Raw genomic sequence first — 56,210 nt, forward strand, 5'->3', positions numbered from 1 at the left:
TAGAGCCGCAACCGGAGCCCAATCAACCGATAGGGCCAACGCCGAAGGAGCAGCTGGTAGAGCCGCAACCGGAGCCTAATCAGCAGGTAGAGCCAGTGCCGAAGGAACAAGAGCCAATAGAGTTGCAGCCCAAGGAATATCAACCGGATACACTGCGCATTTCCGAACAAGTATCATTGCCGGGAAGAACAATACAGATTCCGGAGACGTATGCTCCTGGTGCTGAACCTGTTCCGGTGGTTGATACGAATCTGCCAGCTGTTGACGTGCCCATCAATACGAAGGGGACGCAGGCTCAGCCAGATACGGTAGTTATCACTACTGGCGGAGACAAGCCTGTGGCTTCGTCGTTCCAGTCCAATCCGGATGGCTCGTTTGTCTTGACGGTGCAGGCAGATGCCGGACCGCTTGCGGGCGAAGATGTCCGTGTGGCTGGCTATATGGAACACAGTGGTCAGAGTGAGACGCCGGGCGCTATTCCCGTGCTGTATACGGATGGTGAGTCGAAAAAACTCGATGGCATTTACACCATCAATTATGCCTCGGATAAGCTGACCATTATGCCGTCAGCCCAGAAGGTCACGATTCCGGAACCTACGGAGATACGCCGGGAGTCAACCAGCAAGTATGACTTCATGTACCAAAGCCGTGAGGGCAGTTATGATGTCAGCTATGGCAATGGCATCGTGGCAATCTATCCGCAGGATGAGGATTCGCGAAAAGTACTGACCGATGACAGCAAAAAGGCTGGCCGCACCGTTCTGTCTGCCGGCATCTTGTCGGCTGTGCAGAATCTTGGTGTCATGCCAGATCAGATCCGGGCAGTATATATGTTTACAAAAATCGTCTAAGGAAAAAACGACGCCACATTCGGGTAGTACCGAATGTGGCGCCGTTTTTTATTGTCAAAAGGCGCTGACCAGTCAAGTTGACTTGTCAGCGCCTGTAACTTCTTTTGGTGGAGATGAGGAGAATCGAACTCCTGTCCGAAAATACTGATCCATGGATTTCTCCGAGCGCAGTTTGTGGTTAGATTTAAGAAATCAGCCATCCACAAACAAACGGCATCATTCCGATCTCGATGAGAGTTCCCGTAAATGCCTCCGAGAATTGGCACTTAGGTATCCCGCTATTTGCCCCTTATCCATCCTCGCGGGAGAAGGACGGACAGGGGTTAGCCTTAAGCGGCTAAAGCGTAATCTTCGTTAGCTTTTATATTTAAATAAAAGTTTTCACCTTACTGACGGGTTGATGACCCCCCGGCTCGCTATCCACAGAGCATATATCCCCGTCGAGACCATTACATCCCCACGTAATATGTGCTCCTGAGAGCATTATTCTATTGTGCTATATATTATAGTTAGGTAGTATGTGTTTGTCAAGGAAAAAAGAAGCCGCTGCAGGGAATTTCTGGTAGACAAAAAGCGGGGAAAAGGCATATAATGAAGGGCGGGAATTTTTCAGGCAGATTCCCGTTGACTATGAAAGAAAGGCTGGTGAGGAAAATGGACGATCACCCTGGAACGGCAGACCCTAAACGATGCAAGTTCAATACCATTGGGGAAGGTGCGCCATTTTCCTGCCCGCTGCGATGAAGCTGGCTGGCGATGGTGCTGTTTCCTCATGAAGAAAGGAGACATTCAGCCATGCTTCAGATTTACAAATCGCTGGAGAGCGGCCCTTTGCAGGAGCTCACCTTGAAGACGTTGGAAAAGGGTGCCTGGATCAATATCGTCGATCCGACGCCTTATGAGCTGAAGGTGGTCAGCAATCTGACCGAAGTCGATCCGGACTTTCTGCGTTCCGCACTCGATGATGAGGAGCGTTCGCATACGGATATCGAGGACGACTCGGTCATGGTCCTGACCAACGTTGCAGTCTGCCGCGGGCAGGACAGTTATGATGCCCTGCCGCTGGCTATCATCGTCACGGAGGAGTACATCATCACCGTCTGCCTCGAGGAAACGCCAGTCATGGCCGAGTTCAACGAGCGCACGGCGAAACTGTTCCGTACTTATAAGAAGACGCGCTTCCTGTTCCAGATCCTGTATAAGTCCATGACGTTCTATCTGCGCTATCTGCGTCAGATCAGCAAGCTGTCCGATGATATTGAGAACCAGCTGCGCCATGATATGAAGAACAGCGAGATCCTGCTCTTGCTTGAGCTGCAGAAGGGCTTGACGTATTTTAATGCGGCTATCCGCTCGAATGGTGCCGTGCTCGACAAGCTGCTGCGCATGCGCAACAATCCGCAGCTCACGCCGATCCTCAAGGCATATGATGAGGACGAGGATCTGCTGGAGGATGTCATCATCGAGAACAAGCAGGCCAAGGAAATGGTGGAGATGTATAGCAAGATCTTGGCACGCATGGCCGATACGTTCACATCCATCATTGCGAATAATCAGAACCTCGTGATGAAGTTCTTAGCGGCAATGACAATCATCATCGCTATCCCGACTGTCGTTTCGAGCTTCTTTGGCATGAATGTGCCAGTGCCTTTTGCCGACGATGGCCATGGGTTCTTGTATGTCATGATCATTGCCTTTGGCATCAGCATCTCGGGTGCTTATGCTTTGTGGAAGAAAGATATGTTTTGAGAGGAAGCTGCCCTATGATGGTCGAGTCGAAGCTGAAAGCCGGTGTGATATTCGGAGACACGGTGAATCAGGAATATGTGTATATGCCCGGCAGTGAGGTTGGCATGGCACAGCCTATCTGTGTCTATGAGTCTGAGGGCAGCCGCGCGGATGTCGATATGCAGGAGGCTCTGCGGCTGGTCCGTGTGCGCAGCCTGCGCCCGGCCAAGCATCCCTTGCTGGGAGATAGTTCCTGCTGAGGATAGGACAATAAAAAAGAAGTTTTTGGCTGACAGAGTATTTCTGTCAGTTTTTTTGTGTGCGCGGAGCAGGAATCTTTTCAGCAAAGTAGAATTAAGCAGGTAAGACGGAATATTCGAACGATAGGGACTAGGGAGGGAGAGTATATGTTTTTCATGAAGTCTGTGCGCGGCAAACTGACCGCCTTGTTCGCAGCGGTCAGTGTGGTAGCGACACTTGCTGTAGGTGGTTATTTCATCTATACGACCATTGCGGATAACGATAAGCTGGTGGCTGAATACCGGCAGGAATTGGCCGAGCATTATGACCGGGAACTGCGGCTCCAGACGGAGGGCGTAGTCTCGTCGCTCAATGGCATCTATGCGCGGCAGCAATCGGGGGAACTGACCGAGGAGCAGGCCAAGAGCCTGGCTCTCGATGTCATCCGCTCCGTGCGTTATGATGAGGGAAAGGGCTATTTCTTTGCCGATGAGAAGAATACAGGCATTTGTGTAGCCCATGCGGCATCCAAGGAATCTGAGGGACGCATGCGCCGGAATGACAAGGATCCCAATGGCGTTCCTTATATGGAAGATATGTTCAAGGTAGCCCAGAATGAGGGTGGCGGTTTTGTGGATTTCTCCTATCCGAAACCGGGAGAGAAAGAGTCCCTGCCCAAGCGCAACTATGTGCTGGAGTTCAAACCGTACCAGTGGATTGTAGGAACAGGTTCCTGGATTGACTATATCGATGCGGAAGCTGCCAAGTATACCAAGGAGATGCAGGAGAAGCTCTACCATAAGGTCCTCATCTCGTCGATCATCATCGTAGTGGTCTCCTTGATCATGGCGATGCTGGGTGTCAAGATTGCGCAGAGCTTCGGTGATCCCATCAGTTTCGTGACAGGGCGTCTGCAGAAATTCGCCCAGGGCGATTACCGGCAGGAGCCGGTCAAGCAGGAATATGTTGACCGCGAAGATGAGATTGGCCAGATGATCGATATCCTCAGAGTACTGGGCGGCAATATGCGCCAGCTGATGGGGGCAATCCGCGAATCGGCTGAACAGGTGGCCAGTGATGCTGCCCAGCTCAATGAGATGACCGCGCAGTCGGCGTCGGCCAGCCAGCAGGTAGCTGACTCGATCACGGATGTAGCCGGAGCTACCAACAAGCAGCTCATGGCAGTCGATGAGGCTTCGCAGTCGATGGAGACGCTCCTGGAGCGCATCGGCGGCATGGCACATAATGCGCGCCGGGCTGCAGTAGAGACGCAGCAGGCAACCGAAAAGGCACAGAACGGCAATCAGGTCGTCACCCGTACGGTCAGGGATATGGCCCGCTTGAGTGAAGTGGTCGGCGAGTCGGCCAAGGTGGTCAACAGCCTTGGCGAGCGGTCGGATACGATCGGGCGTATCACCGATACGATTTCGGGCATTGCTGAGCAGACGAACCTGCTGGCGCTCAACGCTGCTATCGAGGCAGCCCGCGCCGGTGATGCCGGCCGTGGCTTTGCGGTGGTAGCAGATGAGATCCGCAAGCTGGCCGCACAGTCGGAGGAGGCTGCCAGCCAGATCGCAAGCCTTATCGGGCAGATCCAGCAGGAGACGCAACGGGCTGTCACCAGCATGCATGAGGGCACGGACAACCTGGCTACTGCGAAGGAGAGTGTCGAGGAGACGGGCCGTGAGTTCAGTGGCATCGTGGAGCTGGTAGAGAAGATCGCCAACCGTTCCCAGCAGATTGCCAGTGCATCGAAGGAAGCTACGGATAGTGCTGAGGCTTGCCAGACTGCCATCCGGGATATCGAGGGAATGAGCCGCAGCGTGGTGGCCAATTCCGAGACGGTATCGGCGGCAACCGAGCAACAATCGGCTTCGGTCCAAGAGATGAATAATAACAGTTCCCAGCTGGCTAAGATGGCTGGCATGCTGCAGGATGAAGTGCAGAAATTCAAGGTATAAGGTATGCCTGCCCGAAGTGGTTGTTGCCAGGCGGCTTCGGGCAGGGATCTTTATCATATTGTGATGTGTTTTATATTCCAGGAGGTATGACTATGAGCAAATACGCAGGGACCCAGACTGAGAAGAACTTAGAGGCGGCCTTTGCCGGGGAAAGCCAGGCACGCAACAAGTACACGTATTATGCATCGCGCGCCAAGAAGGATGGCTTTGAGCAGATTGCGGCACTGTTCTTGAAGACAGCGGACAACGAAAAAGAACATGCGAAGATGTGGTTCAAAGAACTCCATGATGGGATGCCAGACACGGAGACGAATCTGAAGGATGCTGCTGATGGCGAGAACTATGAGTGGACGGATATGTATGCAGGTTTTGCCAAGACTGCCGAGGAAGAAGGCTTCAAGGAGCTGGCGGCGAAATTCCGCATGGTAGCTGAAATCGAGAAGCATCATGAGGAACGCTATCGTGCCCTGCTGAAGAACATCGAGATGCAGGAAGTCTTCCAGCGCAGTGAAGTCAAAGTCTGGGAGTGCCGCAACTGCGGCCATATCGTGGTCGGTACCAAGGCACCAGAGCTTTGCCCGGTATGTGCGCATCCGAAGAGCTATTTCGAGATTCACGCTGAGAACTATTGACCCCTTCGTAGTTCCGGCGACAACAAAAGGCTGGCAGTTGTTTACTGCCAGCCTTTTGCTTACTTGGTGAGTGTTATGGTCTCGATATGTTCGCCGTCTGTCGTGCAGCCTGTCAAGGTGAGCTCTTGGGCGGTGGCGTGCAAGCGCAGATAATGAGGCGGTGTTGGCTGATAGATAGCACTGCGGTCATAGGTCCTGTCGTCTGGCACCTGGTAGTAACGGTTGCCTGCGGGACCGCTCAGAACGTAGAAGGGGCCATCGTCCGCTGGCTGCAGGTCCTTTATATGGCCACGGCTGCGGTAGGTGTGCATGTGACCGGTCAGGACAAGGTCGATGCCGAGCTCGTCGAATACCGGCATGAATGCATGGCCGATGTCACTGATGCCGTCTTTTTGTTGGGTGCCGAGCTGGTATTCGTCGTAGGCCAGGATGTCCTTGTGCATGAGGACGACCTGCCAAGGCTGATGGCGCCTGTTGGTATCCTGCTTGAGCCAATGCAGCTGGCGTTCGAGCAGGCCGGGCAGCAGCTCGTGCAGTTCGAGTTCCTGCGTATTGAGGACGATGAAGTGTACGGGGCCATAGTCGAAGGTGTAAAAGCTGCCTTGGAACTTGGCGCTGTTGTTGGTTGGCAAAGCGAAAGAAGCAAGATAGCGGCGGGGCAGGCAGAATTTCCAGTCAAGCCCGTAGCATTCGTGGTTTCCCATGACGGGGACGAGTGGATGCTGCTCGGGGATGGTACCCATGGCAGCGAAGAATTTGTCCCAGTGCCAGTCGGATTGGCCGTTGTCGGTAAGGTCACCGACGATGGCAGCGAATTGGCTCTCGGGATGACGCTGCCAGGCTGTCTGGAATGTCTGCTGCCATATATCATAGCTGCCACTGCATTGCGAGTCGCAGAAGATCAGCGCAGAAACTTCGGTGCGGTTTGCTGGCTCTGTCTTGAACTGATGCCAGCGTGTGGCGCGCTCGCCTTGGATGATGCGGTATTCGTAGCTGGTACCCGGGGCCAGTTCTGTCAGTGTGACAGAACTGAAGAAAACAGCCAGCTTGTCTTCGAAGAGCGAGGTGGTAGAGGCGGCCACTTGCTTTGTGGCGCGTATCTGGCTGGCCGGCCGGTATTCGAGCGCGCAGCCGCTCAGGTTGGCGTTGGCCTGCCACATGATGGTGCGGGATGATGCCGCATCGGCTGTGATGATGTGCCGCAGGAATTTCAGCGGCACCGTACCATCGGCCGCTGCGGCAGCTTTTGGCAGCCAGGCTTCGAGTCCCAGCAGGATGGCAGCCTGCCCGCAGTATTTCAGGAATTTCCGGCGAGTGATGTCCATGATGTTCATCTCCTGTGTTCCTCGGCGGCCGCCTTGCGGGCGGCGCTGCGTTCATACCACCAGGCACCGGCGATCAGGATGATGGCAAAGAGGATGACAAGGATCATGCGTGTGGGATCTTCCTGATGGGTAAGCGCATCGTGTCCGATGATGGCCTCGATGCCGGTGGAAGGGAATTTGCCGACAAGCGAGGCGATGACATAGTCGCGGAAGCTCATGGCCGAAAGCGCACCGATGGCGTTGAGCATGACGGAAGGGAAATATGGTACCATGCGGGCGATGAGCATGACGACAAAGCCGCGTTTGCCGCTGTACTTGTCGAGGTTGGAAAGGGTTTTGTTCTTGCTGATGATCTTCTCGGCTGCGTCGCGGAAGAAGAAGCGCAGCAGGATGAAACTGATGGCAACGCCGACAGTCTCAGCGACGACTGACAGGACAATGCCCCAGAAGATGCCGAAGATCAGCGTATTGGCCGTCGAGAAAATGATGGCTGGCGGAAAGCCGAGCGCGTTGACGAAGAGCGTCAGCAGGAAGCTGAAGAGAACGGCCCAAGGCCCGAAGGAGGCGATGTAATCAGCGGTTTCCAAGATATCGCCACGAGCCAGCAAGCCAAACATATGCGGCAGGAATGCCGGATTTATCAAGTGGATGATGACAAAGAGCAGGATGATGGCCAGCGCGGCACCAGCTTTTACCATGCCCATAGACTTTCGAATTTGCAAGAAAAATTACCTCCTGTAGCCGTGAATCGACTCTATTATATCATTAAAAATGACTTGTCAGCTGAAAATAAACTGAGGAAACTGTCATTTTTGATTTGCCTGTGCTAAAATAGAATTGTTATACTATGGGAAAGGTGAAGGTTCATGACAGCAAGAACAGGCAGGCAGTATATTGGTGCAGAGGTACAGGCAGGACTGGCTATGGCCGGCTCAGCGTTGGCCGGTTTCATCGTTGTGCCGTCTCTGCTCTTCCAGCTGGGCATGGACTTTGCCGGTGCCTATACAGCCTATGCTGTGATGGCCATAGCAGCATCCCTGCTGATGGGGTGGCTGCGGCAGCCATTGATGCTGCTGCCCTCCATAGCGGTCAGTACGTATTTGGTCTATCTGGTGGGGATTTCGCAGGGCCTGAGCTGGCAGCAGCTCTTGGGGGCCTGCCTGGCAGCAGCCATCACCGGCCTGCTGCTTTGCCTCAGTCCGTTGCGGCGATGGTTTGCAGATGCCGTGCCGCAGGAGGTCCGGCGGCTTTTGCCTGCGGGGTTGGGGGTGATGCTCATCCTGGCAGGGCTGACACAGGGGCGCATCATTGTGCGCTCGGCTTGGTCAGTCACGATGCTGGGGAACTTCCAGGATCCGCTGGCTTATCTGGGCCTGACTGGCATCATGGTGACGATGGTCATGGTGGCACTGAAGCTGCGTGGGGCCCTGTTTTGGGGCATGGTTGTCACGGCGGCTGTGGCCTTGGCAGAAGGCTTCTGGGTTGTTCCCGCCGCGCCGTTCATGCAGCCAGCCGGCTGGGATCAGGCGGCTGGGCAGCTGACGCTGCTGCCAGGAAGTGAGGCTGCCTTAGGGCATATGCTGGCTGCGGGGGTGACGCTTCTCATCGTGCTGGCCAGTATGAACTGGCTGGCAATCGAGGCGCTGGTGCCGCCCGCAGATGGCCGCTGCCGCCTGCTACCCATGACTTTTGCTTTGAGCGCCGTGGGGGCGCTGGCTGGCTGCCTGCCACTGGTCGTCTCGCCGCTATCCGCAGCAGGGACTGTGGCGCGGGCCAGAAGGCTGGCAGCTTGGAGTGCGGCACTGTTGTTCCTGGCAGCGTTGTTCTGCGAGCCGCTTTTGGCAGCGATGGCAGATTTTCCTGTCATGGTTGTGCCGGTGCTCGTGGGGACAGGGCTGCTGCTTTTGCAGCAGACGGTACAAAGCTTGCAGCAGCGGCCGCTGGCGTGGGATTTCTCCGCACTGGGCGCAGCTGTCTGCCTGCTGCTTTTGATGCCGCTGGCCAATAATATCACAGCTGGCCTGGGGGCCGCATTCATCAGCTGGTGTGTGCTTCGGGGTTGTGAGAGGGGCTGGCGCGTCGTTCCGCTGGCCTCATGGGGACTGGCAGCGGTGTTTGCCGTGTATCTTGCTTATGCGGCTATCTGATGAAGAGATGTAAGATGAATGATTCGAATGATTTAAGGAGTGTACTTTTTCGTGGAATTTAATCGTTATCCGAGAGTTATTGCTGCGGGGACGCTGGTGGGGCTGCTGACGCTGGCACTGCCTGCGTCCGCCCAGGCGGCACGTCATGTGAGTGATGCTTCCCTGCCAGCAACCAGAGTGGCTACGGAGCGCACGGTGAACAGCGGCAGCAGCCAGGCAGTTGCCCGCAATGTCACGCAGGAGTTGTCGTTTCAGGAGCGCATCGATGCGATTCTAAAACAACATGAAGAAGAGGCAAAAAAAGAAGCAGCTATACCGCAGACGGTGTCTGCCTATGATGACTCAATCATAGGTACCGCGCTGGCCAGCCAGCAGCAGTGCGTGGACTATCTGCTGAGTGTCAATCCCAACCCGGATATCTCGGTCACGCCGCAGCAGCTCGTCTCGTATTATTACGAGGAAGGCGCCCGGGAAGGCATCCGTCCGGATGTCGCTTTTGCGCAGGCCCTCAAAGAGACAGGCTTTTTCCGCTATGGTGGCACGGTGACGTCGGATCAGAACAACTACTGTGGCCTGGGGACGACGAGCAGCCAGGTCAAGGGGGCATATTTCAACTCGGCGCAGATGGGCGTGCGTGCACAGATCCAGCATCTGCTGGCCTACGCTTCGACCCGGCTTCCGAACGAGCCGGTGGTCGACCCGCGCTACAATCTGGTGCGTTCCTCCTATGGTGAGCGCACCCTCAAGAGCTGGCCAGAGCTCAATGGCCGTTGGGCTGTGCCTGGCTATACCTATGGGCAGAGCATCATGAGCATCTTCCGTGCGATGCTGGCCCAGTAACGATCCTGTAATAGTTTATTCATTTATATAGAGAAGGGAATTTAAGACGAAATGATTACAACCAACAATGTGAGCCTTCAGTTTGGCAAGCGCGTCCTGTATAAGGATGTCAACCTCAAATTCACGCCGGGCAACTGCTATGGCATCATCGGCGCGAATGGTGCCGGCAAATCGACCTTTTTGAAGCTGCTGGCCGGTGATATCGAGCCGACCGGCGGTCATATCGAGATCACGCCGGGTGAGCGTCTGGCTGTGCTGAAACAGGATCACTATGCCTATGATGAGTATGAGGTACTGCGTACCGTAATCATGGGCCATAAGCGTCTGGTCGAAATCATGGACGAAAAGGATGCTCTGTATGCAAAGCCGGATTTCAGTGAGGAAGACGGCATGAAAGCTTCGGAGCTTGAGGCGGAGTTCGCTGAGCTCAACGGCTGGGATGCTGAGTCGGAGGCAGCCCGCCTGCTCAATGGCCTTGGCATTCCGGAGAATGAGCATTCGATGAAGATGTCTGAGCTCACGCCGACGGAGAAGGTACGCGTCCTGCTGGCACAGGCATTGTTCGGCAATCCGGACATCCTGCTGCTTGACGAGCCGACGAACCATCTCGATGTCGAGTCCATCAACTGGCTCGAAAACTTCCTGGCTGATTTCGAGAATACAGTCATCGTCGTATCTCATGACCGTCACTTCCTGAATCAGGTCTGCACCTATATCTGCGATGTTGACTTCGGTGAGATCAAGCTCTATGCCGGCAACTATGACTTCTGGTATCAGTCGAGCCAGCTGGCTCTGCAGCTGCAGAAAGAGCAGAACAAGAAGGCCGAGGAGAAAATCAAGGAATTGCAGGCCTTCATTGCCCGCTTTGCTGCGAACGCGGCTAAATCCAAGCAGGCTACGAGCCGTAAGAAATTGCTCGACAAGATCCAGGTGGAGGACATCAAGCCTTCGTCCCGCCGCTATCCGTACATTGCTTTCACGCCAGACCGCGAGGCCGGTGACCAGCTGCTGCAGGTCGACGGCATCTCCAAGACGGTTGATGGTGAGCAGGTGCTCAAGAATGTCAGCTTCACGCTCAAGAAGGGCGACAAGGTTGCTTTTGTCGGCCCGAATGGCATCGGCAAGACGATGCTGTTCAAGATCCTCATGGGCGAGGAAGAGCCGGATGAGGGTACGTTCAAGTGGGGCGTCACGACGTCGCAGGCGTACTTGCCATCGGATAACAGCGAGTACTTCGATGGGGTAGACCTCAGCCTGGTGGATTGGCTGCGCCAGTATTCCAAGGACCCGGATGAGACGTTCGTACGCGGCTTCCTGGGCCGTATGCTCTTCTCCGGTGAGGAAAGCCTCAAAAAGGCATCGGTACTCTCGGGTGGTGAGCGCGTGCGCTGCATGCTGTCGCGCATGATGCTGTCGGGTGCCAATGTATTGCTGCTCGATGAGCCGACCAACCATCTCGACCTTGAGTCGATCACAGCCCTCAATAATGGACTGATTGCCTTCAAGGGCACGGCGCTGTTCGTTTCCCATGACCATGAGTTCGTGCAGACCATTGCGAACCGTATCATCGATATCACGCCGGATGGTGTCGTAGATCGTGTCACGACGTATGATGACTTCCTTTCCAATGAGACGGTCAAGCAGCAGCTGGCTGAGAAGTACAAGAAATAAGCAGATTTCAGGTGAAGGGAGTCTGACGCCGTGCTGGGAGATTTCTTTCAAAACAAAATAGATGATGCTGGTGCCACGGCGCGACTGCGGGAAATGGTGGCAGTGCTGCGCAAGCGCGATGTTGTCCGGGGGGTGACGCCGGACAAGCTGCGCTTGATATTGGAAGATCTGGGGCCGACTTTTGTCAAGCTCGGACAGGTCATGAGCATGCGTCCGGATTTCCTGCCGCCAGAGTACTGTGATGAACTCATGAAGCTGCAGACTTCGGCTAAACCACTGCCGTTTGCTGTTATCCTTGAGGTCATCGAGCGCGAGTATAATCGCCGCTGGGACAAGGTGTTCTCGTATATCGACGAGGAGGCCTTGGGCTCGGCCAGTATCGCCCAGGTGCATCGGGCGGTGCTGACAACTGGCGAGAAGGTCGTCGTCAAGGTCCAGCGGCCAGGCATCTACGAAATCATGAGCAAGGATATCGTCCTGCTGAAACGGGCGGCAACGCTCCTCAAGGTGGTGAGCCGTTCGCAGGATGTGATCGACTTCAACATGGTCCTCGACGAGATGTGGACCATCGCCAAGCAGGAGATGGATTTTTTCATCGAGGCGGACCATATTGCTGAGTTTGAGCATCTGAACCGGGATGTGGACTATGTTTCCTGTCCGCAGGTATACCGGCAGCTTTCGACGCAGCATATCTTGGTGATGGAATCGGTCGAGGGCATCCAGATCGATGACTTCGAGCAGCTGCGGTCCCGTGGCTACGATGTGAACCAGCTTGGACGGCGCCTGGGCGAGAACTATGTCAAGCAGATCATCGAGGATGGTTTTTTCCATGCCGATCCGCATCCAGGCAATATCTGGATCCGCAATGGCCGGATCGTCTGGCTGGACCTCGGGATGGTCGGGCGCCTTTCGGGGCGTGACCGTACGGCAATCCGCAAGGCTGTCTATGCGCTGGCTACCCACGACGCCTTTGAGCTCAAAGCTGCTGTTTTGGCTTTGGGGCTCGTGCGCGGCAAGATCAACCATACGATGCTCTATCAGGATATCGATGCGATGCTGTCACAGTACAGCACACTTGATTTCAGTGAGTTGCAGATGGGGGTGCTGACGCGTCAGATCATGAATCTCATGCGCGTGCACCATATCGGCTGTCCGCAGGGGTTGTCGATGTTTGCGCGTGGTGTGCTGACGATTGAAGGCGTCATGCGGCTTTGCTGTCCTAAGGTAAGTTTTGTAGAGATCTTTGCCAAGAGTCTGGCGGTTGATTATAAAAAGAATTTCAATTGGCGTGACGAGGTAGAGAAAGCGAAACGTGAGGGCATGATGCTGCTGCGTAAATCCGCGCAGCTGCCGGAGCAGATCTCGGACATCCTGAAGATGACCATGAGTGGTCAGACAAAGGTGAATCTGGATGTGACCGGCTCAGAGGAACCGTTGCGCAAGCTGGATCAGATGATAAACAAGATTATCCTGGCAGTGCTGGTAGCGGCATTGCTGCTGGGCTCTAGTACGATATGTACGACACAGATGACGCCGAAGATCATGGAAATCCCCCTGTTGGGATTCGTAGGGTATTTGATTGCGTTCATATTGAGCATCCGGATTATCTGGGAAATACACAAAGGTCGCTGAAGAGGAGGTTGTCAATATGAGAGGAATACGTGGAGCAATCACAGTAGGAGAGAACAAAAAAGAAGAGATCTGGCAGGCAGCGAAGATGCTGTTGTCCCAGATCCTGCGTCGCAACAAGGTGAAGCCGGAAGATATCGGTGCATGCATATTCAGCTCTACCAGCGATATCACAGCAGGTTTCCCTTCGACGGGCGCCCGCCAGATGGAAGGTTTTGACAAGGTGCCTCTGTTTGACACGCGGGTACCGGAGGTCGATGATTCGATGGAGCGCTGCATCCGTGTGCTGCTGCTGGTGGATTCGGAGCTCAAGCAGGCGGAGATCCAGCATGTGTACATGGGGAAAGCACAAGAACTGCGCCCGGATCTGCGCAATTTCTGACATAAGGCAGAAGTGTTTACAAACGAAAGTATATGGTTTTTATTCTGATATCATAAAAGTAATTAATGGAAATGGCGTAAAATACTGTACTTTTTCATTCGAATCTAGTAGAATGGTGTGTGGATAAAAAACATTCGAGTGATAAGGAGAGATACACTTTGAGTAACATCGATACGACTTGTGTCAACGCCATTCGTGTATTAGCTGCAGATGCCATCCAGAAGGCCAATTCTGGTCATCCGGGCCTGCCGCTGGGCAGTGCTGCCATGGCTTACGAACTGTGGGCCAACCATATGAACCACAATGGCAAGAATCCGGAATGGGCTAACCGCGACCGTTTCATCCTTTCGGGTGGTCATGGTTCCTCGCTCCTGTATTCGCTGCTCCATTTCTTCGGCTATGGTCTGACGATGGATGACATGAAGCAGTTCCGTCAGGATGGTTCGCTGACCCCGGGACATCCGGAATATGGTCATACGGTTGGTGTAGAAGCAACGACTGGCCCGCTGGGCGCTGGCATGGCTATGGCTGTTGGCATGGCTATGGCCGAGGCACACTTGGCTGCCGAGTTCAACCGTCCGGGCTATGACGTTGTCGATCACTATACGTTCGTGCTTGGCGGCGACGGCTGCATGATGGAAGGTATCTCTTCGGAGGCGTTCTCGCTGGCTGGTACGCTTGGCCTGTCCAAACTGATCGTACTCTATGATTCGAATAAGATTTCGATCGAGGGCGATACGGACATCGCGTTCACGGAGAATGTCCAGGCTCGTATGGCAGCTTTCGGTTTCCAGACGATCACGGTCGAAGATGGCAATGACCTTGAGGCCATCGGCAAGGCAATCGAAGCAGCGAAAGCCGATAAAGAGCATCCGTCCTTCATCACGGTCAAGACGCAGATAGGTTATGGCTGCCCGGCAAAACAGGGTAAAGCCAGTGCTCATGGCGAACCTCTCGGCGAGGAGAACGTCAAGGCTCTCAAGGAGAATCTTGGCTGGCCAGAGCCGGATAAGGCATTCAACATCCCGCAGGATGTTTATGACCATTATCAGGAACTGGCAAAACGCGGCGCTGAGGCTGAGGCAAAGTGGAACAAGCTCTTTGCTGAGTATTGCACGAAGTTCCCGGAAGAGAAGGCTCGCTGGGAGAAATTCCATGCACCAGTTGATGCTGAGGCTCTTCTGGCTAATGAAGAGTTCTGGGCATATGAGGACAAAGCTCAGGCAACGCGCAATCTGTCTGGCACGATGATCAATCGTCTCAAGGATATGGTTCCGCAGCTCATCGGCGGCAGTGCTGACCTGGCACCGTCGAACAAGACGATGATGAATGGCGAGAGCGATTTCAGCAAGGACAACTATGCTGGCCGCAATCTCCACTTCGGCATCCGTGAGCTTGCCATGGCAGCTATGGCCAACGGCATCACGCTGCATGGTGGCCTGCGCACGTATGTCGCTACGTTCTTCGTATTCAGCGACTACACGAAGCCGATGATGCGTCTGGCTTCGCTGATGCATATCCCGGTCACTTATGTCCTGACGCACGACAGCATCGGCGTTGGCGAGGATGGCCCGACTCATGAGCCAATCGAGCAGCTCTCCATGCTCCGGGCTCAGCCGAATCTCAACGTATTCCGCCCGGCAGATGCTACGGAGACAGCCGCTGGCTGGTACCTGGCCATCACGGCTGACAAGACGCCGACGGCGCTGGTACTTACCCGTCAGAATCTGCCGCAGCTGGCAGGCTCGAGCAAAGAAGCACTCAAGGGTGCATATGTCGTATCCGAGGCGAAGGATGCAGCGAACATGGATGGTATCCTGATGGCATCGGGTTCGGAAGTTTCGCTGGCTGTAGATGCTCAGGCTGAGCTGGCTAAAGAAGGCCTCGATGTCCGCGTTGTTTCGATGCCGTGCATCGATCTCTTCGAGCAGCAGAGCGCTGAGTACAAAGCCAGCATCCTGCCGAAGAATGTCCGTGCCCGTGTTTCGGTTGAGGCCCTTTCGGACTTCGGCTGGGGCAAATATGTAGGCCTTGATGGTGCATCGGTCTGCATGGAAGGCTTTGGCGCTTCGGCTCCTGGCCCGCAGCTCTTCAAGAAGTTCGGCTTCACGGTTGAGCATGTTGTTGAGGTAGCGAAAAAAGTTATTGCTGACAATAAATAAGCAAGAGTAGATCCTGTATACGGCAGGGAGAGAGTAGCAGAGACGGAAAATCCGTCTCTGCTATTATTTTTGTCTATCAAACATGGACAAAATCATGGGTTTTGAAAATAATAAAGCAAAATGATACGCTAGGTAGCGTGTGCACGTGAATCTTTATAAATAAAGTGTTGACAAGCATTTTTGCTGGTGCTAATATATAGAAGTGCCTGATTCAAGAGCATGATTTAGTGATACAGGGGAGTGAAAACAATGACACTGGATACACTGAAAAATGCCAATCGGGTGATTGGTATCAAGCAGGTTACCAAAGCTGTGAAGCGCGGGAATGTCCAGAACGTATTCGTCGCTGACGATGCGGATGATCGTGTCATCGAGCCGCTGGAAACGCTGTGCAGGGAATGTGAAGTTCCGGTAGGGCGTGCAGAGACGATGCAGGAGTTGGGACAGGCCTGCGGCATCGAAGTCGGTGCGGCAGCTGCGGCAGTCCTGAAGTAAGTTTCTAGTATATTTGTTAAAAACTTCAGAGCTTGCTTTGAGGTTTTAATAAATAATAAATTCTCAATATGAAGGAAGGAGGTGCATGTATGCCTACTATCAATCAGTTAGTTCGTAAGAGCAGAAAGAGCATGCAGGAGAAGTCCAAAGCACCAGCACTCAAGAATTGCCCGCAGAAACGTGGTGTTTGCACGCGTGTTTACACGTCTACGCCGAAAAAGCCGAACTCGGCACTGCGTAAGGTAGCTCGTGTTCGTCTGACGAATAGCATCGAGGTTACCGCATACATCCCAGGCATTGGTCATAATCTTCAGGAGCATAGTGTTGTTCTGATCCGTGGCGGTCGTGTCAAGGACCTGCCAGGTGTTCGTTACCACATCATCCGCGGTTCGCTCGATACTGCCGGTGTGCAGGATCGTGCTCAGGGCCGTTCGAAGTACGGTGCGAAAAAAGCAAAGAAAAAATAACACAGCTTCGCAAATGAAGACTATGATAAGGAGGTAAAACAATGCCAAGAAAAGGTTCCGTACCTAAGCGTGACGTACTGCCGGATCCGGTGTACCACAGCAAAACGGTTACGAAATTCATCAATAAAGTAATGCTTTCCGGTAAGAAGAGCGTTGCTGAGCGCGTCGTTTATGATGCGTTCGAGACGATCCGTGCCAAAACGGGCAAGGATCCTCTGGAAGTTTTTGAGACTGCTCTCAAGAACGTTATGCCGGTCCTCGAGGTACGCGCTCGTCGCGTCGGTGGTGCAAACTACCAGGTTCCGGTTGAGGTCCGTCCGGACCGCCGCATGACGCTCGGCATTCGCTGGATCGTCAACTACGCACGTCTCCGCGGTGAGAAGACCATGGATGAGCGCCTCTCGGGCGAGCTCATGGATGCCGCTAACAACACGGGCGCAGCAATCAAGAAGAAGGAAGATACGCACAAGATGGCAGAGGCCAACAAGGCTTTCGCTCACTATCGTTGGTAATCCTTTCTTATTTTTATTAAGGAGCGATATTAAAAGTGGCAAGAGAGTATTCCCTTGAAAAAACTCGTAATATCGGTATCATGGCTCACATCGATGCCGGTAAAACGACTACTACTGAGCGTATCCTCTTCTACACGGGTGTAAACCACAAGATCGGCGAGGTTCATGAAGGCGCTGCTACCATGGACTGGATGGTTCAGGAGCAGGAGCGCGGCATCACGATTACGTCTGCTGCAACGACCTGCCACTGGAAAGAGCATCGTATCAACATCATTGATACGCCGGGTCACGTGGATTTCACGGTAGAGGTTGAGCGTTCCCTGCGCGTCCTCGACGGCACGGTTGCAGTCCTGACTGCACGTGGTGGCGTTGAGCCGCAGACTGAGACCGTTTGGCGTCAGGCTGAGCGTTATCATGTTCCGCGCATGGCGTATGTCAACAAGATGGACATCACCGGCGCAAACTTCTTCAACGTTATCGATATGATGCACGAGCGTCTGCAGGCTAATGCCGTTGCAATCCAGCTGCCAATCGGCGCTGAGGACACGTTCGAAGGCATCGTCGACCTGGTCAAGATGGAAGCCATCGTTTATGAGGATGACCTTGGTAAAGTTGCTGACGAGGTTGAGATCCCGGCTGACATGAAAGAGCAGGCTGATGAGTATCGTGAGAAACTCTTAGAGGCTCTCTCCGAGATCGATGACGAATTCATGGAGAAATATCTCGGTGGCGAAGAGATTTCGGAAGAGGAGATCAAGAAGGTAATCCGTAAGGGTACCCTCGCTGGTGAACTCGTTCCGGTAACCTGCGGTACGTCGTATCGCAACAAGGGCGTTCAGCCGCTGCTCGATGCCATCGTTGATTATATGCCGGCTCCGACGGATATCCCGCCGATCGCTGGTGTAAATCCGGAAACTGGTGAGGAAGACCATCGCCCGTCTAGCGACAGCGAGCCGTTCTCCGCACTGGCATTCAAAATCATGACTGACCCGTATGTCGGTAAGCTGGCATTCTTCCGTGTATACTCCGGTGTACTCGATGCAGGTTCCTACGTATTCAACTCCACGAAGGGTAAAAAAGAGCGTATTGGCCGTATCCTCCAGATGCATGCCAACAACCGTAAGGAAATCGAGAAGGTTTACTCCGGTGATATCGCTGCTGCTGTCGGTCTGAAAGACACGACGACGGGCGACACGCTCTGCGACGAGGCGCATCCGATCATCCTCGAGTCCATGGAGTTCCCGGATCCGGTTATCTCTGTTGCTGTTGAACCGGCAACGAAGAATGACCAGGAGAAGATGGGCGTTGCTCTCCAGAAACTCGCTGAGGAGGATCCGACGTTCCGCGTTCGCACGGATCAGGAAACTGGCCAGACGATCATCTCTGGTATGGGTGAGCTTCATCTTCAGATCATCGTTGACCGTATGCTCCGTGAGTTCCATGTCGACTGCAAAGTCGGTGAGCCTCAGGTTGCATACCGTGAGACGATCCGTAACACGGTCAAGGCTGAAGGTAAGTTCGTTCGTCAGTCCGGTGGTCATGGTCAGTATGGTCACTGCTGGCTCGAGCTCATTCCGCAGGAGCCTGGCGAAGGCTTCAGCTTCGAAAACAAGGTCGTCGGTGGTGCGATTCCGAAGGAATTCATCAACCCGATCGAGGCCGGCGTAAAGCAGGCTATGGAAGCTGGTGTTGTCGCTGGTTATCCGATGGTCGACATCAAGGCTATCGTATTCGATGGTTCCTATCACGAGGTCGACTCCTCCGAGGCAGCATTCAAAGTTGCTGGTTCCATGGCCTTCAAGAACGGCTGCGAAAAGGCTAACCCGGTTCTCCTTGAGCCGTACGTAAAAGTCGAAGTTGTCGTTCCGGAAGAGTACATGGGCGATGTAATCGGCGACCTGAATTCCCGCCGCGGCCGTATCGATGGTATGGAAGCGCGCAACGGTGCTCAGGTCATCAACGGATTTGTTCCGCTTTCCGAGATGTTCGGTTATTCGACGGATCTCCGTTCTAAAACTCAGGGCCGAGGGAACTACAGCATGGAAGTAGCTTACTATGATGAAGTTCCTAAAAATATAGCCGAAAAGGTTATTGCTAAAAACAAAGGCGAATAAGGGAGGAAAAAATTACAATGGCTAAAGAAAAGTTTGAGAGAACTAAACCGCATGTTAACATCGGCACCATTGGTCACGTTGACCATGGCAAGACGACGCTGACGGCTGCAATCACGAAAGTTCTGTCCGAGACGGAAGGCTGCAAGGCTGCTTTCGAGGATTACGCTGATATCGATAAGGCTCCGGAGGAGCGTGAGCGCGGTATCACCATCAACACGGCACACGTTGAGTATGAGACGCAGAAACGTCATTATGCACACGTTGACTGCCCGGGCCATGCTGACTATGTCAAGAACATGATCACTGGTGCTGCTCAGATGGATGGTGCTATCCTGGTTGTTTCCGCTGCTGATGGCCCGATGCCGCAGACGCGTGAGCACATCCTGCTCGCTCGCCAGGTTGGTGTTCCGGCAATCGTTGTCTTCCTGAACAAGGTTGACCAGGTTGACGATGAGGAGCTCCTGGAGCTCGTAGAGATGGAAGTTCGCGAGCTGCTCTCCAGCTACGAATTCCCTGGCGATGACATTCCGGTCGTTGCTGGTTCCGCTCTGAAAGCTCTCGAGGGCGATGCTGACATGAAGGCTAAGATCGTTGAGCTCATGAACGCTGTTGATGAGTACATCCCGACGCCGGAGCGTGACACGGATAAACCGTTCCTCATGCCGGTCGAGGACGTATTCACGATCACTGGCCGTGGTACGGTTGCTACGGGCCGTGTTGAGCGTGGCGAGCTGAAACTGAACGATACGGTTGAGATCGTTGGTCTTCAGGACGAGCCGAAATCCACGGTTGTTACGGGTATCGAGATGTTCCGTAAGATGCTCGATAGCGCTGTTGCTGGTGATAACATCGGTGCTCTGCTCCGTGGTATCGACCGCAAAGAGATCGAGCGTGGCCAGGTTCTCGCTAAGCCGGGCACGATTCATCCGCATACGAAGTTCAAAGCGCAGGTCTATGTCCTGACGAAAGAAGAGGGTGGCCGTCATACGCCGTTCTTCACGAACTATCGTCCGCAGTTCTACTTCCGTACGACTGACGTTACGGGCGTTGTTTCCCTGCCGGAAGGCACGGAGATGGTTATGCCTGGCGATAACATCGAGATGGATGTTGAGCTCATTACCCCGATCGCTATCGAGAAGGGTCTCCGCTTCGCTATCCGCGAGGGTGGTCACACGGTTGGTGCTGGCCGCGTAACGGAAGTTGAAGGCTAATTTCCAAGTCAATTAAACCATAGGTAAGAGCGGCGCTCGCGTCGCTCTTATTTAAAGGTTTAAAATAATATGGTACCCCCCAATGCGATGACGTGGCAGATGGCTCGGCATTGTCCGAGGGAACTGTTACGGAGAAATGTTTGGGCCGAGAGTCCGGACGATAAGGAGGAAAAACAATTGTCTAAGAATCAAAAGATTAGAATCCGTTTGAAGGCTTATGATCATAAAGCCCTCGATCAGAGCGCAGTAAAGATTGTGGATACTGCAAAGAAGACTGGTGCAATGGTATCCGGTCCGATTCCACTCCCGACGGAGAAAAATATCTACACGATTTTGCGTTCCCCGCATGTCAATAAGGATTCCCGCGAGCAGTTCGAAATGAGAACGCATAAGCGTCTTATCGACATCCTGCAGCCGACGAACAAGACGGTAGATGCGCTGATGCGCCTTGACCTTCCGGCTGGTGTAGACATCGAAATCAAATTATAATCCGAGGAGGTGGAATGAATGTCTAAAGCAATTTTAGGTAGAAAACTGGGCATGACTCAGATCTTCACGGAAGAGGGCAAAGTTGTTCCTGTTACGGTTGTTGAGTCTGGTAACAACATCGTTATCCAGAACAAGACGGTCGAGAATGACGGTTACAACGCTGTTCAGCTTGGCTTCGGTGAAGTTAAGGAATTCAAAGTAAATAAACCAATGAAGGGTCATTTCGCTAAAGCTGGTGTTAAGCCGGTCAAATTCATCCGCGAGATGCGTCTTCAGGATCCTTCTGAATACAAAGTCGGTGATTCCATCGGCGTTGACATATTTAGTGCTGGAGAATTAGTCGATGTTACTGGTACTTCCAAAGGTAAAGGTTTTGCCGGCGGTATCAAACGTCACAACTTCGCCCGTGGTCCTATGGGACATGGTTCCAAATCCCACCGCGAGCCGGGCTCGACTGGTGCAATGATTTCCGGTCCTGGCGGACGCGTGCTCAAAGGCAAGAAACTGCCGGGCCGCATGGGTGGCGAGCGCGTTACGGTTCAGCGCCTCACGGTTGTCCGTGTTGATGCAGACCGCAACCTGATTCTCATCAAGGGCGCAATTCCGGGCCCGAAGAAGAGCTTCGTTGTGATCAAAAATACCGTTAAACCGGGCAAAAACTAATTGGAAGGAGGATAACCTAAATTATGGCTACAGTAGCAGTTTATGACATCACCAACAAACAGGTTGGCGATATCGAATTGAATGACAGCATCTTCGGCGTAGAGATGAACGCAGGTCTTCTCCATCAGGCCGTTGTAATGCAGCTTGCAGCACAGCGTCTCGGCACGCATGCAACCAAGACGAGAAGCTTCGTTCGTGGTGGCGGCCGCAAGCCTTGGAAGCAGAAAGGCACGGGTCGTGCTCGTGCTGGTTCGACGCGCAGCCCGCTGTGGGTCGGCGGTGGTACGGTCTTCGGTCCGCATCCGCGTAAGTACGCTTTCACGATGCCGCGCAAACAGCGCCGTCTCGCTATCAAATGCGCACTTTCCGATAAAGTTAAGAGCGGTGAGCTCGTAGTTCTCGACAGCCTCGATTTCGATGCTCCGAAGACGAGCCAGGTCGTCAAGATGCTTGGCGATTTCAGCGTTGACTCCAAAGCTCTCCTCATCACTTGCGATGAAGCTGAGAACGTAGAGAAGTCCGCACGCAACATTCCGGGTGTAAAAGCTATCAACACGATGGGCCTGAATGTCTTTGATATCCTGAATCATGACAAGCTGTTCATCACGAAGGATGCCATCACCCGCATCGAGGAGGTATTCGCATAATGGAAGCACGTGATATCCTGATCCGTCCGCTGATCACTGAGAGAACGACTCAGCTCATGGCTGAGGGCAAATACGTCTTCGTTGTTGCGAAAGCAGCCAACAAGATTGAGATTGCTAAAGCTGTCGCTGAAGTTTTCAACGTCAAAGTTGAGAAAGTCAACACGGTCAACGTACTGGGCAAAACGAAACGCATGGGCCGCACGATGGGCAAGCGTTCTGACTATAAAAAAGCTATCGTAAAGCTCGCTGCTGGCGAAAGCATCGAGTTCTTCGAAGCATAATCGAGAAAAGGAGGTACATTTAAGTGGCAGTAAAGAGTTTTAAACCATATTCTGCAGGCCGTCGCTTCATGACCGTCGCTTCGTTCGACGAGATCACGGCAAGCAAGCCTGAGAAATCCCTGACTGAGCGCCTGACGAAAAAAGGCGGCCGTAATCAGCAGGGTCGCCTGACCGTTCGCCATCAGGGTGGCGGCCATAAGCGTCTTTATCGCGTGATCGACTTCAAACGCACGAAAGACGGTATCCCGGCTCGCGTCGCTACCATCGAGTACGACCCGAACCGCAGCGCACGCATCGCTCTCCTCAACTATGTGGATGGTGAGAAGCGCTACATCCTCGCACCGAATGGTCTCAAGGTTGGTGACAAGGTTGTTTCCGGTCCGGACGCTGACATCAAAGTCGGTAACGCTCTTCCGCTGAAGAACATTCCGGTTGGTACGACGATTCACAACATCGAGCTCAAGATCGGCAAGGGCGCACAGCTCGTCCGCAGTGCTGGTACTTCGGCTCAGCTCATGGCTAAGGAAGGCGATTATGCACTCCTCCGCATGCCGTCTGGCGAGCTCCGCAAGGTTCATATCAACTGCCGTGCAACGATCGGTGAAGTTGGTAACCTCGAGCATGAGAACATCACGATCGGTAAAGCAGGCCGTAACCGTTGGCTGGGCGTTCGTCCGGAGAACCGTGGTACTGCAATGAACCCGAATGACCATCCGCATGGTGGTGGTGAGGGTCGTTCCCCAGTCGGCCGCAAGAACCCTGTTACGAAATGGGGCAAATGCGCTATGGGTGCCAAGACTCGTCGCAAGAAAGCTTCGGATCGTCTCATCGTCAAAGGACGTACGAAATAATCATAGAAATCGACAGGCAGCCTGATGCCGCCTGACGAAAGGAGGAGACACTTTGTCAAGATCTATTAAAAAGGGACCTTACGTTGCAGAAAGCCTCATGAAGAAAATCGAGGCTCTCAACGAAGCTAACGATAAAAAAGTTGTAAAGACCTGGTCGAGAAGCTCCACGATTTTCCCTGATTTCGTCGGTCATACGATTGCCGTTCATGACGGCCGCAAACATGTACCGGTTTATGTCACGGAAGATATGGTTGGTCATAAGCTCGGCGAGTTCGCACCGACCCGCACGTTCAAGGGTCATGCAGGCGAAGAGCGCAAGACTTCACTGAAATAATTTTGCGAAAGGAGCATACTTGTGGAATCTAAAGCAGTAGCTAAATATGTTCGCATCACTCCGCGCAAAGTTCGTGTAGTCCTGGATCTTATCCGTGGCAAGAACGTTGCAGAGGCATTTGCGATCTTGAAATTCACGCCGAAAGCTGGCGCTGATGTTGTAGAGAAGGTTCTGCGTTCTGCTGTTGCAAACGCTGAGAACAATTTTGATATGGACGTCGACAAGCTGGTCGTTAAGACGGCTTTCGCTGACCAGGGTCCGACGCTTAAGCGTATCCATCCGCGTTCCCGTGGACAGGCTTTCAAAATCTTGAAACGCACGTCCCATGTAACCATCGTCGTAGACGAGATGAACTAAGAAGGAGGGAAACGGATTGGGTCAGAAAGTAAATCCGCATGGTATTCGCCTTGGCATCGTCAAGACTTGGGATGCTAAGTGGTATGCAGATAAAGATTTTGCAGATAACCTGCATGAAGATATTAAAATCCGTGACTATCTGAAGCAGAGCCTTCAGGCAGCCGGTGTGTCCAGAATCGAGACGGAGCGCAGCAAAAACCGTCTGAAGCTCACGATCCATACGGCTAAGCCGGGTATGGTAATCGGCCGCGGTGGTTCGGGCATCGAGCAGATCAAAGAGGGTCTGAAGAAATACACGGAAAAACGTGTTGACATCAATATTGCTGAAATCAAACAGCCGGATATGGATGCTACTCTCGTTGCTGAGAACATCGCTCAGCAGCTGGAGCGCCGCATCGCTTTCCGCCGTGCAATGAAGCAGGCCGTTGGCCGCACGATGCGTCTTGGTGCTAAAGGTATCAAGGTTGCACTCGGTGGTCGTCTCGGCGGCGCAGAGATTGCTCGTAAGGAGTCCTACCGCGAAGGCAGCATTCCTCTTCACACGCTGCGTGCTGATATCGACTATGGTACGGCAACGGCACATACGACTTACGGCGACATCGGCGTAAAAGTATGGATCTTCAAGGGTGAAGTTCTTCCGGAAAGAAAGCAGCGCAAGGCTGTAGCTGAAGGGAGCGAAGCTTAATGTTATTACCAAAGAGAGTAAAATATCGCAAACAGTTCCGTGGCCGTATGAAGGGTAAAGCTCATCGCGGCAACACGGTTAGCCATGGTGAGTATGGTCTGGTCGCTCTTGAGCCGGCTTGGATCACGAACCGCCAGATCGAGGCTGCTCGTATCGCTATGACCCGTTACATCAAACGTGGCGGTCAGGTTTGGATCAAAATTTTCCCGGATAAGCCGGTAACGGCTAAACCGGCTGAGACCCGCATGGGTTCCGGTAAAGGTTCGCCGGAGTACTGGGTTGCAGTTGTTAAGCCGGGCCGCGTCCTCTTCGAGATGGATGGCGTATCCCGTGAAGTTGCTCAGGAAGCAATGCGTCTTGCAGGCCATAAGCTGCCGATCAAGACGAAGTTCGTTGTCAAAGAAGAGACTAAAGCAGAGGGCGGTGAAGTAAATGAAGGTTAATGAGATTCGTGAGATGAGTGCTGACGAGCTTAACCAGAAACTTGCTTCGCTCAAAGAGGAACTGTTCAACCTCCGTTTCCAGCTCGCTACTGGCCAGCTTGAGAACCCGATGCGTATCAAAGAAGTAAAGAAGACGATCGCCCGTATCAAGACGATCCAGCGCGAGACTGAGCTCAAGGCTTAATCGCAAACTGATATGCAGAAGGAAGGAGGCTCCCTAATGAGCGAAAGAAACGTACGTAAAGTAAGAATCGGTAAAGTCATTTCCGATAAAATGGATAAAACGGTTGTTGTTGCTATCGAGGAACTCGAGCAGCATAAACTGTACAAAAAACCGGTAAAGAGAACGGTTAAGTTCCATGCCCATGATGAGAAAAACGATGCTCATGTTGGCGATAAGGTTTCCCTGATGGAGACGCGCCCGCTGTCCAAGACGAAACGTTGGAGAGTTGTTGAAGTAATCGAGAGAGCTAAATAATCCAAAAAAATCGAAGAAGGAGGTCAAACAATGATCCAACAGCAAACAATCCTGAATGTTGGCGACAACACTGGCGCAAAAGAAATCATGTGCATCCGTGTTCTCGGCGGTTCCTATCGCAAATACGCTAACATTGGTGATATCATCGTAGCTGCAGTCAAATCGGCTGCTCCTGGCGGCACGGTCAAGAAGGGCGATGTCGTTAAGGCAGTTGTTGTCCGCAGCGTAAAGGGCCTGCGCCGCAGTGATGGCTCTTACATCCGTTTCGATGAGAACGCAGCAGTTATCATCAAAGACGACAAGACTCCGAAAGGCACGCGTATTTTCGGACCGGTAGCTAGAGAGCTTCGCGATAAAGACTTCATGAAGATCGTATCTCTGGCTCCTGAAGTACTTTAATTGTGAGGAGGTGCGATTTTGGCATTCGTTAAGATGAACGTAAAGAAGGGCGACACGGTCGTTGTGCTGTCCGGTAAAGATAAAGGCAAACAGGGCAAAGTCGTTACGGCTATGCCGAAAAAAGGTAAGGTTGTTGTCGAGGGCGTCAACAAAGTAAAACGTCACACGAAACCGAACCAGAAAGCTCCGCAGGGCGGTATCCTCGTCAAAGAGGCTCCGATGCATGCTTGCAAAGTTATGCTCGTTTGCCCGGCTTGCTCCAAAGCAACGCGCGTTGCTCACAAAGAAGTCAATGGTAAGATGGTTCGCGCCTGCAAGAAATGCGGCGAAGTTATCGACCAGACGAAATAATCAGGAAAGGAGGAGCATAAGTGGATAGATTACAGGAAAAATATCAGAATGAAGTTTGCAAGGCTATGACGGAGAAGTTCGGTTACAAGAATGTCATGCAGCTTCCGAAAATCGAGAAAGTCATCATCAACATGGGTGTTGGCGAAGCTGTCGGCAATCCGAAAGCTTTGGATTCTGCTGTTGCTGATCTGACGATCATCGCTGGCCAGAAGCCGCTGCTGACTCGTGCTAAGAAATCCCTCGCTGCTTGGAAACTGCGTGAGGGCATGCCAATCGGCTGCAAAGTAACGCTGCGTGGCACGCGTATGTACCAGTTCCTCGACAAGTTCATGAACGTAGCTTTGCCGCGCGTTCGTGACTTCCGTGGTGTAAGCGACAAGGCTTTTGATGGCCGCGGCAACTACGCTATCGGTCTCAAAGAGCAGCTCATCTTCCCGGAAATCGAGTACGATAAAATCGACAAGATCCGTGGTATGAACATTGTTATCGTTACGACGGCACAGACGGATGAAGAAGCCAGAGAGCTCCTGAAACTCATGGGTATGCCGTTCAGTGCATAAGGAGGTAAGGAAATTTGGCTAAGAAGTCTATGGTAGAGAAGTGGAGCAAAGAGCCGAAATTCTCCACGCGCGCTTATAATCGCTGCAAAATCTGCGGCCGTCCGCACGGCTACATGCGTAAATTCGACATGTGCCGTATCTGCTTCCGTGAGCAGAGCTACAAAGGTGCCATCCCTGGCGTAACCAAAGCCAGCTGGTAAGTATTTAAAGTTAAAAGGAGGATATCGATTCAATGGCAATGACTGATCCTATTGCAGATATGCTGACTCGTTTGCGCAATGCAAACAATGTATTCCATGAGAGTGTTGAAATCCCGGGCTCCAAAGTCAAGACCGCTATCGCAGAGGTCCTGAAGGAAGAGGGTTTCATCAATGACTACACCTTCACTGAGGATGGCAAACAGGGCGTTATCTCTGTTTCCCTCAAATACGGCCCGAACCGTGAGAAGGTAATTTCCGGTATCAAACGCATCTCGAAGCCTGGTCTTCGTCAGTATGCAAAACACAATGAGCTCCCGCGCGTTCTTGGCGGCCTCGGTATCGCTATCATTTCCACGTCCAAGGGTATCATGAGCGATAAGCAGGCTCGCAAAGCTGGTCTCGGCGGCGAAGTTGTTGCATACGTTTGGTAATCGAAGTAGTCAGGAGGTGTACAGATGTCAAGAATTGGTAATGCACCGATTGAAATCCCAGCTGGCGTAACCGTTACGGTTGGCGAGGACAATCTGGTCAAAGTAAAGGGCCCGAAAGGTGAACTTTCCCGCCATATTCATCAGGATATGAAAGTAACCGTCGATGGCGCAGTCTGCAAGGTTGAGCGTCCGTCCGACGATAAGAACCACAGATCTCTCCATGGTCTGTCCCGTACGCTCATTAACAACATGGTTATTGGCGTAACGGAAGGTTTCTCCAAGAATCTCGAAATCAATGGTGTCGGCTACCGTGCTCAGCTCAAGGGCAACACGCTGAACCTCTCCCTTGGTTTCTCCCATCCGGTAGTTGTTGAGCCGCCGCAGGGCATCAAGTTCGAGTGCCCGTCGGCTAATGCTATCACGGTTTCTGGTATCGACAAGGAAGTTGTCGGCCAGATTGCTGCTGAGATCCGCAGCTTCCGTGAGCCGGAGCCGTACAAAGGCAAGGGTATCAAATATGCTGGCGAGCATATCCGTCGTAAAGAGGGTAAAGCCGGCGCTAAGGGTAAGAAATAAGACACTGATTCGAGAAAGGAGTGAAGTTCTGTGCTTCTTAAAGCAGATAAGAATAAGGCACGTCAGAAACGTCATCTGCGTGTCCGCAACCATATCGCAGGTACGGCAGCTCGTCCGCGCCTCAACGTATATCGCAGCCTGGCAAACATTTACGCTCAGGTCATCGATGATGAGAACGGTGTGACGCTCGTGTCCGCCAGCTCCCAGGATAAGGGTTTCGAGAACTACGGTGGTAACATTGAGGCAGCAAAAGCTGTTGGTGCTGCTGTTGCTAAACGTGCTCTCGAGAAGGGCATCAAAGAGGTCGTATTCGACCGCGGCGGTTATGTTTACCATGGCCGTGTCGCTGCTCTGGCTGAGGCCGCTCGTGAAGCTGGTCTCAAGTTCTAAATCATTGATATAAGGAGGTAAATGAATGGCTAGAAATATGGACAACGAAACTCCAGAGTTCGAGGAGAAAGTTGTATATATCAATCGAGTAGCTAAAGTCGTCAAAGGCGGCCGTCGCTTCTCGTTCAGCGCCCTTGTCGTTGTTGGCAACAAGAAAGGCAAAGTCGGCGTTGGTCTCGGCAAAGCTGCTGAGGTTCCGGAGGCAATCCGTAAAGGCGTTGAGGATGCAAAGAAGAACCTCGTTGAGGTCGCTATCCTCGATGAGCGCACGATTCCGCATGAGATGGTTGGTATCTTCGGCGCTGGCCGCGTAATGCTCAAGCCAGCTGCAAAAGGTACTGGTGTCATCGCTGGCGGTCCGGCACGTGCCGTACTCGAGCTGGCAGGTATCAAAGACATCCTGACGAAGTCCCTCGGTTCTTCCAACCCGAACAACATGGTTCGCGCAACGATGGAAGGCCTCAAAGCCCTCAAGAAGGCAGAGGCTGTTGCTGAGCTCCGTGGCAAGACGGTTCAGGAAATCTTAGGTTAATAGGAGGCTGTACAATGGCAAAAGTTAAAGTTACGCTTAAGAGAAGCCTCATCGGCCGTCCGGAAACCCAGCGCAAGACGGTTCGCGCTCTGGGCCTGCGCAAGATCAACTCTGTTGTTGAGCTGCCAGACAACCCGGCAATCCGTGGTCAGCTTCACAAAGTTGAGCATCTGATCGTTGTAGAAGAAATCGCAGACTAATCATAGAACAGGAGGTGCACTAGATGAAATTGCATGAATTACAGCCAGCAGCTGGTTCCCGTAAAGTCCGCAACCGTGTAGGCCGCGGTATTGGTTCCGGCAACGGCAAGACTTCCGGTAAAGGCATGAAGGGTCAGAACTCCCGTAGCGGCGGCGGCGTACGCACCGGCTTCGAGGGTGGCCAGATGCCGCTTTATCGTCGTCTCCCGAAACGCGGCTTCAAGAATATCTGGGCTAAGAACTATGCTGAGGTCAACGTTGAGTCCCTGAATCGTTTTGAGGATGGTGCAACGGTTGATCCGGTTGCTCTCGTTGAGTCCGGTATCCTGAAGAACGTCCAGGATGGTATCCGCATCCTTGGTAACGGCGAGCTCACGAAGAAGCTGACGGTTCGCGCTAACGGCTTCACGAAATCCGCAGAAGAAAAGATTACGGCAGCAGGCGGTAAAGTTGAGGTGATCTGAGGTGCTCTCAGCCCTTGGCAATGTATGGAAAATTCCGGAGCTTAGGCAGAAGATCACGTTTACGCTGATCATGTTCGCCATCTTCCGGATGGGTACCCATATTCCGGTTCCGGGAGTCGATCCGGCGGCGATTGAGCAATTATTCGCCAACGGCAGTCTCTTCGGCCTGTTAGACCTCTTTTCTGGTGGTGCTTTCAGTAAGTTCTCCATCTTTGCGATGTCCATTACTCCGTACATCAATGCAGCGATCATCATCCAGCTTCTGAATGTTGTCGTGCCGACGTTGGAGCAGTGGTCAAAGGAAGGCCAGGAGGGCCATAAGAAGACCACCAAGGTAACGCGCTATCTCACGGTAGTGCTGGCATTCTTTCAGGCGATCGGCATGGCCATCGGCCTGAAGGCTGCTATCCTTAATCCGAATCCAGTCAACATCCTGATCATTGCAATCACGTTGACGGCTGGTACGGTGTTCCTCATGTGGCTCGGCGAGCAGATCACGGCCCAGGGGGTTGGTAATGGTATTTCCCTTATCATCTTCGCTGGTATCGTGGCTGCACTGCCGAAAAACATCGGAACGATTTACCATTACGTCCAGGCTGGTACGATCAGCTACTTCAGTGTGTTCATGTTTGCGGTCATCGCCATCGCGATGGTTGTGTTCGTTGTCCACGTAGAGAATGGCTTCCGCCGCATCCCGATTTCCTATGCGAAACGCGTGGTAGGGCAGAAAGCTTATGGCGGTCATTCCAGCCACATCCCCCTGAAAGTGAATCAGGCGGGCGTAATCCCAATTATCTTTGCGTCATCCGTGCTGATGTTTCCAGTAACCATTGCCCAGTTCATTGATATTCCCTGGGTAAAGACGATTGCCAGTTATTTGGAGTGGGGTAAGCCGCTTCAGACCACGTTATACGTCGGTATGATCATCTTCTTCACTTACTTTTATACTGCGGTTACTGTAAAGATATCGGATATGGCAGAGAATCTGAAAAAATACGGTGGTTTCATCCCGGGCATCCGTCCGGGACAGCCAACGGCAGATTATTTAGATCATGTCATGACTCGTATCACGCTTGCTGGCTCCATTTTCTTGGCCTTTATCGCAGTCCTGCCGAACCTGGTCGCAGGTGCAACTCATATTGAGGGTGTATACTTCGGTGGTACGGCACTGCTCATCGTCGTCGGCGTTGCGCTGCAGACGATGAAACAGATAGAGTCCATGATTGTAATGCGTCACTACGAAGGGTTCATGAAATAAGAGGAGGCAAAACCATGCATATCCTGTTGATGGGCCCCCCGGGTGCCGGCAAAGGCACGCAGGCGGCTGAACTGGTCAAGGAGTTCAACATTCCGCACATCTCCACGGGCGACATGTTCCGTGCGGCGATGAAGGAAGGTACGGAAATGGGCAAGAAAGCCAAGTCGTATATCGACGCTGGCAATCTTGTTCCGGATTCCGTTACGGTCGGCATTGTGCGTGACCGTTTAGCTCAGGACGACTGCAAAAAAGGTTTCATTCTCGATGGTTTCCCACGTACGGTCGAGCAGGCTGATGCTCTCGACGGTATCATGGCTGACCTCGGACTGAGCCTGACGCGTGTACTGAACATCAGTGTTCCGGCTGCTGACCTCGTAGAGCGAGCAGTTGGACGCCGCATCTGCAAGAAGTGCGGTGCTACCTATCATGTCAAGTTCAATCCTTCCAATAAAGAGGGTGTATGCGACGAGTGCGGTGGCGAGCTCTTCCAGCGTGCAGATGATACGGCTGAGACGATGACGAATCGCCTCTCCGTATACGAAGCTTCCACGAAGCCGCTTATCGATTATTATCAGAAAGCCGGCATCTACACGGAAGTTGATGGCAGACAGGCGATTGACAAGGTCACGAAGGATCTCGTTGAGACCCTGAAGGGCTGAGTCAGTTCCGTTGGTGAGATTCACTGAACGATAGAAGTTATTGTAAAGGGCGGCATAAATACTTGCCGCCCATTACAATGATTATGAAAAATTGATTGACAACCTGTTGTTGGGCATGGCATTGATAGAAAATGCAGAAGCTCCTTAGATGACTTTGGCCCAACCAATTTCCATAAAAGGAGAAAAAACATGTCGAAGCAAGATGTTATCGAAGTAGAAGGCAAAGTCCTGGAGGCACTGCCAAACGCGATGTTCCAGGTTGAGCTTGAGAATGGTCATGTTGTACTGGCGCATGTATCCGGTAAGATCCGTATGAACTTCATCCGTATTCTTCCCGGTGACAAAGTCACTATCGAACTCACGCCATATGACTTAACGCGTGGCCGTATAACCTACCGATTCAAATAAGTCATCTCCGCTTTTGCGGGTTTAAAAAATATTTACCATTTTTTTCGTTTGCTACTAGGCAGGATGGAATAAACATGGTATACTAGCAAAATGAGACTGACAATATAGAAAAGGGGGCAACCACAAGATGAAGGTAAAACCGTCAGTAAAACGGATTTGTGAAAAATGCAAAGTCATTAAGCGCAAAGGCCGTGTTATGGTCATCTGCGAAAATCCGAAACATAAACAGAGACAAGGTTAATTATTGAATAAGGAGGTGCTTTATTAATGGCACGTATTGCCGGTGTAGATTTACCCCGTGACAAGAGAATTGAAATTGCATTGACGTACATTTTTGGTATTGGTTTGAAGACTTCTAAGGATCTTCTGAAGGAGACTGGCATCAATCCGGATACCCGTACGCGTGACCTCACGGAGGATGAAGTTGTAAAACTTCGTGATGCCATCGATAAGAACGTTATCGTCGAAGGTGACCTTCGTCGTGAGCGTCAGATGAACATCAAACGACTCGTTGATATCGGCTGCTACCGTGGTCGTCGCCACCGTCTTGGCCTTCCTGTCCGTGGACAGAACACTAAGAACAACGCCCGCACGCGTAAAGGCCCGAAAAAGGCTGTAGCAGGCAAGAAGAAAGACTAATAAAGGAGGGTTAACTGGTGGCAGTTAAGAAAGCAGTTCGCACGAAGAAAAAAGTTCGTAAGAACATAGAATATGGCGTAGCGCACATCAGCTCTACGTTCAACAACACGATTGTAACGCTCACTGATAAGAGCGGTAATGCACTTTCCTGGGCTAGCGCAGGCGGCCTTGGTTTCCGTGGTTCCCGTAAGAGCACTCCGTTCGCAGCTCAGATGGCTGCTGAGACGGCTGCTAAAGCAGCTATGGAGCACGGCCTCAAGCAGGTCGAGGTTTACGTTAAGGGTCCTGGTGCTGGCCGTGAAGCCGCAATCCGTTCCCTGCAGGCAACGGGCCTTGAGGTTAACATGATCAAAGATGTTACCCCGATTCCGCACAATGGCTGCCGTCCGCCGAAGCGTAGAAGAGTTTAATAGGAGGTGCAATTACTAGATGGCAATTGATAGAGTACCAGCCATTAAAAGATGCCGTGCACTTGGCATTGAGCCGGCTGTTATTGGTCGTTCCAAAGAATCGAAACGTCAGCCGCGCCGTACGAACCGTAAGGTTTCCGAGTATGGTCTGCAGCTGAAAGAAAAGCAGAAAGCAAAGTTCATCTACGGTGTACTGGAGAAACAGTTCCGTGGATACTACGATAAAGCGAAGAAGATGCAGGGTGTTACGGGTGAAAACCTGCTTGGTCTTCTTGAGCGTCGTCTTGACAACGTCGTTTTCCGTCTTGGCCTTGCCAACACGCGTCGTCAGGCTCGCCAGCTCGTTCGTCATGGCCACTTCACGGTCAACGGCAAGCGCGTAGACATTCCGTCCGCACTTGTTTCCGCTAACGACGTTATCGCTGTTAGCGAGAAGAGCCAGAGCAATGCCTTCTTCAAAGAGCTCAAAGAGAGCAGCAATGCTCTTTCCGCTCCGGCATGGCTCCAGGCTGACCAGGCTAACCTCACGGGTACGGTAACTCGTTTCCCGAACCGCGAAGAGATCGATGTTCCTGTCAACGAGCAGGCTATCGTCGAGTTGTACTCCAAATAATGAATATTTGTGCCTGTGTGCATAGTGTTCGATTGATTATTGAGGAGGTTCATTTCAGATGATAGATATCGAGAAACCGAAAATTGAAATTGCGGAAATCAGTGAAGATAACCGTTATGGTAAATTCATCTGCGAGCCGCTCGAGCGTGGCTACGGCACGACGTTTGGCAACAGCCTGCGCCGTATGCTGCTGTCCTCGCTGGAGGGTGCTGCAATTACCTCCATCCGGATCGATGGGGTACTCCATGAGTTCTCGACGATTCCGGGTGTCCGGGATGACGTAACCAACATCGTTCTGAACCTGAAGCAGCTCTGCCTCAAGATGGCAGGCAATGAGCCGAAGGTCATCCGCATTGACGTGGAAGGCGAGAAGGAAGTTACGGCTGCCGACATCATCTGTGATGCCGACATTGAGATTCTCAATCCGGACCTCCATATTGCTACGGTTGACGAGACGGGCAAGCTCAAGATTGAGATGACCGTTGAGCGCGGCCGCGGCTACGTTCCGGCTGACAAAAACAAGAAGCCGGAAGACACGATTGGCATTATCCCAATCGACTCGATTTTCTCCCCGGTACAGCGCGTGAACTACACCGTACAGGATACGCGTGTAGGTAATGTCACGGACTATGACCGCCTGATCCTCGAAGTCTGGACCGATGGTTCGCTTCGTCCGGAAGAGGCAGTCAGCAAGGCTGCTGGCATTCTCGTCATGCACCTCAAACTGTTCCAGAACATGGACGGTCTGCCGGATGAGATTGAGGAGGAGGAGGCATCCTTCCCAGAGGAGGAAGAGGATGATTCTTCGAAGGTCCTCGAAATGACCATTGAAGACCTCGACCTCTCGGTACGTTCCTTCAACTGTCTGAAACGCGCCAACATCAACACGGTCGCTGACCTTGCTGAGAAGACGGAAGATGACATGATGAAGGTCCGCAACCTCGGACGCAAATCTCTTGAGGAAGTCAAGAAGAAGCTCGAGGAACTCGGTTTGGCTCTGAGAGAAAACAACGATTGAAAAGAGGGAAATAAATGAGCTACAGAAAATTAGGACGTAACTCCGCAGCCCGTAAGGCGCTGTTTGCTAGCATTCTTACTTCCTTCTTCAGATATGGCCGCATTGAGACGACGGAAGCTAAGGCAAAAGAGCTCCGCAAATTTGCTGAGCAGCTGATCACGCTTGCAAAGCGTGGCGACCTGAGCGCTCGTCGCAAGGCTATCGCAGCCCTGTCTGATGAAGATGTTGTAAGAAAACTGTTTGATGAGATCGCAGCTAAATACGCTGACCGCCAGGGCGGTTACACGCGTATCCTCAAGCTCGGCGTACGCCGTGGCGACGCTGCTCCGATGGTTATCATCGAGCTCGTCTGATCGCATACTGCAACAAGCAAGGGGCTGTTGCACGTAATATTTACGTGCAACAGTCTCTTTTTTGTCCCTAAAAAAAGATAATCCCGGGGTTTGAATGCCCCGGGATTAGGTGTAGAATTTAGATATGCAAAAACCAAATTCACAGAAAGATTATACTTCTTTAGGAGGACATTATCAAGTATTTCTTCCTTTCAATCTTGAATTTCAGGTTGGCAAAGATGACCCAGTCCGCCTGCTTCGCCATTGTATTGGAGGTATGGATATTACGGCACTGGAAAAGACCTATCGGCGGATAGATCGAAATTTGGCGTCGCCAAGGCAGATGTTGGCCATCATTGTCTATGCCGGGATGAATCATATTTTTAGTTCCCGCAGGATAGAACTTACTTGCAGGCGGGACATCAATTTCATGTACCTGCTAGAGGGCAAGCCTGTACCTGACCATACAACCATTGCCCGGTTCCGTTCCAAGCATCTGGCTTCCTGCATCAAGGAGCTGTTTGCCCAGATGGATTTTCTGCTGGAAGAAGCGGGGGCCATTTCCCTGCAGGATATTTTCATCGATGGAACAAAAATCGAATCCGTTGCCAACAAGTATAAGTTTGTCTGGAAAAAATCTGTCCTAAAAAATCAGGCCAAGCTTATGGACAAGTTGCCGGATTTCGTGAACAAAGCCAGGAAAGAATTTTCGGTCTCCCTCTCACATGGTAAAGATATACACTTGCACCATCTAAAGAAACTACGCCGCAAATTGAAAGCCCGCCAGAAAGAGCAGGGAATCCAGTTTGTCCATGGAATCGGGAAATGCAAAACCAGCCTGCAGAAAACCATGGAACAGCTGGACGAGTTCATCGCCCGGCTCAGGAAATACAACAAATACCTGCATATCATGGGAAACCGCAACAGCTTTGCCAAGACAGATACAGATGCCACCTTCATGCGGATGAAAGAGGATGCCATGAAAAACGGCCAACTAAAACCTGCCTACAACATCCAGTACGGCACGGATTCCGAATTCGTTACCTGGGCTACTGTCGGCCCACAGCCAACGGATACGGCCACGCTGATTCCTTTTTTGCAGGAACTGGAACGCTATACCCACAAACGCTACCGTAATGTAGTGGCAGATGCTGGCTATGAGAGCGAGGAAAACTACCTTTATCTCGAAACAAACCAACAGCGTGCTTTTATCAAGCCAAACAACTATGAGAAGAGCAAGACTCGCAAATGGAAACAGGACATTGGCCGCAGGGAAAACATGACCTATCTGGCCGACGAAGATGCTTATCTCTGTGTTCAGGGCAGGAGACTGACCGTAACCAGGGAATTTACCCGCAAAAGCAAAACCGGATTTCAAAGCCAGATGACTCATTACAGTTGTGAGAATTGCAAGGAGTGCCCGGTAAAGAACCAATGCATACACGGAAATCACTGCAAGACCTCGCTGGAAGAGCGGACCAAGAATATAGAAGTATCTAAACGGTTCCAGCGCCAGCGCCAGGAAGATCTGGAACGGATAACCTCACCAGAAGGCATCCAGTTGCGGATAAACCGCAGCATCCAGGCAGAAGGAGCCTTTGCCATGGTAAAAGCGGATATGGCCTTCCGCCGATTCTTAACCCATGGCAATAAAAATGTCCTTGTGGAAACGATGCTTTTGGCTATGGCCTATAACATTCAAAAGCTGCACTGCAAAATACAGGCAGAAAAACTTGATCGGCACCGAATCCCTGTGGATAACGCTGCTTGAAAAATTAAAGAGCGTAAGAAACAAAGACGATTTTTAGACCGTCTGGTGTCTTACGCTCAAAATTTCTGTATTTTGCTTTTAAATTAAGATATCGTCAGATTAAAAAGCTAAGTGGACTGTGCATAAGTGATTTCTCACTCATGCAACAGCCCCTTTTTCTATACCATCATGCGTGATACATTTTGGGTGACCATGAAGGAGGAGACTTCGGATAGAAAATTTATTTGTTGTTGCCAATCCTCATCTGATGTTATGATTATAGTCAGCATTGGTGTTTTTTAGAATCGGATTTTGAAGAAAGGTGAAGGCGCAGTGGATAAGAGAATCATGATAGAGGGTGCGATGGATCTGGAGACGAAGTTTCTGCTGGATGCCTTGAAACAGACGCAGGAGCATTTGCTGGGGACGTGGCGGTTTGTGGAAGGCTGGTATAAGGAAGTGCCGCTGGTGGTGGCTGTGACAGCCGTTGGAGCGGCAAATGCGGCGGCAGCCACGGCCTTAGGAATCGAGAAATTCAAGCCAGCAGCTGTTATCAGTCAGGGGACGGCAGGCGGACATGATCCGGCTTTGGGGGCCTATGATATCGTCTTAGGCAAGCAGTCGTTTGACGCTAGTTCCTACCGCACAGCACAGGAAGATAGGGCCGATTGGCAGCATATGGAACTCATGGGAGCATATGCCTATGAGCCGGATAGCGGCGAGTTTGTGCCCCAGGCAGTCTATTATCCAGGTGATGAAGTCCTTCTGGCCGCAGCCCATAAAGCCGCGGCTGGGTATAGCCGTGGCCGGGTGGTGGATGGCTGTATCGCCAGCTGCAATACCTGGAACAGGCAAAAGGAACGTCTGCAATATCTGCATGATACATTCGGCTCTTCTTGTGAGGAGATGGAAGTACATTCCGCAGCACATGTATGCCGACAGTATGAGATTCCCTTTTTGGGTATCCGCATGATATCGAATTCTGAATTCCGTGAGGAGGATTTCCAGCCGGAAACGGCACAGGCCTGTCAGGAATTCGTCCTGTCCGTGGCGCAGGAAATCTACAGATCGTATGATTGCGCCGGACAGCTAGGAAACTAACGGCCCCTTGTGCTGAAAGGCAGGATCAGGCCGGCAATGCCACAGAGATAAAGGGGAAATTGGAGAAGAAGACACGAACTTGGCCTGTTATAGCAAAATGGTCCTTGATCACTGTGATCAAGGGCCATTTTTGTTTCCTGTATTGAAGTGTCGCAAGAAGGGATCAGGCTGATATCAGATCGAAGCAGTATAGAGCAGGATCAACCATGCTGGTGGGCCAGACGTTTTTCATAGAAATGCTGGCGGCGCTGTTCGACGATGGTCTTGGCTTCGCTGTCGCGGTCCATCTGATGACGGGTGAAGCGATGATGGCGGCCGAGGAGGTAGAAGTAGAGGCCGATACCCAGGAGGGAAATCGTTCCGGCGCCGAGATATACAACCTGGAAGCCAAAATCCGGGACAAAGCTGCCTAGGGTATAGGGGCCTACGCCAATGCCGAGATCGAGGAGGACAAAGTAGGTGCTGGTGGCAATGCCGACTTGATGCATGGGAGCACAGTGGACGGCTAAGGCATGACAGCAGGCTGTCAAGGTTCCGTAACCAAAGCCCAGGAACAGGGCGCCGATCAGCAGAGGGATATCCGTAGTTGCACGGGCGATGATACTCATGGCGATGGCCATGCAGAGCAGTGACGGATAGACGACAATATCGCCGCCGTAATTGTCAAGCAGGAAGCCGGTAAGTGGACGGCTGATGAATGACGTGGCGGCAAAGCAGAGGAAGAAGCAGGTAGCGCCAATTCCCGTTACCCCGATGGCGTTGGTATAGGCGCCCAGGAAGCTCAGTACGGTGGAGTAACAAACGCCGCCCATGAAGGCTATGCTCGATATGCCGAGGGCCTTCAGGGAAAAGAAGCGGTCAAAGGAAATATGGTACAGGTCTTCCCGTTCAGACGGCAGGATGGTGCGCTCTGGTGTTTTCAGCAAGCAGGAGAGCAGGAAGATCACAAATGTCGCGGCGGTACAGATTTCAATTCCCAGATTGAAGCTGCCGGCCTGAGTGATGTTCATGGCCAGGAAGGGGCCGATGGCTGAGGCGAGTGTGACGCCAAGTGTGAAGTAGCCGATGCCTGTTCCCATGCGTTTGAGAGGAACCAGAGCTGCTACGATCGTGCTGGCAGCAGTGGAGGTTGTACCGAAGGCGAGTCCATGAAGAAAACGCACGACCATGAAGGAAGCAAGATTCGGTGCGAGCTCATAGCAGAGGACCAGCAGGAAGAACATGGCGGTGCCGCTCCTGAATAATCTGCGGCGGCCGATGAAGTCGATGAAGCGGCCTGCGGGGATGCGGGCGAAAAGTGCCCCGACAATGAATAGACCGGAAGCGAGGCCGGCCATGCTGATGGAAGCATTCCAGGTATGGATGGCATAGGCAGTGGACCATAACATCAGCAGGAAATGGACACTGTAAACCAGGAAATTGATGATGATGTCGAAAACATAATCCTTGCTCCAGAGTTTGACGGGAGCTTGATCTGAAACAGCTGGCATAGATAACGTCTCCTTTCGCATTGTGTGTCGGCGGTGGCTGGACGAGCAGATGGGAAAGGAAAAGGTCTGGAGATAATCTGCTGCATCCGATGCATCGATATGAGCAGTGACACTCAGCTCGTGCATGTAATCGTTTGAAACTTGAGTATGCATGATTACACAATTCTACCCTCCTATGATAAGTTTACAGAAACCTATTATAGGAGGGTAGGAATGAGATGTCGAATGTGAAAAATGCACGGGAAAAGCGCAAAAAATGCATAATAGATGCAAATTGTCACAAAACAATGCGAATATGAAAAAATTTCACGATATCTATGCATAAAAATCATCAAAATCATGATATATTTCTTGAAAGCCCTGATTTCACTGGGTATAATGAATCTGGATGTAGTTTATTATGCATGATATACAACAAAGTGCTGGCTGGAGATAGAACAGGGGAGGCCTTACCGGTTATGGAGTTAACACAGTTGAAATATTTTCAGGCTTTGGCGCGTCATGGGAGTTTCTCGCAGACTGCAAAAGCCATCATGGTGTCCCAGTCGGCACTTAGCCGCTCCATTGCCAAGCTGGAGAAGGAACTGGCAGTGATGCTGTTTGAACGCCAGGGAAAACAGACGAAGCTCACAGAGGCCGGCGAAAAGTTCCTGTTCCATGTGGACCGGGTACTTCGTGAGATGGAGGTAGCACGGCAGGAAATCATCATGGATCATGGGGGAGAAGGGTCAGTGAGTGTATCGTTCCTCCACTCACTGGGCGATACCTATCTGCCCTTGATTCTCAGCAGGTTTCATATCCGTTATCCGCATATAGGGATCACGCTGAACCAGCAGAACTCCACTGCATTGACCGAGGCACTCATGAAAGGGGATACCGATATCTGCCTATGTTCGATGCTGAATGGAGCGGATATTGCCTGGATGTATCTGTGGTCCGAGGAACTTTTCCTGGTAGTGCCCTGTTCGCATCCATTGGCGCAGAAGGAAAAGGTGCGGCTAGAAGAAATCGATGGCGAGGCCTTCATCACGCTGAAGCCGGAGTATACGCTCCGCCAGCAGGTCAATCAGCTGCTGGATCTGGCTGAAAGCCAGCCGCAGGTGATCTTTGAGGGAGACGAGGTTCATAATCTGATCTCGCTCGTGGCCGCACAACTGGGGGTCAGCTTGCTGCCGCATATCCCTTGTACGGAACAGATGGGCGTTTGTTATATTCCCGTGGCATTTCCTGTATGCAAGCGCGCCGTGGGAATCGCTTGGAATACACGACGGCCGCTCACGTCGGCAGCAATCTGTTTCCAGCAATTCACCATAAATTACTTCAACAGCCATCAGGATGTATAATAGGTTCTCTTCGCGTGATGTAATCAGTTGCCGATGATCACGCCGCCGTGGATGAGGACGGGGGTGCTGTGGGTGGCAGTGTGCGTGGGGAGCTTGGTGGATAGCTTGCAGGGACTGTTGAGGAGGTAGGCGGTGGCGAGCACGGCCTTTTCCTTTATGTTGCGGTAGGTCTTGCTGTCAAGCTCGGCTTCGTAGACGGTAGTGCTATGCGGGGAGATGACAACGGTGGTCAGCGCCTGGGTGAAGGCCATGTTGTCCGACCACTGCCAGAGCTTTTTCCCGTTCTTGTCGGTGATGATGATGTCGTAGATCTGGCTCGTCTTTTGTTGGAGCGAGTAAGGGATGCTGCTGGTGTTGGTGATTTTGAATTCGAGCTGCAGGCGGCCGTGGGTTTCCTGGATGGACAGCTCCTCGGCAATCTGCTCGTAGGTCAGGGAGGCATAGGTGCTCTGCGGGGCTGAGCTGCCTGATGACGAGGCCGGGAAGGTGATGCCGATGCCTGTGCCGAAGCGGGCTGAGGCCATGCTGGGGATCAGCAGGAAAAGGGAAAGCAGTAAGATGATTTTTCGCATGGTGAATACTCCTATCGTCAAAAAAATACTTTATTATCTATTTCGTGGGAAATCCTTGTGTTTCCTGCCTTTTTTTTGTACAATATAAGTGTGAATTTTGTGTGTATTATGAATATGGAGGGAAAGGTATGGCCAGTAAATTTTATCGTTGCAGTAAATGTGGTAACCTTATCGGTCTGATCCATGAGGGCGGAGGGCCGTTGGTATGCTGCGGACAGCCGATGGAAGAGCTGACGGCGAATACGACCGATGCGGCTCAGGAGAAACATGTACCGGTGGCTGAGTATGATGCCGGTGCGGGTATGCTGAAGGTAACGGTCGGTTCGGTGGCTCATCCTATGACGCCTGAGCACTTCATCGAGTGGATTCATGTGCAGACGAAGCTGGGCGGCCTTATGCGTCAGCTGACGCCTGAGGATAAGCCAGAGGCAGCCTTCAGGATTGCAGATGGGGATGCGCCGGTGAGCGTATTTGCTTATTGCAATCTGCATGGTTTGTGGAAAACGGATATCTAAGCAATAGTGATAAAAAGCTGGGCGGTTTGTGCAGGATTTTGCACAGACCGCCTTGTTTTTTGTGTTATAATGGTGCATGTATGATTTTGGGGAAAGAGGATATCCAGATGGCATTTATCGAGGTAGAGAACCTTACACATGTATATCATCCGGGCACACCGCAGGAGTTCGTGGCGCTGGACAAAGTGAATCTGTCCATTGCGGCTGGTGAGTTCGTGGCTGTGCTCGGAACGAATGGCTCAGGCAAGTCAACGCTAGCACGTCATTTGAATGGCCTGCTGCTGCCGACGGAGGGACGTTGTCTTGTCGATGGCTTGGATACCTGCAAGGCGCAGGATCTTTGGCAGATACGGCAGCAGATCGGCATGGTGTTCCAGAATCCGGATAATCAGCTGATCGCGGCGGTGGTCGAGGATGATGTGGCCTTTGGCCCGGAGAATCTGGGGGTGGAGCCGCAGGAAATCCGGCGGCGGGTCAAGGAGGCTCTGGCGGCGGTCAACATGACGAAGTTCCGCACCTATGCGCCGCATCTCCTGTCCGGTGGGCAGAAGCAGCGCATTGCCATTGCCGGTGCGCTGGCGATGCAGACGCGCTGCCTGGTGCTCGATGAGCCGACGGCCATGCTCGATCCGCAGGGGCGTGAGGAAGTCATGCAAACGGTGCAGCGGCTGCACGCAGAGCAGGGCATCACGATTGTCTACATCACGCATTTCATGGAGGAGGCCGCCCAGGCCGACCGCCTTATCGTGATGGATGGGGGCAGGGTAGCGGCTGATGGGACGCCGCGGGAGCTGTTCGCTGATGTGGGCGCTATGAAGAAGCGGGGCCTCGATGTGCCGGTGGCGGCAGAGGTTGGCTGGCGGTTGCGGCAGCAGGGCATCAAGCTGCCCGCGGATATAGTTACCGACGAAGAATTACTTGAGGCATTGGAGGCATATACGTGTCAATCGAATTGAAACAGGTCAGCTATACATATATGCCGAAAACGCCCTTTGAGCGGCAGGCACTGCGCGAGGTATCGCTGACAATCGAGGAGGGCAGCTTCACGGCAATCGCCGGGCATACGGGCTCGGGTAAGTCGACGCTGGTGCAGCATCTGAATGGGCTGCTGACGCCGACGAGCGGGCAGGTGCTGGTCGATGGCATCGATCTGGCCGGCAGCAGCAAGGCAGGGCGCGAGCAGGCGCGCCGGGCACGGCAGCAGGTCGGCATGGTGTTCCAGTATCCTGAGCAGCAGCTCTTTGAGGAGACGATTGCGGCTGATGTGGCCTTCGGACCGCAGAATCAGGGGCTCAGCGGTGAGGCGCTGGAGCAGCGTGTGCGTGAGGCTATGGAGCTTGTCGAGCTGGACTACGACAAGTATAAGGATCGCAGTCCGTTCCAGCTGAGTGGCGGGCAGAAACGGCGGGCGGCGATTGCTGGCGTGCTGGCACTGCATCCGCGCTATCTCGTGCTCGATGAGCCGACGGCTGGCCTCGATCCCTGCGGCCGCGAATCGCTGATCCGGACAATCTGTGCGCTGAAGAAGAAATGGAAGCTCACGATTGTGTTCATCTCGCATAGCATGGAGGATATCGCGCGGCTGGCCGATTCCGTCGTCGTCATGAAGCAGGGCGGGCTGGCTATGCAGGCAGCTCCTGAAGAAGTTTTCGCCCAGGATGCCCTGCTGCAGGAAGCGGGGCTCAAGAAGCCGCATATCCTGTCCCTGCTGCAGAAATTGCAGGCTGCAGGTCTTCCCGTGAAAGCGGAGGCCCTCGATATCGAGGGCGGCGTGCAGGCAATCCGGGAGGTGCTGGTCCATGCTGAGTAATATAACGTTGGGACAGTTCTTCCCCGGCGATAGCGTGCTGCATCGCCTTGACCCGCGTGTCAAGATCGTGCTGCTGCTGTTCTATCTGGTCGAGGTGTTTGTTTTCAGCCATCCCCTCGCTTATGCGGTGCTGACCGTGGGGACATTCTTGCTTATCCTGCTGTCGGGGGTACCGATGCGTATGATGCTGCGCTCGCTGAAACCGCTGTGGTGGATCATCCTCTTCACTTTCCTCATCCATCTGTTCAGCAATCCGGGGACGCCGATTGCGCAGGTGTGGGTATTTACGATGACCTGGGAGGGCGTGCAGAAGGGCTTCTTCCTGTCCCTGCGTCTGGTGCTGCTGATTCTGGCGAGCTCACTGCTGACTTTCACGACGAGCCCGTTGAAGCTCACGGATGCGCTGGAGAGCCTGCTCTCGCCATTCCGGCGGTTTGGTCTGCCAGCGCATGAGCTGGCGATGATGATGACGATCGCCCTGCGGTTCATACCGACGCTGATTGCTGAGACCGACAAGATCATGAAGGCACAGCAGTCGCGCGGTGTGGATTTTTCGAGTGGCAATGTGCTGGCGCGGCTCAGGAATATGGTACCGATACTTGTGCCACTGTTCCTGTCGGCCTTCCGCCGGGCGGATGAGCTCGCGCTGGCGATGGAGGCGCGCTGCTATCGTGGCGGTATCGGCCGCACGCAGATGAAGGCTTTGCAGCTGCTGTCCATCGACTATGCAGCCGTGACGGTATTCATCCTGCTGACCGCCGGGCTGGCGGCTATCCAGATCATGGCTTAGATATAATGGAAAGGAATGGGAATGAAACCAGAGCATAAAGCGGAGATGAAGGCCCGCGCACGCAATATCGTATTGACCGTAGCCTATGATGGCACGGCTTATCATGGCTTTCAGCGGCAGACACCGCCGGTGGTGGCCGTACAGAATGTATTGGAGGAGAAGCTCCAGGTGGTATTCGGCGATTCCATCGAGCTGGCAGCATCGGGGCGCACGGACGCTGGTGTCCACGCCTATGGGCAAGTCGTGAATTTCTTTACGGACGGCACGATACCGACGGAGCGCATCGTGCGGGCAGTCAACAGCCTGCTGCCGCCGGATATCGTCGTGACGGAGGCACATGAGGGCGGCCGTGAGTTCAGCGCGCGCCATAGCGCGAAGTCCAAGACGTATATCTATCGCGTCCAGCAGGGGGATGTTCCTTCGGTGTTCACGCAGCGCTATGCCTGGTATGTGCGGCGGCCCCTGGATGTGGCGGCTATGCAGCAGGCCCTAGACTGCATCCTGGGCACCCATGATTTCAGCGCGTTCCGGGCTGCGGGAGGCGCGCCGATGCTTCCGATACGCACCATGTATGAGGCCAAGGTGGAGGAAAAGGGAAATGGCATGCTGGAGTTTTCTATCCATGGCAATGGCTTCCTTTACCATATGGTCCGCAACATCATCGGCACCGTGGTGAATGTGGGGGTGGGGCGGCTGACGGTAGCGGATTTCCAGCGGATCATGGACAGCCTTGACCGGAACCAGGCCAGTGCCACAGCACCGGCCTGCGGGCTCTATCTGTATAAAGTCGAATATTGATGGTAGGCGTTAGCGGACATGACGGGCGGATTGTCATGTATTGCTAGCGCTTATTTTTATTGGTTTGTGACGATTCGGGTTGCACGGTACTTGCAGATGCGTTAAAATATGAAAAGACCCTGTAAAAGGAGGGTCTTTACTCGTATGCATTTTTTCAGGTGGTGAAACTATGAATTCCCTATTAAAGGTTGGTATCGACGTAGGTTCTACGACCATCAAGTTGGTGGTTCTCGACTACGAGAAGAATATCATCTACAAGAACTACGCCCGCCACTTTTCAGAGATCGGCAATGCCCTGCAGGAGAATCTGACGCACCTCAAGACGATCGTCGGTGAGCAGAAGTTCTCGTTTGCCCTGACCGGTTCTGCTGGTATGGGTATTGCCCAGCGCATCGGCCTGCCCTTCGTGCAGGAGGTCATTGCCTGTGCGACGGCTGTCCGCGAGCTTATCCCGCAGACGGATACGGTCGTGGAGCTCGGCGGTGAGGATGCGAAAATCACGTATTTCGGCGATGCACCGGAGCAGCGCATGAATGGTGTCTGTGCCGGTGGCACGGGCTCGTTCATCGACCATATGGCATCACTTCTGTCTACGGATGCACCTGGGCTCAATGAGCTGGCAGCCAAGGGCAAGCAGATCTATACGATCGCTTCGCGCTGCGGCGTCTTTGCCAAGACAGATATCCAGGCCCTGATGAACGACGGGGCGGAGAAAGCGGATATCGCGCTGTCGATTTTCCAGGCGGTGGTCAATCAGACCATCGGCAACCTGGCCCAGGGACGCCCGATTGACGGTCATGTTGCGTTCCTGGGCGGCCCACTGCATTTCCTGCCGGAGCTGCGCAAGCGCTTCATCGAGACCCTCGGGCTCGACAAGGAGCATGTTGTCGCTGTGGATTACGGCAACTACTTTGTCGCGATGGGATCGGCTCTCTCCGAGGAAGCCAAGAACATCGATGTCTCGCAGCTGGAGACGAGCATTGAGCGTGCCAAGGAGGCGGCAGCCAGCGAGACGCGCCAGGCGGACTTCACGCTGTTTGACAGCGAAGCCGAATATGAGGAATTCAAGCAACGCCACGATAGGGATAAGGTAAAGCGCGGAACGTTTGCAGACTATGAAGGCCCCGTCTATGTGGGCATCGATGCGGGGTCGACGACTACGAAGATCACGGCCATCGGCCGCGAGAAAGAAATCCTCTATACTTCCTATGGCAGCAATCAGGGATCGCCATTGAAGACTGTCGTCAGTGAGATGAAGGAGCTCTATAAGGCCATGCCCCAAACGGCCTGGATCGCGGGGACGATGACGACGGGCTATGGTGAGGCCATCGTCAAGGCGGCCATCCATGCCGATGGCGGCGAGGTCGAGACCTTTGCCCATCTGCGGGCGGCCCAGGAGTTCTGTCCGGAGGTCACCTTTGTCCTCGATATCGGCGGCCAGGATATGAAGTGCTTCTTCGTCAAGGATGGCAGCATCGGCAATATCACCCTCAATGAGGCCTGCTCGGCGGGCTGCGGCTCGTTCATCCAGAACTTCGCTGAGGGCTTGCATATGACGCCGGCGGAGTTTGCGAAGAAGGCACTGACCTCCAAGGCCCCCGTTGACCTCGGTACGCGCTGCACGGTCTTCATGAATTCGAAGGTCAAGCAGGCGCAGAAGGAGGGGGCGGAAGTCGCCGACATTTCGGCGGGCATTGCCTTCTCGGTCATCAAGAATGCCTTGTTCAAGGTCATGCAGCTCAAGGACGTCCGCGAGCTCGGCGACCACATCGTCGTGCAGGGCGGCACCTTCTACAACGATGCGGTGCTGCGCTGCATGGAGAAGCTGCTGGACCGCGACGTCATCCGTCCGGACATCGCTGGGCTTATGGGCGCCTATGGTGCGGCTATCCTGGCGCTGGAGGCGGGGACGGAGCACTCGGCTATTCTGTCGGCAGAGCAGCTTGATGCGTTTACCGTAGCAACGAGTTCCTACCGCTGTCAGGGTTGCGGCAACAAGTGCCTGATCACGATGCAGAAGTTCCCCGATGGCAGCAAGTATTTCACGGGTAACCGCTGTGAGCGCGGTGCCGGCGGAGAGAAGCAGACGGAGGAGCAGACGCCGAACATCTACAAATACAAATACGACCGCGTCTTCACGCATTACAAACCGCACGAAGGGGCTAAGCGCGGCCGCATCGGCATCCCGCGGGTGCTCAACATGTACGAGGACTATCCGTTCTGGTTCACCTTCCTCGATACCCTCGGCTATGAGGTTGTGCTGTCGGGCAAGTCGAGTGCGAAGATGTATTACAAGGGCATGGCGACCGTACCGTCGGATTCCCTCTGCTATCCGGCCAAGATCACCCATGGACATATCGTCGATCTCATCGAGAAGGGCGTAAAGAAGATTTTCTATCCCTGCGAGCCCTATAACATGGAGGACGATGTCAACGAGTCGGACAACCATTTCAACTGTCCGATTGTCGCTTCGTATGCCGAAAATATCCGCGGCAATATGGATATCCTGCGGGAGCAGAATATCGACTTCATCCAGCCCTTCCTGCCAATCCATGACAAGAAGCGCCTGATTGCGCGTCTTTATGAGGAACTGGGGGACAAGGAAGGGATCGCCAAGCGTGAAATCGCTGCGGCAGTCGAGGCGGCCTATAAAGAAATCGAGCAGTATCGTCAGGATGTCCGCGACTATGGCGCGAAGATCCTGGCGCGCATCGAGAAGACTGGCGAGCAGGCAATCCTGCTGGTTGGCCGTCCCTATCATGTGGACCCGGAAATCAACCACGGCATCCCTGAGATGATCCAGTCCTATAAGCTGCCGATCCTCTCGGAGGATGCGGTCTATCATCTGCCGGTCAAGTCCGGGAAGCTCAAGGTGGTCAACCAGTGGAGCTACCATGCGCGGCTTTACCATGCGGCGCAGTTCGTGGCGGAGCATGACAACCTGACGCTGATCCAGTTCAGCTCTTTCGGCTGCGGCCTCGATGCGCTGACGACGGGACAGGTCAAGGATATCCTCGAGCAGCATCATCGCATCTACACGATGATCAAGCTTGATGAGGTATCGAATCTCGGGGCGGCCCGCATCCGCCTGCGGTCGCTGATGGCGGCACTCACGCGCCGTACGCCGGTCGCCTATAAGGAAATCAAGCCGATTGCGCGTCCGCGGTTCACCGAGGACTGCAAGGCTACCCATACCATCCTGGCACCCCAGATGGCACCCATCCATTTCGAGCTCTTCAAGACGGCTATCCGCAAGTACGGCTACCGTGCGGTCATCCCGCCGATGCCGGGCAAGGAGGCCATCGACACGGGGCTGCGTTATGTCAACAACGATATGTGCTATCCGGCCATCGTCGTCATCGGCCAGCTCATCCAGGCGCTGAAGTCTGGCATGTGCGATCCGGACCACACGAGCATCATGCTGTTCCAGACCTGCGGTGCCTGCCGGGCGACGAATTATCTGAGCGTCCTGCGGGAGGCTCTCAAGTACGCGGGCTACCCGCAGGTGCCGGTCTTTGCCGTGCACGGCCTGAAGGATGAGACGGATGCTTTCAATCTCGACCGGGCGATGCTCACCGATGCCATCAAGGCGGCTGTCTATGGCGATACGCTGATGAACGTGCGCAACCGCATGATGCCGTACGAGCTGACCCATGGCTCGACGCAGGCCCTGTTCCGCAAGTGGATGGATCGCTGCAAAGCTGAAATCAATCACGGCAGTTACTTCAAGTTCAAGAAGAACGTCAAGGCCATCGTGCGCGATTTTGACAATCTGCCGATCGATGAAGACCTCTGGAAACCGAAGGTCGGCATCGTCGGTGAGATTCTCGTCAAGTATCATCCGGTGGCGAATAACCATATCGAGAAGGTGCTCATGGATGAGGGGGCCGAGGTCGTCATGCCGGATTTTGTGGACTTCTTCCTCTATTCGGCTTACGATTCGATTGCCAAGCATCAGCTGCTGGCAGGCAAGTACAAGGATGAGTTCTTTGGCAAGCTGTTCATCAAGGCCATCGAATTCTTCCGCAAGCCAATGCGCAAGGCCCTTAAGGAGAGCCGCCATTTCCGTGCACCGAATACGATCTACGAGACAGCAGAGCTTGCCGCGCGCCATGTCAGCCTCGGCAACATGGCTGGCGAGGGCTGGTTCCTGACTGGTGAGATGGTGAAGCTCATCGATGAAGGCGTGCCCAATGTGGTCTGCCTGCAGCCCTTTGGCTGCCTGCCAAACCATATCACGGGCAAGGGTGTCATGCATGAGCTGCGCACGAGCTACAAGGGGGCCAATATCACGGCCATCGACTGTGATGCAGGCTCAAGTGAAGTCAACCAGCTCAACCGCTTGAAACTGATGCTGGCCGTGGCTAAGGAACGCGGGCCGCAGCAGGAGAAAAAAGAACATAAGGACAAGGCGATAAGCCACTGAGTGAAATGACCCGTCAATTTTTGACGGGTCATTTTTGGCTCATAAATCAAGGACATGTGTCCTAAAAATCATTGACAGGCAAAAAAAATCTCGTTATTATGAAATAGTCGGTTAATAATTCTATGTTTTTATGGGAGACGATAAAATCCATGAAAGAGTACAAACCATTTAAATCCGGTAAGGTTCGTGAAGTCTATGATGCAGAGGACAGCATCATCATGGTAGCTACGGACCGCATCTCCGCTTTTGACCACATCTTGAAGAACAAGATCACGGATAAAGGCGCTATTTTGACGCAGATGTCCCGGTTCTGGTTCGACTTTACGAAAGATATCCTGCCGAATCACATGATTTCGGTCGACAACAAGGATATGCCGGAATTCTTCCAGCAGGAAGGTTTCGTTGGCAACAGCATGAAGTGCAAGAAGCTCACGATGATTCCGATGGAGTGCATCGTCCGTGGCTACATTACGGGCAGCGGCTGGGAGAGCTACAAGGAGAACGGCACGATCTGCGGCATCGAGCTGCCGGAAGGCCTCGTGGAGTCCCAGAAATTGCCAGAGCCGATCTTCACGCCGAGCACGAAAGCAGAACTCGGCGATCACGATGAAAACGTCTCCCTCGAGAAGGGCGCAGAAGTCCTGGAGAAATCCTTCCCGGGCCATGGCCGTGAGTATGCTGAGAAAGTCCGCGACTACACGATTGCCATCTACAAGAAATGCGCGGAGTATGCACTTTCCCGTGGCATCATCATTGCCGACACGAAGTTCGAGTTCGGCATCGATGAAGACGGCAACATCGTCCTCGGCGATGAGGTACTGACGCCGGACAGCTCGCGCTTCTGGCCGCTGGAGGGCTATAAGGAAGGCCAGAGCCAGCCGTCCTATGACAAGCAGTTCGTCCGTGATTGGCTCAAGGCAAACCCGGACAGCGATTATGAGCTGCCGCAGGATGTCATCGACAAGACGATCGCCAAGTACAAAGAAGCCTATAAGATGCTTACGGGCAAGGATTTTGAGTAAGGATTTGATTCTGAAGGGCGCGGATCGGCAAGATCCGTGTTCTCTGTGAAAGGAGAGCATGATTGATGAAAGTTGCAGTAATGATGGGAAGTGATTCCGATTGGCCAATCTTGAAGCCAGCCGTCGAGATCCTCAAGTCGTTCGGTATCGAGTCTGAGGTCATCGTGGCGTCGGCTCACCGCACGCCAGCCAAAGTCCGTGAAGTCGTGCTCAGCGCGCCCGAAAAAGGGATCGGTGCGTTTATTGTGGCAGCAGGGGCTGCGGCGCATCTGGCAGGTGTGGTAGCGAGCTATACGACGCTGCCGGTTATTGGTGTGCCCATCAACGCTACGCCGCTCAACGGCATGGATGCGCTCCTGAGCACGGTGCAGATGCCGTCGGGGATTCCCGTGGCGACGATGGCCGTCAATGGTGCCAAGAATGCGGCGATCTTTGCTGTGGAGATCTTTGCGGTGGCGGATAAGGAGCTCGCGCAGAAATTGGCGGATTACCGCACGAAGATGATTCAGGAAGTCGAAAAGAAAGCAGCCCGCGTTGCTGCCCAGCTTTAAGCTGCGCGCAACCGGACTGTTTTTTTGACCGCAAAAAGCGGGCTGACCGTGTATATTATATGAAAAAGGAAAAGAGAGAACAAAATAACCATGTATGAAAATGGCTATAACTTAGAACCGAAATGGAAAGAGGAATGCGGCGTCTATGGTGTCTATTCCCATACGGAGGATGTCTCGGGCATGACGTATCTGGGGCTCTATGCGCTGCAACATCGTGGGCAGGAAAGCGCGGGCATCGCCATCACCGATGGCGCCTGGATGGATGTCACGCGTGGCATGGGCCTCGTCAATGAGGTATTCCGCCATCAGGTCCCGCATATGGAGAACCAGTGCATCGCCATCGGCCATGTGCGCTATTCGACGACAGGCTCGAGCCTGCTGGCCAATACGCAGCCGCTGATGGTCAACTATGCGGGCGGCAAGATCGCGCTGGCCCATAACGGCAATCTGACCAATGCTGCGGAGATCCGCCATGATCTCGAGCAGCAGGGCACGATTTTCCAGACCTCCATCGATTCCGAGGTGTTTGTCAACCTTATTGCGCGTTCGCGCCAGGAGACTATCGAGGACAAGGTCATCGAAAGCCTCAAGAAAATCAAGGGCGCGTACTGCCTGACCATCATGACTGAGAGCAAGCTCATCGGTGCGCGCGATCCGCAGGGCTTCCGTCCGCTTTGCATCGGCAAGACGGAGGAAGGCAGCTATATCATTTCCTCGGAGACCTGCGGCCTTGACGTGGTCGGAGCTGAGTTCATCCGTGATGTGCTGCCGGGCGAGATGATAGTCATCGATGAAGAGGGCATCAAGTCCTATCCCTTTGCCACGGAGGAACCGAAGGCATCCTGCATCTTTGAGTACATCTACTTTGCCCGTCCCGATTCCGTCATCGATGGCCAGAGCGTCCATGATGCACGTTTCATGATGGGCCGAATGCTGGCCCGCGAGTCGGGCTGCCAGGGCGATATCGTCATTTCAGTGCCGGATTCGGGCACGACGGCAGCCACGGGCGTGGCCTTTGAGTCGGGCATTCCCTTTGTGGAGGGCCTGATCAAGAACCGCTATATCGGCCGTACCTTTATCCAGCCGACCCAGAAGAAACGCGATACGGCGGTGAAGCTCAAGCTGAACGCCATCCGTTCGGTGGTCGCGGGCAAGCGCGTCATCATGGTGGATGACTCCATCGTCCGCGGTACCACCAGCGGCAAGATCGTCAAGATGCTCCGCAATGCCGGGGCCAAGGAAGTCCATATGCTCATCAGCAGTCCGCCGATTGGCTATCCCTGCTACTATGGCATCGATACGTCGGTGCGCAAGGAGCTTATCGCAGCGACCAAGAGTGTCGAGGAAATCCGCGAGTACATCGGTGCCGATACGCTGCATTTCCTGAGCATCGAAGGGCTCAAACAGTCGGTATCCGCCGTTGACCCTGAGGCGATGTGCTACGCCTGCTTCAACAGTGCCTATCCGATCGAGGATGGGGAAAAGCCGGCTGGCGACAGCAAATATGTATTTGAACAGCGCAAGTGTTGAGAGAGGATAGAAATGGCAGAACAACTTACTTATAAAGATTCCGGTGTTGATATCGATGCAGGCAACAAATCCGTTCAGCTGATAAAGGACAGCGTTAAAGCTACCTATCGCCCGGAGGTACTTGGTGACCTCGGCGGCTTTGGCGGCCTGTTCGCGCTGACGGCTGGCAAATACAAAGAGCCGGTGCTGGTCTCGGGTACTGATGGCGTCGGCACGAAACTGCGCCTGGCCTTCATGCTGGATAAGCATGATACGGTGGGCCAGGATGCTGTGGCCATGTGTGTCAACGATATCCTCGTACAGGGTGCTGAGCCACTCTTTTTCCTTGATTACCTGGCTGTAGGCAAGCTCGACCCGGAGCAGGTAGCTGATGTGGTCAAGGGCGTAGCAAATGCCTGCAAGGAATCGGGCTGTGCGCTGATCGGCGGCGAGACGGCGGAGATGTCTGGCTTCTATCCGGTGGGCGAATACGATATCGCTGGCTTTGCTGTCGGCGCTGTCGAAAAATCGAAACTCATCACCAGCGAGAAAGTCAAGGAAGGCGACGTGGTCCTGGGCCTGCCTTCCTCGGGTGTCCATTCCAACGGTTATTCGCTGGTGCGCAAGATCTGCTTTGACCTCAAGGGCTTCAAGGGCGATGAGTATATCGAGGAGCTGGGCAAGACCATCGGCGAAGAGCTTCTGACGCCGACGCGCCTTTATCCGAAGTCCTGCCTGCCCCTTATCGAGAACTTTGATATCCACGGCATGGTCCACATCACGGGCGGCGGTTTCTACGAGAACATCCCCCGTGCATTGCCGGAGGATATGGCAGTCGAGATCGACAGCTCGGTATGGCAGATGCCGGCAATCTTTCGGCTCCTGCAGCAGTGGGGCAACGTGGATTGGAAAGAGATGTACCGCACCTTCAACATGGGCATTGGCATGATCATCATCGCCAGTGCCGACGAGGCAGAGAAAATCAAGGCGCATCTTGCCGCTGCTGACGAGACGGTCTACGAAATCGGCCGCGTGGTAAAGGGCAATCATGATGTGACGATCAAAGGCGGCGTGTTCCATGACTGAGATGAAACAGAAATTAGGGGTCCTGTGTTCAGGGCGTGGCACGGATCTGCAGTCCATCATCGATGCCATCGGCCGCGGTGAGGTCAATGCCGAGATCGCTGTGGTGCTTGCCGATAAGCCTGAGGCCTTTGCCCTGGAGCGGGCGAAAAAGGCTGGCATCAAGGCCGTCTGCGTCAACCGCAAGCAGTACGATGGCCGTGAGTCCTTTGAAAAGGCCTTGATTGCTGAGCTCGAAGAAGCAGGGGTAACGTTGGTTGTCTTGGCTGGATTTATGCGAATCCTGACGCCAGTATTTGTGCATCATTTTGCCGGCCGCATCATGAATATCCATCCGGCGCTGCTGCCGAGCTTTCCCGGTGCCCATGCCCATCGCGATGTACTCGCCTATGGCGTCAAGGTCAGCGGTTGCACCGTACACTTTGTCGATGAAGGCACTGACAGCGGCCCGATTATCCTGCAGGCGGCAGTTCCCGTCCTCGATGGGGATACGGAAGAAACCCTGGGGGCCCGCGTTCTCGAACAGGAGCATATCATCTATCCCCAGGCCATCCAGCTTTACTGCGAGGGCCGGCTGCAGGTAGATGGACGTCAGGTACGGATCTTGGATTGATTGGTTTAGACAGAGGAGAAATTATTTATGCAGATCAAACGCGCACTTATCAGCGTATCGAATAAAGACGGTGTGGTTGAGTTTGCCCGCCAGCTCCATGAGGCTGGCGTGGAAATCGTATCGACGGGCGGCACGATGAAGGCCATCAAAGAGGCAGGCATCCCGGTCACCTATGTCAGCGATGTCACGGGTTTTCCGGAAATCATGGATGGCCGCGTGAAGACGCTGAATCCGTATATCCACGGCGGCATCCTGGCTGTTCGTGACAACGAAGAGCATGTCAAGCAGATGCAGGAGCATAAGATCACGGGCATTGACCTGGTAGCCGTCAATCTCTATCCCTTCAAGGAGACGATTGCCAAACCAAACGTCACGCTGGCGGAGGCCATCGAGAACATCGATATCGGCGGCCCGGCGATGGTCCGTGCGGCGGCGAAGAACTTCAAGTTCGTCACGATCGTGACGAATCCTGCCCGCTATGCGGAGATTGCCAAGCAGGTCAAGGAGAATGGCTGCGTCGATGACCGCACGCGCATGGAGCTTTCCCAGGAGGCTTTTGCCCATACGGCAGCCTATGATGCGATGATCAAAGAGTATCTTCTTGAGCAGCTGAAGAAATAAGAGGGGTAGACGATGAATATTCTTGTTATTGGTTCGGGTGGACGTGAGCATACGCTGGTCTGGAAGCTTTCCCAGTCGCCGAAGGCTGCGAAGCTCTATGCGATTCCGGGCAATCCGGGCATGGCTGAGGTGGCTGAGTGCGTGGAGGGGATTTCCATCACCGATAATGATGCCGTCGCCGACTTTGCCAAGGAAAAGCAGATCGATCTGGCTGTGGTCGGCCCTGAGGTCCCGCTGACCAATGGCCTTGTCGATGCGCTGAATGCAGCTGGCATCAAGGCTTTTGGCCCGACGCAGCTTGCTGCGGAGATCGAGGGCTCGAAGGCTTTCTCCAAGGGCTTGATGAAGAAGTATGGCATCCCGACGGCGAAGTATGAGGTGTTCACGGAGGCCGATGCGGCCCGCGCTTATATCGAGCAGGAAGGGGCGCCGATTGTCATCAAGGCCGACGGCCTTGCCGCAGGCAAGGGTGTTATCGTTGCCATGACGAAAGAGGAGGCCCTGGCAGCCATTGCTGACATCATGGAGGACCAGGAATTCGGTACGGCGGGCAGCCGTGTCGTCATCGAGGAGTTCATGGAGGGCGAGGAAGCCTCGCTGCTCTGCTTCACCGATGGCAAGACCATCTGCCCGATGATCAGCTCCCAGGACCACAAGCGTGCCTACGATGGCGATAAAGGCCCGAATACCGGCGGCATGGGCACCTATGCACCAGCACCGGTCATGACGAAGGCCATGGTGGAGAAGGCATATGAGACGATCCTCGTGCCGACCATCAAGGCCATGGAGCAGGAGGGGCGTCTTTATAAGGGCTGCCTCTATGCCGGCCTTATGATCACGGCTGAAGGGCCGAAGGTCGTCGAGTTCAATGCGCGCTTCGGCGATCCGGAGACCCAGGTCGTCCTGCCGCTCTTGGAAAGCGATCTGGTCGATATCATGCTGGCCTGTGCCGATGGCACCCTGGCCGGGCAGGACATCCAGTGGAGCGATGGCGCAGCTGTCTGCGTGGTCATGGCATCGGGGGGCTATCCGAAATCCTACCAGAAGGGCTTTGCCATTGCAGGCCTGGCGGAGGCCAAGGCCGCTGGTACGGAAGTATTCCATGCCGGTACGGCGGAGAAAGACGGCCAGATTGTCACGGCGGGCGGCCGCGTGCTCGGCGTCGTCGCCAAGGCTGATGA

At 53.5% G+C, this 56,210-nt stretch carries 66 protein-coding genes and 1 other RNA gene (1 of these 67 running past the window's edge); 62 read left to right on the top strand and 5 right to left on the bottom strand.

Annotated elements, in window-relative coordinates:
• The coding region (locus BM181_RS00405; RefSeq protein WP_218150068.1) for a hypothetical protein at nt 1-851 on the top strand (851 nt) is incomplete at its 5' end.
• Between the two features lie 105 nt (nt 852-956).
• Here BM181_RS00405 and ssrA read toward each other — a convergent pair.
• Nucleotides 957-1,310, bottom strand: a transfer-messenger RNA (tmRNA) gene (gene ssrA, locus BM181_RS00410).
• Between the two features lie 336 nt (nt 1,311-1,646).
• On the opposite strand from ssrA, the gene BM181_RS00415 reads away from it, so the two are divergent.
• The 4 genes from BM181_RS00415 to rbr all read left to right on the top strand — a co-directional run bounded on the left by BM181_RS00415 (nt 1,647) and on the right by rbr (nt 5,412).
• Entirely contained in the window at nt 1,647-2,600 is a 954-nt protein-coding gene (locus tag BM181_RS00415; RefSeq protein ID WP_075441416.1) for a magnesium transporter CorA family protein, read from the top strand.
• 14 nt (nt 2,601-2,614) lie between these two features.
• Complete coding sequence (locus BM181_RS00420; RefSeq protein ID WP_075441418.1) at nt 2,615-2,839, top strand: hypothetical protein; 225 nt, start codon at nt 2,615-2,617, stop codon at nt 2,837-2,839.
• Between the two features lie 147 nt (nt 2,840-2,986).
• The gene (locus BM181_RS00425) at nt 2,987-4,780 is read left to right on the top strand and encodes a methyl-accepting chemotaxis protein (protein WP_075441420.1); all 1,794 of its coding nucleotides are present in this window, start codon (nt 2,987-2,989) and stop codon (nt 4,778-4,780) included.
• 92 nt (nt 4,781-4,872) lie between these two features.
• Complete coding sequence (rbr, locus tag BM181_RS00430; protein WP_075441422.1) at nt 4,873-5,412, top strand: rubrerythrin; 540 nt, start codon at nt 4,873-4,875, stop codon at nt 5,410-5,412.
• Between the two features lie 59 nt (nt 5,413-5,471).
• Here rbr and BM181_RS00435 read toward each other — a convergent pair whose 3' ends face one another.
• Nucleotides 5,472-6,737, bottom strand: a complete 1,266-nt coding sequence (locus BM181_RS00435; protein WP_177207132.1) for a purple acid phosphatase family protein — start codon at nt 6,735-6,737, stop codon at nt 5,472-5,474.
• A 5-nt stretch (nt 6,738-6,742) separates the two neighbouring features.
• A complete protein-coding gene (locus BM181_RS00440) occupies nt 6,743-7,435 on the bottom strand; it encodes a TVP38/TMEM64 family protein (protein ID WP_082336092.1) in 693 nt (230 codons plus the stop codon).
• Between the two features lie 168 nt (nt 7,436-7,603).
• Here BM181_RS00440 and BM181_RS00445 point away from each other — a divergent pair, with 168 nt between their 5' ends.
• The 43 genes from BM181_RS00445 (at nt 7,604) to mtnN (ending at nt 37,886) form a co-directional block, all read left to right on the top strand.
• A complete protein-coding gene (locus BM181_RS00445; RefSeq protein WP_075441426.1) occupies nt 7,604-8,884 on the top strand; it encodes an NCS2 family permease in 1,281 nt (426 codons plus the stop codon).
• Between the two features lie 51 nt (nt 8,885-8,935).
• Nucleotides 8,936-9,724 carry a glucosaminidase domain-containing protein gene (locus tag BM181_RS00450; protein WP_082336081.1) on the top strand — a complete coding sequence of 263 codons (789 nt, stop codon included), beginning with the start codon at nt 8,936-8,938 and terminating at the stop codon, nt 9,722-9,724.
• Nucleotides 9,725-9,775: 51 nt separating this feature from the next.
• Nucleotides 9,776-11,395, top strand: a complete 1,620-nt coding sequence (locus tag BM181_RS00455) for an ABC-F family ATP-binding cassette domain-containing protein (RefSeq protein WP_075441428.1) — start codon at nt 9,776-9,778, stop codon at nt 11,393-11,395.
• Between the two features lie 93 nt (nt 11,396-11,488).
• Complete coding sequence (locus BM181_RS00460; RefSeq protein WP_082336093.1) at nt 11,489-13,027, top strand: ABC1 kinase family protein; 1,539 nt, start codon at nt 11,489-11,491, stop codon at nt 13,025-13,027.
• Nucleotides 13,028-13,043: 16 nt separating this feature from the next.
• Nucleotides 13,044-13,406, top strand: coding sequence for a chorismate mutase (gene aroH, locus BM181_RS00465; RefSeq protein ID WP_075441432.1), 363 nt, complete (start codon nt 13,044-13,046; stop codon nt 13,404-13,406).
• Between the two features lie 158 nt (nt 13,407-13,564).
• Nucleotides 13,565-15,568 carry a transketolase gene (tkt, locus tag BM181_RS00470; protein WP_075441434.1) on the top strand — a complete coding sequence of 668 codons (2,004 nt, stop codon included), beginning with the start codon at nt 13,565-13,567 and terminating at the stop codon, nt 15,566-15,568.
• 249 nt (nt 15,569-15,817) lie between these two features.
• Nucleotides 15,818-16,063 carry a ribosomal L7Ae/L30e/S12e/Gadd45 family protein gene (locus BM181_RS00475; RefSeq protein WP_075429299.1) on the top strand — a complete coding sequence of 82 codons (246 nt, stop codon included), beginning with the start codon at nt 15,818-15,820 and terminating at the stop codon, nt 16,061-16,063.
• Between the two features lie 89 nt (nt 16,064-16,152).
• Nucleotides 16,153-16,530, top strand: a complete 378-nt coding sequence (gene rpsL, locus BM181_RS00480) for a 30S ribosomal protein S12 (protein WP_075429297.1) — start codon at nt 16,153-16,155, stop codon at nt 16,528-16,530.
• A gap of 41 nt (nt 16,531-16,571) precedes the next feature.
• On the top strand, nt 16,572-17,042 hold the full coding sequence (gene rpsG / locus BM181_RS00485) for a 30S ribosomal protein S7 (protein WP_005842089.1): 471 nt from the start codon (nt 16,572-16,574) through the stop codon (nt 17,040-17,042).
• A 35-nt stretch (nt 17,043-17,077) separates the two neighbouring features.
• Nucleotides 17,078-19,156 carry an elongation factor G gene (gene fusA / locus BM181_RS00490; protein ID WP_075441436.1) on the top strand — a complete coding sequence of 693 codons (2,079 nt, stop codon included), beginning with the start codon at nt 17,078-17,080 and terminating at the stop codon, nt 19,154-19,156.
• Between the two features lie 17 nt (nt 19,157-19,173).
• A complete protein-coding gene (gene tuf / locus BM181_RS00495; RefSeq protein WP_075441438.1) occupies nt 19,174-20,367 on the top strand; it encodes an elongation factor Tu in 1,194 nt (397 codons plus the stop codon).
• 177 nt (nt 20,368-20,544) lie between these two features.
• Nucleotides 20,545-20,856: a 30S ribosomal protein S10 gene (gene rpsJ / locus BM181_RS00500; protein ID WP_014423834.1), complete on the top strand. Its 312-nt coding sequence runs from the start codon at nt 20,545-20,547 to the stop codon at nt 20,854-20,856.
• Between the two features lie 18 nt (nt 20,857-20,874).
• Nucleotides 20,875-21,519, top strand: coding sequence for a 50S ribosomal protein L3 (gene rplC, locus BM181_RS00505; RefSeq protein WP_033169667.1), 645 nt, complete (start codon nt 20,875-20,877; stop codon nt 21,517-21,519).
• A gap of 23 nt (nt 21,520-21,542) precedes the next feature.
• Nucleotides 21,543-22,166 (top strand): 50S ribosomal protein L4, encoded by a 624-nt coding sequence (gene rplD / locus BM181_RS00510; protein WP_075441440.1) that lies wholly within the window; start codon nt 21,543-21,545, stop codon nt 22,164-22,166.
• Entirely contained in the window at nt 22,166-22,447 is a 282-nt protein-coding gene (gene rplW / locus BM181_RS00515; protein WP_075441442.1) for a 50S ribosomal protein L23, read from the top strand. The genes rplD and rplW overlap by 1 nt, the downstream gene beginning before the upstream one ends.
• 23 nt (nt 22,448-22,470) lie before the next feature.
• Nucleotides 22,471-23,298 carry a 50S ribosomal protein L2 gene (gene rplB, locus BM181_RS00520; RefSeq protein WP_075441444.1) on the top strand — a complete coding sequence of 276 codons (828 nt, stop codon included), beginning with the start codon at nt 22,471-22,473 and terminating at the stop codon, nt 23,296-23,298.
• Nucleotides 23,299-23,350: 52 nt separating this feature from the next.
• A complete protein-coding gene (gene rpsS, locus BM181_RS00525) occupies nt 23,351-23,632 on the top strand; it encodes a 30S ribosomal protein S19 (protein WP_075441446.1) in 282 nt (93 codons plus the stop codon).
• A 21-nt stretch (nt 23,633-23,653) separates the two neighbouring features.
• Entirely contained in the window at nt 23,654-23,989 is a 336-nt protein-coding gene (gene rplV / locus BM181_RS00530; protein WP_075441448.1) for a 50S ribosomal protein L22, read from the top strand.
• A 16-nt stretch (nt 23,990-24,005) separates the two neighbouring features.
• Nucleotides 24,006-24,674, top strand: a complete 669-nt coding sequence (gene rpsC / locus BM181_RS00535; protein ID WP_075429282.1) for a 30S ribosomal protein S3 — start codon at nt 24,006-24,008, stop codon at nt 24,672-24,674.
• The gene (rplP, locus tag BM181_RS00540) at nt 24,674-25,117 is read left to right on the top strand and encodes a 50S ribosomal protein L16 (protein WP_075429280.1); all 444 of its coding nucleotides are present in this window, start codon (nt 24,674-24,676) and stop codon (nt 25,115-25,117) included. Before rpsC ends, rplP begins: the two co-directional genes overlap by 1 nt.
• The gene (gene rpmC, locus BM181_RS00545) at nt 25,107-25,301 is read left to right on the top strand and encodes a 50S ribosomal protein L29 (protein WP_033169659.1); all 195 of its coding nucleotides are present in this window, start codon (nt 25,107-25,109) and stop codon (nt 25,299-25,301) included. Before rplP ends, rpmC begins: the two co-directional genes overlap by 11 nt.
• A 36-nt stretch (nt 25,302-25,337) precedes the next feature.
• Complete coding sequence (gene rpsQ, locus BM181_RS00550) at nt 25,338-25,595, top strand: 30S ribosomal protein S17 (protein ID WP_033169658.1); 258 nt, start codon at nt 25,338-25,340, stop codon at nt 25,593-25,595.
• Between the two features lie 30 nt (nt 25,596-25,625).
• The gene (gene rplN / locus BM181_RS00555) at nt 25,626-25,994 is read left to right on the top strand and encodes a 50S ribosomal protein L14 (RefSeq protein ID WP_075429278.1); all 369 of its coding nucleotides are present in this window, start codon (nt 25,626-25,628) and stop codon (nt 25,992-25,994) included.
• 33 nt (nt 25,995-26,027) lie between these two features.
• Complete coding sequence (gene rplX, locus BM181_RS00560; RefSeq protein ID WP_173432698.1) at nt 26,028-26,345, top strand: 50S ribosomal protein L24; 318 nt, start codon at nt 26,028-26,030, stop codon at nt 26,343-26,345.
• A 20-nt stretch (nt 26,346-26,365) separates the two neighbouring features.
• Nucleotides 26,366-26,905 (top strand): 50S ribosomal protein L5, encoded by a 540-nt coding sequence (gene rplE / locus BM181_RS00565; RefSeq protein WP_075429274.1) that lies wholly within the window; start codon nt 26,366-26,368, stop codon nt 26,903-26,905.
• Between the two features lie 14 nt (nt 26,906-26,919).
• On the top strand, nt 26,920-27,105 hold the full coding sequence (locus tag BM181_RS00570; RefSeq protein WP_033169654.1) for a type Z 30S ribosomal protein S14: 186 nt from the start codon (nt 26,920-26,922) through the stop codon (nt 27,103-27,105).
• A 32-nt stretch (nt 27,106-27,137) separates the two neighbouring features.
• Nucleotides 27,138-27,536: a 30S ribosomal protein S8 gene (gene rpsH / locus BM181_RS00575; RefSeq protein WP_075429272.1), complete on the top strand. Its 399-nt coding sequence runs from the start codon at nt 27,138-27,140 to the stop codon at nt 27,534-27,536.
• Nucleotides 27,537-27,560: 24 nt separating this feature from the next.
• Entirely contained in the window at nt 27,561-28,112 is a 552-nt protein-coding gene (gene rplF, locus BM181_RS00580; protein ID WP_075441450.1) for a 50S ribosomal protein L6, read from the top strand.
• A gap of 30 nt (nt 28,113-28,142) precedes the next feature.
• Entirely contained in the window at nt 28,143-28,502 is a 360-nt protein-coding gene (rplR, locus tag BM181_RS00585; protein WP_075429269.1) for a 50S ribosomal protein L18, read from the top strand.
• A gap of 25 nt (nt 28,503-28,527) precedes the next feature.
• Nucleotides 28,528-29,034 carry a 30S ribosomal protein S5 gene (gene rpsE, locus BM181_RS00590; protein ID WP_075429267.1) on the top strand — a complete coding sequence of 169 codons (507 nt, stop codon included), beginning with the start codon at nt 28,528-28,530 and terminating at the stop codon, nt 29,032-29,034.
• A 14-nt stretch (nt 29,035-29,048) separates the two neighbouring features.
• On the top strand, nt 29,049-29,234 hold the full coding sequence (rpmD, locus tag BM181_RS00595) for a 50S ribosomal protein L30 (protein WP_075429265.1): 186 nt from the start codon (nt 29,049-29,051) through the stop codon (nt 29,232-29,234).
• A 23-nt stretch (nt 29,235-29,257) separates the two neighbouring features.
• Nucleotides 29,258-29,698, top strand: coding sequence for a 50S ribosomal protein L15 (gene rplO, locus BM181_RS00600; RefSeq protein ID WP_075441452.1), 441 nt, complete (start codon nt 29,258-29,260; stop codon nt 29,696-29,698).
• A gap of 1 nt (nt 29,699) precedes the next feature.
• Nucleotides 29,700-30,956, top strand: a complete 1,257-nt coding sequence (secY, locus tag BM181_RS00605) for a preprotein translocase subunit SecY (protein WP_075441454.1) — start codon at nt 29,700-29,702, stop codon at nt 30,954-30,956.
• A gap of 14 nt (nt 30,957-30,970) precedes the next feature.
• Entirely contained in the window at nt 30,971-31,615 is a 645-nt protein-coding gene (locus BM181_RS00610) for an adenylate kinase (RefSeq protein ID WP_075441456.1), read from the top strand.
• A 189-nt stretch (nt 31,616-31,804) separates the two neighbouring features.
• On the top strand, nt 31,805-32,023 hold the full coding sequence (infA, locus tag BM181_RS00615; RefSeq protein WP_009645081.1) for a translation initiation factor IF-1: 219 nt from the start codon (nt 31,805-31,807) through the stop codon (nt 32,021-32,023).
• A 127-nt stretch (nt 32,024-32,150) separates the two neighbouring features.
• Nucleotides 32,151-32,264, top strand: a complete 114-nt coding sequence (rpmJ, locus tag BM181_RS00620; protein WP_014423857.1) for a 50S ribosomal protein L36 — start codon at nt 32,151-32,153, stop codon at nt 32,262-32,264.
• Between the two features lie 26 nt (nt 32,265-32,290).
• Nucleotides 32,291-32,662 (top strand): 30S ribosomal protein S13, encoded by a 372-nt coding sequence (rpsM, locus tag BM181_RS00625; RefSeq protein WP_075429259.1) that lies wholly within the window; start codon nt 32,291-32,293, stop codon nt 32,660-32,662.
• 17 nt (nt 32,663-32,679) lie between these two features.
• Complete coding sequence (gene rpsK, locus BM181_RS00630) at nt 32,680-33,072, top strand: 30S ribosomal protein S11 (protein ID WP_005842142.1); 393 nt, start codon at nt 32,680-32,682, stop codon at nt 33,070-33,072.
• 19 nt (nt 33,073-33,091) lie between these two features.
• Nucleotides 33,092-33,685: a 30S ribosomal protein S4 gene (rpsD, locus tag BM181_RS00635; RefSeq protein WP_075441458.1), complete on the top strand. Its 594-nt coding sequence runs from the start codon at nt 33,092-33,094 to the stop codon at nt 33,683-33,685.
• A 58-nt stretch (nt 33,686-33,743) separates the two neighbouring features.
• A complete protein-coding gene (locus tag BM181_RS00640; protein WP_075441460.1) occupies nt 33,744-34,703 on the top strand; it encodes a DNA-directed RNA polymerase subunit alpha in 960 nt (319 codons plus the stop codon).
• Nucleotides 34,704-34,717: 14 nt separating this feature from the next.
• A complete protein-coding gene (gene rplQ / locus BM181_RS00645; RefSeq protein ID WP_033169642.1) occupies nt 34,718-35,056 on the top strand; it encodes a 50S ribosomal protein L17 in 339 nt (112 codons plus the stop codon).
• Between the two features lie 124 nt (nt 35,057-35,180).
• Nucleotides 35,181-36,806, top strand: a complete 1,626-nt coding sequence (locus BM181_RS00650; RefSeq protein WP_075441462.1) for an IS1182 family transposase — start codon at nt 35,181-35,183, stop codon at nt 36,804-36,806.
• A 312-nt stretch (nt 36,807-37,118) separates the two neighbouring features.
• Nucleotides 37,119-37,886, top strand: coding sequence for a 5'-methylthioadenosine/S-adenosylhomocysteine nucleosidase (gene mtnN, locus BM181_RS00655; protein WP_082336082.1), 768 nt, complete (start codon nt 37,119-37,121; stop codon nt 37,884-37,886).
• 200 nt (nt 37,887-38,086) lie between these two features.
• On the opposite strand, the gene BM181_RS00660 is transcribed toward mtnN, so the two are convergent.
• Nucleotides 38,087-39,397, bottom strand: a complete 1,311-nt coding sequence (locus tag BM181_RS00660) for an MFS transporter (RefSeq protein ID WP_371262999.1) — start codon at nt 39,395-39,397, stop codon at nt 38,087-38,089.
• Nucleotides 39,398-39,834: 437 nt separating this feature from the next.
• On the opposite strand from BM181_RS00660, the gene BM181_RS00665 reads away from it, so the two are divergent.
• A complete protein-coding gene (locus BM181_RS00665) occupies nt 39,835-40,719 on the top strand; it encodes a LysR family transcriptional regulator (RefSeq protein ID WP_075441466.1) in 885 nt (294 codons plus the stop codon).
• Nucleotides 40,720-40,742: 23 nt separating this feature from the next.
• Here BM181_RS00665 and BM181_RS00670 read toward each other — a convergent pair whose 3' ends face one another.
• Entirely contained in the window at nt 40,743-41,291 is a 549-nt protein-coding gene (locus BM181_RS00670; protein WP_075441468.1) for a BsuPI-related putative proteinase inhibitor, read from the bottom strand.
• A 128-nt stretch (nt 41,292-41,419) separates the two neighbouring features.
• Between BM181_RS00670 and BM181_RS00675 the strand changes: the two genes are divergently transcribed.
• The 13 genes from BM181_RS00675 to purD all read left to right on the top strand — a co-directional run.
• Complete coding sequence (locus tag BM181_RS00675; RefSeq protein WP_075441470.1) at nt 41,420-41,806, top strand: desulfoferrodoxin family protein; 387 nt, start codon at nt 41,420-41,422, stop codon at nt 41,804-41,806.
• 107 nt (nt 41,807-41,913) lie between these two features.
• Nucleotides 41,914-42,762 carry an energy-coupling factor transporter ATPase gene (locus tag BM181_RS00680; RefSeq protein WP_075441472.1) on the top strand — a complete coding sequence of 283 codons (849 nt, stop codon included), beginning with the start codon at nt 41,914-41,916 and terminating at the stop codon, nt 42,760-42,762.
• A complete protein-coding gene (locus BM181_RS00685) occupies nt 42,747-43,616 on the top strand; it encodes an energy-coupling factor transporter ATPase (protein ID WP_075441474.1) in 870 nt (289 codons plus the stop codon). Before BM181_RS00680 ends, BM181_RS00685 begins: the two co-directional genes overlap by 16 nt.
• Complete coding sequence (locus BM181_RS00690) at nt 43,606-44,406, top strand: energy-coupling factor transporter transmembrane component T family protein (protein WP_075441476.1); 801 nt, start codon at nt 43,606-43,608, stop codon at nt 44,404-44,406. Before BM181_RS00685 ends, BM181_RS00690 begins: the two co-directional genes overlap by 11 nt.
• Nucleotides 44,407-44,427: 21 nt before the next feature.
• Nucleotides 44,428-45,204: a tRNA pseudouridine(38-40) synthase TruA gene (truA, locus tag BM181_RS00695; protein ID WP_075441478.1), complete on the top strand. Its 777-nt coding sequence runs from the start codon at nt 44,428-44,430 to the stop codon at nt 45,202-45,204.
• Between the two features lie 169 nt (nt 45,205-45,373).
• A complete protein-coding gene (locus tag BM181_RS00700) occupies nt 45,374-49,630 on the top strand; it encodes a 2-hydroxyacyl-CoA dehydratase (protein WP_075441480.1) in 4,257 nt (1,418 codons plus the stop codon).
• A 149-nt stretch (nt 49,631-49,779) separates the two neighbouring features.
• Nucleotides 49,780-50,652 carry a phosphoribosylaminoimidazolesuccinocarboxamide synthase gene (locus BM181_RS00705; RefSeq protein ID WP_075441482.1) on the top strand — a complete coding sequence of 291 codons (873 nt, stop codon included), beginning with the start codon at nt 49,780-49,782 and terminating at the stop codon, nt 50,650-50,652.
• A gap of 65 nt (nt 50,653-50,717) precedes the next feature.
• Nucleotides 50,718-51,203 carry a 5-(carboxyamino)imidazole ribonucleotide mutase gene (purE, locus tag BM181_RS00710; RefSeq protein WP_075441484.1) on the top strand — a complete coding sequence of 162 codons (486 nt, stop codon included), beginning with the start codon at nt 50,718-50,720 and terminating at the stop codon, nt 51,201-51,203.
• Between the two features lie 90 nt (nt 51,204-51,293).
• A complete protein-coding gene (purF, locus tag BM181_RS00715) occupies nt 51,294-52,733 on the top strand; it encodes an amidophosphoribosyltransferase (protein WP_075441486.1) in 1,440 nt (479 codons plus the stop codon).
• 12 nt (nt 52,734-52,745) lie between these two features.
• Entirely contained in the window at nt 52,746-53,798 is a 1,053-nt protein-coding gene (purM, locus tag BM181_RS00720; RefSeq protein ID WP_075441488.1) for a phosphoribosylformylglycinamidine cyclo-ligase, read from the top strand.
• A complete protein-coding gene (purN, locus tag BM181_RS00725) occupies nt 53,791-54,408 on the top strand; it encodes a phosphoribosylglycinamide formyltransferase (protein ID WP_082336083.1) in 618 nt (205 codons plus the stop codon). The genes purM and purN overlap by 8 nt, the downstream gene beginning before the upstream one ends.
• Before the next feature lie 27 nt (nt 54,409-54,435).
• Nucleotides 54,436-55,029: an IMP cyclohydrolase gene (locus BM181_RS00730; protein ID WP_075441490.1), complete on the top strand. Its 594-nt coding sequence runs from the start codon at nt 54,436-54,438 to the stop codon at nt 55,027-55,029.
• Nucleotides 55,030-55,041: 12 nt separating this feature from the next.
• Nucleotides 55,042-56,210, top strand: the 5' portion of a protein-coding gene (purD, locus tag BM181_RS00735; RefSeq protein ID WP_075441492.1) for a phosphoribosylamine--glycine ligase. It continues 106 nt past the right edge of the window; the window shows 1,169 of its 1,275 coding nt (coding positions 1-1,169); the start codon lies at nt 55,042-55,044; its stop codon lies off the right edge, out of view.

Origin of the sequence: Pseudoselenomonas ruminantium (assembly GCF_900113715.1) — a bacterium.
Classification (GTDB): Bacteria; Bacillota; Negativicutes; order Selenomonadales; family Selenomonadaceae; genus Selenomonas_A; species Selenomonas_A caprae.

Excerpts from the sequence above, each read along its gene's own strand:
- rpsL (WP_075429297.1), top strand. The coding sequence starts at position 16,153 with ATGCCTACTATCAATCAGTTAGTTCGTAAGAGCAGAAAGAGCATGCAG.
- rpmC (WP_033169659.1), top strand. The coding sequence starts at position 25,107 with ATGAAGGTTAATGAGATTCGTGAGATGAGTGCTGACGAGCTTAACCAG.
- aroH (WP_075441432.1), top strand. The coding sequence starts at position 13,044 with ATGAGAGGAATACGTGGAGCAATCACAGTAGGAGAGAACAAAAAAGAA.
- purF (WP_075441486.1), top strand. The coding sequence starts at position 51,294 with ATGTATGAAAATGGCTATAACTTAGAACCGAAATGGAAAGAGGAATGC.
- purM (WP_075441488.1), top strand. The coding sequence starts at position 52,746 with ATGGCAGAACAACTTACTTATAAAGATTCCGGTGTTGATATCGATGCA.
- purE (WP_075441484.1), top strand. The coding sequence starts at position 50,718 with ATGAAAGTTGCAGTAATGATGGGAAGTGATTCCGATTGGCCAATCTTG.
- BM181_RS00415 (WP_075441416.1), top strand. The coding sequence starts at position 1,647 with ATGCTTCAGATTTACAAATCGCTGGAGAGCGGCCCTTTGCAGGAGCTC.
- tuf (WP_075441438.1), top strand. The coding sequence starts at position 19,174 with ATGGCTAAAGAAAAGTTTGAGAGAACTAAACCGCATGTTAACATCGGC.
- BM181_RS00705 (WP_075441482.1), top strand. The coding sequence starts at position 49,780 with ATGAAAGAGTACAAACCATTTAAATCCGGTAAGGTTCGTGAAGTCTAT.
- BM181_RS00435 (WP_177207132.1), bottom strand. The coding sequence starts at position 6,737 with ATGGACATCACTCGCCGGAAATTCCTGAAATACTGCGGGCAGGCTGCC.
- rpmJ (WP_014423857.1), top strand. The coding sequence starts at position 32,151 with ATGAAGGTAAAACCGTCAGTAAAACGGATTTGTGAAAAATGCAAAGTC.
- purN (WP_082336083.1), top strand. The coding sequence starts at position 53,791 with ATGACTGAGATGAAACAGAAATTAGGGGTCCTGTGTTCAGGGCGTGGC.
- BM181_RS00475 (WP_075429299.1), top strand. The coding sequence starts at position 15,818 with ATGACACTGGATACACTGAAAAATGCCAATCGGGTGATTGGTATCAAG.
- rpsM (WP_075429259.1), top strand. The coding sequence starts at position 32,291 with ATGGCACGTATTGCCGGTGTAGATTTACCCCGTGACAAGAGAATTGAA.
- rpsG (WP_005842089.1), top strand. The coding sequence starts at position 16,572 with ATGCCAAGAAAAGGTTCCGTACCTAAGCGTGACGTACTGCCGGATCCG.
- BM181_RS00650 (WP_075441462.1), top strand. The coding sequence starts at position 35,181 with ATGCAAAAACCAAATTCACAGAAAGATTATACTTCTTTAGGAGGACAT.
- BM181_RS00670 (WP_075441468.1), bottom strand. The coding sequence starts at position 41,291 with ATGCGAAAAATCATCTTACTGCTTTCCCTTTTCCTGCTGATCCCCAGC.
- rpsH (WP_075429272.1), top strand. The coding sequence starts at position 27,138 with ATGGCAATGACTGATCCTATTGCAGATATGCTGACTCGTTTGCGCAAT.
- BM181_RS00455 (WP_075441428.1), top strand. The coding sequence starts at position 9,776 with ATGATTACAACCAACAATGTGAGCCTTCAGTTTGGCAAGCGCGTCCTG.
- rplW (WP_075441442.1), top strand. The coding sequence starts at position 22,166 with ATGGAAGCACGTGATATCCTGATCCGTCCGCTGATCACTGAGAGAACG.
- rpmD (WP_075429265.1), top strand. The coding sequence starts at position 29,049 with ATGGCAAAAGTTAAAGTTACGCTTAAGAGAAGCCTCATCGGCCGTCCG.
- BM181_RS00640 (WP_075441460.1), top strand. The coding sequence starts at position 33,744 with ATGATAGATATCGAGAAACCGAAAATTGAAATTGCGGAAATCAGTGAA.
- BM181_RS00690 (WP_075441476.1), top strand. The coding sequence starts at position 43,606 with ATGCTGAGTAATATAACGTTGGGACAGTTCTTCCCCGGCGATAGCGTG.
- infA (WP_009645081.1), top strand. The coding sequence starts at position 31,805 with ATGTCGAAGCAAGATGTTATCGAAGTAGAAGGCAAAGTCCTGGAGGCA.
- rplO (WP_075441452.1), top strand. The coding sequence starts at position 29,258 with ATGAAATTGCATGAATTACAGCCAGCAGCTGGTTCCCGTAAAGTCCGC.
- rplN (WP_075429278.1), top strand. The coding sequence starts at position 25,626 with ATGATCCAACAGCAAACAATCCTGAATGTTGGCGACAACACTGGCGCA.
- rplC (WP_033169667.1), top strand. The coding sequence starts at position 20,875 with ATGTCTAAAGCAATTTTAGGTAGAAAACTGGGCATGACTCAGATCTTC.
- BM181_RS00425 (WP_075441420.1), top strand. The coding sequence starts at position 2,987 with ATGTTTTTCATGAAGTCTGTGCGCGGCAAACTGACCGCCTTGTTCGCA.
- rplD (WP_075441440.1), top strand. The coding sequence starts at position 21,543 with ATGGCTACAGTAGCAGTTTATGACATCACCAACAAACAGGTTGGCGAT.
- BM181_RS00610 (WP_075441456.1), top strand. The coding sequence starts at position 30,971 with ATGCATATCCTGTTGATGGGCCCCCCGGGTGCCGGCAAAGGCACGCAG.
- BM181_RS00680 (WP_075441472.1), top strand. The coding sequence starts at position 41,914 with ATGGCATTTATCGAGGTAGAGAACCTTACACATGTATATCATCCGGGC.
- rbr (WP_075441422.1), top strand. The coding sequence starts at position 4,873 with ATGAGCAAATACGCAGGGACCCAGACTGAGAAGAACTTAGAGGCGGCC.
- BM181_RS00420 (WP_075441418.1), top strand. The coding sequence starts at position 2,615 with ATGATGGTCGAGTCGAAGCTGAAAGCCGGTGTGATATTCGGAGACACG.
- rpsQ (WP_033169658.1), top strand. The coding sequence starts at position 25,338 with ATGAGCGAAAGAAACGTACGTAAAGTAAGAATCGGTAAAGTCATTTCC.
- rpsD (WP_075441458.1), top strand. The coding sequence starts at position 33,092 with ATGGCAATTGATAGAGTACCAGCCATTAAAAGATGCCGTGCACTTGGC.
- rplQ (WP_033169642.1), top strand. The coding sequence starts at position 34,718 with ATGAGCTACAGAAAATTAGGACGTAACTCCGCAGCCCGTAAGGCGCTG.
- rplF (WP_075441450.1), top strand. The coding sequence starts at position 27,561 with ATGTCAAGAATTGGTAATGCACCGATTGAAATCCCAGCTGGCGTAACC.
- truA (WP_075441478.1), top strand. The coding sequence starts at position 44,428 with ATGAAACCAGAGCATAAAGCGGAGATGAAGGCCCGCGCACGCAATATC.
- BM181_RS00665 (WP_075441466.1), top strand. The coding sequence starts at position 39,835 with ATGGAGTTAACACAGTTGAAATATTTTCAGGCTTTGGCGCGTCATGGG.
- rpsE (WP_075429267.1), top strand. The coding sequence starts at position 28,528 with ATGGCTAGAAATATGGACAACGAAACTCCAGAGTTCGAGGAGAAAGTT.
- rplX (WP_173432698.1), top strand. The coding sequence starts at position 26,028 with ATGAACGTAAAGAAGGGCGACACGGTCGTTGTGCTGTCCGGTAAAGAT.
- BM181_RS00660 (WP_371262999.1), bottom strand. The coding sequence starts at position 39,397 with ATGCGAAAGGAGACGTTATCTATGCCAGCTGTTTCAGATCAAGCTCCC.
- BM181_RS00730 (WP_075441490.1), top strand. The coding sequence starts at position 54,436 with ATGCAGATCAAACGCGCACTTATCAGCGTATCGAATAAAGACGGTGTG.
- BM181_RS00460 (WP_082336093.1), top strand. The coding sequence starts at position 11,489 with ATGGTGGCAGTGCTGCGCAAGCGCGATGTTGTCCGGGGGGTGACGCCG.
- BM181_RS00440 (WP_082336092.1), bottom strand. The coding sequence starts at position 7,435 with ATGGTAAAAGCTGGTGCCGCGCTGGCCATCATCCTGCTCTTTGTCATC.
- BM181_RS00445 (WP_075441426.1), top strand. The coding sequence starts at position 7,604 with ATGACAGCAAGAACAGGCAGGCAGTATATTGGTGCAGAGGTACAGGCA.
- BM181_RS00700 (WP_075441480.1), top strand. The coding sequence starts at position 45,374 with ATGAATTCCCTATTAAAGGTTGGTATCGACGTAGGTTCTACGACCATC.
- BM181_RS00675 (WP_075441470.1), top strand. The coding sequence starts at position 41,420 with ATGGCCAGTAAATTTTATCGTTGCAGTAAATGTGGTAACCTTATCGGT.
- rplP (WP_075429280.1), top strand. The coding sequence starts at position 24,674 with ATGTTATTACCAAAGAGAGTAAAATATCGCAAACAGTTCCGTGGCCGT.